Annotated in this window: 51 protein-coding genes and 1 pseudogene (2 of these 52 cut by a window edge); 18 read left to right on the top strand and 34 right to left on the bottom strand. The window is 70.0% G+C overall.

Features of this window, described 5'->3' with window-relative positions:
* The 4 genes from AB0M27_RS15725 to AB0M27_RS15710 all read left to right on the top strand — a co-directional run.
* A protein-coding gene (locus AB0M27_RS15725) for a CBS domain-containing protein (RefSeq protein WP_365721909.1) crosses the window boundary here: on the top strand, window positions 1-465 show its final stretch. 828 nt of this gene lie to the left of the window's left edge; 465 of the gene's 1293 nt are visible here — the last part of the coding sequence; its start codon lies off the left edge, out of view; the stop codon is at window positions 463-465.
* On the top strand, window positions 455-1069 hold the full coding sequence (locus tag AB0M27_RS15720; RefSeq protein WP_365721907.1) for a DUF1003 domain-containing protein: 615 nt from the start codon (window positions 455-457) through the stop codon (window positions 1067-1069). Before AB0M27_RS15725 ends, AB0M27_RS15720 begins: the two co-directional genes overlap by 11 nt.
* 43 nt (window positions 1070-1112) lie before the next feature.
* A complete protein-coding gene (locus tag AB0M27_RS15715) occupies window positions 1113-2246 on the top strand; it encodes an Mrp/NBP35 family ATP-binding protein (RefSeq protein WP_365721905.1) in 1134 nt (377 codons plus the stop codon).
* Window positions 2247-3055: 809 nt separating this feature from the next.
* Window positions 3056-3718 (top strand): hypothetical protein, encoded by a 663-nt coding sequence (locus AB0M27_RS15710; RefSeq protein ID WP_365721903.1) that lies wholly within the window; start codon window positions 3056-3058, stop codon window positions 3716-3718.
* Window positions 3719-4230: 512 nt separating this feature from the next.
* Here AB0M27_RS15710 and AB0M27_RS15705 read toward each other — a convergent pair.
* The 5 genes from AB0M27_RS15705 to sigE form a co-directional block, all read right to left on the bottom strand.
* A complete protein-coding gene (locus AB0M27_RS15705; protein WP_365721901.1) occupies window positions 4231-4896 on the bottom strand; it encodes a hypothetical protein in 666 nt (221 codons plus the stop codon).
* 239 nt (window positions 4897-5135) lie between these two features.
* Entirely contained in the window at window positions 5136-5594 is a 459-nt protein-coding gene (locus AB0M27_RS15700; RefSeq protein WP_365721899.1) for a sec-independent translocase, read from the bottom strand.
* Window positions 5595-5678: 84 nt separating this feature from the next.
* The gene (locus AB0M27_RS15695; protein ID WP_365721954.1) at window positions 5679-7568 is read right to left on the bottom strand and encodes a trypsin-like peptidase domain-containing protein; all 1890 of its coding nucleotides are present in this window, start codon (window positions 7566-7568) and stop codon (window positions 5679-5681) included.
* Window positions 7569-8034: 466 nt separating this feature from the next.
* Window positions 8035-9078: a zf-HC2 domain-containing protein gene (locus tag AB0M27_RS15690; RefSeq protein WP_365721897.1), complete on the bottom strand. Its 1044-nt coding sequence runs from the start codon at window positions 9076-9078 to the stop codon at window positions 8035-8037.
* On the bottom strand, window positions 9075-9785 hold the full coding sequence (gene sigE, locus AB0M27_RS15685) for an RNA polymerase sigma factor SigE (protein WP_365721895.1): 711 nt from the start codon (window positions 9783-9785) through the stop codon (window positions 9075-9077). The genes AB0M27_RS15690 and sigE overlap by 4 nt, the downstream gene beginning before the upstream one ends.
* Before the next feature lie 246 nt (window positions 9786-10031).
* Here sigE and AB0M27_RS15680 point away from each other — a divergent pair, with 246 nt between their 5' ends.
* Window positions 10032-10730, top strand: coding sequence for an O-methyltransferase (locus tag AB0M27_RS15680; protein ID WP_365721952.1), 699 nt, complete (start codon window positions 10032-10034; stop codon window positions 10728-10730).
* Window positions 10731-10820: 90 nt separating this feature from the next.
* Here AB0M27_RS15680 and AB0M27_RS15675 read toward each other — a convergent pair whose 3' ends face one another.
* Entirely contained in the window at window positions 10821-10988 is a 168-nt protein-coding gene (locus AB0M27_RS15675) for a DUF3117 domain-containing protein (RefSeq protein WP_018544333.1), read from the bottom strand.
* 145 nt (window positions 10989-11133) lie between these two features.
* Window positions 11134-11298 (bottom strand): hypothetical protein, encoded by a 165-nt coding sequence (locus tag AB0M27_RS15670; protein WP_365721893.1) that lies wholly within the window; start codon window positions 11296-11298, stop codon window positions 11134-11136.
* A 61-nt stretch (window positions 11299-11359) separates the two neighbouring features.
* Here AB0M27_RS15670 and AB0M27_RS15665 point away from each other — a divergent pair, with 61 nt between their 5' ends.
* Window positions 11360-12163 carry an enoyl-CoA hydratase-related protein gene (locus tag AB0M27_RS15665; protein WP_365721891.1) on the top strand — a complete coding sequence of 268 codons (804 nt, stop codon included), beginning with the start codon at window positions 11360-11362 and terminating at the stop codon, window positions 12161-12163.
* Window positions 12164-12581: 418 nt separating this feature from the next.
* Here the strand turns inward: AB0M27_RS15665 and AB0M27_RS15660 are convergent, their stop codons facing one another.
* The 3 genes from AB0M27_RS15660 to AB0M27_RS15650 are packed head-to-tail and all read right to left on the bottom strand — an operon-like array spanning window position 12582 to window position 14172.
* Window positions 12582-13223, bottom strand: coding sequence for a GNAT family N-acetyltransferase (locus AB0M27_RS15660; RefSeq protein WP_365721889.1), 642 nt, complete (start codon window positions 13221-13223; stop codon window positions 12582-12584).
* A 5-nt stretch (window positions 13224-13228) separates the two neighbouring features.
* The gene (locus AB0M27_RS15655; RefSeq protein WP_365721887.1) at window positions 13229-13819 is read right to left on the bottom strand and encodes a DNA-3-methyladenine glycosylase I; all 591 of its coding nucleotides are present in this window, start codon (window positions 13817-13819) and stop codon (window positions 13229-13231) included.
* On the bottom strand, window positions 13816-14172 hold the full coding sequence (locus AB0M27_RS15650) for a DivIVA domain-containing protein (protein ID WP_365721885.1): 357 nt from the start codon (window positions 14170-14172) through the stop codon (window positions 13816-13818). The genes AB0M27_RS15655 and AB0M27_RS15650 overlap by 4 nt, the downstream gene beginning before the upstream one ends.
* Window positions 14173-14309: 137 nt before the next feature.
* Between AB0M27_RS15650 and folP the strand changes: the two genes are divergently transcribed.
* Window positions 14310-15170 carry a dihydropteroate synthase gene (folP, locus tag AB0M27_RS15645; RefSeq protein WP_365721883.1) on the top strand — a complete coding sequence of 287 codons (861 nt, stop codon included), beginning with the start codon at window positions 14310-14312 and terminating at the stop codon, window positions 15168-15170.
* 322 nt (window positions 15171-15492) lie between these two features.
* On the opposite strand, the gene AB0M27_RS15640 is transcribed toward folP, so the two are convergent.
* Together AB0M27_RS15640 and dapE are read right to left on the bottom strand one after the other, a co-directional pair.
* Window positions 15493-16251 (bottom strand): TIGR00730 family Rossman fold protein, encoded by a 759-nt coding sequence (locus AB0M27_RS15640; protein WP_365721881.1) that lies wholly within the window; start codon window positions 16249-16251, stop codon window positions 15493-15495.
* Between the two features lie 104 nt (window positions 16252-16355).
* Window positions 16356-17435 carry a succinyl-diaminopimelate desuccinylase gene (gene dapE, locus AB0M27_RS15635; protein ID WP_365721879.1) on the bottom strand — a complete coding sequence of 360 codons (1080 nt, stop codon included), beginning with the start codon at window positions 17433-17435 and terminating at the stop codon, window positions 16356-16358.
* A gap of 96 nt (window positions 17436-17531) precedes the next feature.
* Here dapE and AB0M27_RS15630 point away from each other — a divergent pair, with 96 nt between their 5' ends.
* Window positions 17532-18524, top strand: coding sequence for a heavy metal transporter (locus tag AB0M27_RS15630; protein ID WP_365721877.1), 993 nt, complete (start codon window positions 17532-17534; stop codon window positions 18522-18524).
* Between the two features lie 285 nt (window positions 18525-18809).
* A complete protein-coding gene (locus AB0M27_RS15625; protein ID WP_365721875.1) occupies window positions 18810-19226 on the top strand; it encodes an ATP-binding protein in 417 nt (138 codons plus the stop codon).
* A gap of 217 nt (window positions 19227-19443) precedes the next feature.
* On the opposite strand, the gene AB0M27_RS15620 is transcribed toward AB0M27_RS15625, so the two are convergent.
* Window positions 19444-20541 carry a bifunctional succinyldiaminopimelate transaminase/glutamate-prephenate aminotransferase gene (locus AB0M27_RS15620; protein WP_365721873.1) on the bottom strand — a complete coding sequence of 366 codons (1098 nt, stop codon included), beginning with the start codon at window positions 20539-20541 and terminating at the stop codon, window positions 19444-19446.
* Between the two features lie 125 nt (window positions 20542-20666).
* Window positions 20667-20987: a ferredoxin gene (fdxA, locus tag AB0M27_RS15615; protein ID WP_018561461.1), complete on the bottom strand. Its 321-nt coding sequence runs from the start codon at window positions 20985-20987 to the stop codon at window positions 20667-20669.
* Window positions 20988-21127: 140 nt separating this feature from the next.
* Here fdxA and AB0M27_RS15610 point away from each other — a divergent pair.
* Window positions 21128-22120: pseudogene (locus AB0M27_RS15610) on the top strand (GNAT family N-acetyltransferase); the annotation flags it as partial.
* 299 nt (window positions 22121-22419) lie between these two features.
* A complete protein-coding gene (locus tag AB0M27_RS15605; protein ID WP_365721871.1) occupies window positions 22420-23286 on the top strand; it encodes a transglutaminase-like domain-containing protein in 867 nt (288 codons plus the stop codon).
* 4 nt (window positions 23287-23290) lie between these two features.
* Here AB0M27_RS15605 and AB0M27_RS15600 read toward each other — a convergent pair whose 3' ends face one another.
* The 8 genes from AB0M27_RS15600 to AB0M27_RS15565 all read right to left on the bottom strand — a co-directional run bounded on the left by AB0M27_RS15600 (window position 23291) and on the right by AB0M27_RS15565 (window position 32134).
* A complete protein-coding gene (locus AB0M27_RS15600; RefSeq protein WP_365721869.1) occupies window positions 23291-23905 on the bottom strand; it encodes a response regulator transcription factor in 615 nt (204 codons plus the stop codon).
* Entirely contained in the window at window positions 23902-25092 is a 1191-nt protein-coding gene (locus tag AB0M27_RS15595; protein ID WP_365721950.1) for a histidine kinase, read from the bottom strand. Before AB0M27_RS15595 ends, AB0M27_RS15600 begins: the two co-directional genes overlap by 4 nt.
* Before the next feature lie 5 nt (window positions 25093-25097).
* Window positions 25098-25838, bottom strand: a complete 741-nt coding sequence (locus tag AB0M27_RS15590) for an ABC transporter permease (RefSeq protein ID WP_365721867.1) — start codon at window positions 25836-25838, stop codon at window positions 25098-25100.
* On the bottom strand, window positions 25835-26764 hold the full coding sequence (locus tag AB0M27_RS15585) for an ABC transporter ATP-binding protein (protein ID WP_365721865.1): 930 nt from the start codon (window positions 26762-26764) through the stop codon (window positions 25835-25837). Before AB0M27_RS15585 ends, AB0M27_RS15590 begins: the two co-directional genes overlap by 4 nt.
* A gap of 150 nt (window positions 26765-26914) precedes the next feature.
* Window positions 26915-29323: a hypothetical protein gene (locus tag AB0M27_RS15580; RefSeq protein WP_365721863.1), complete on the bottom strand. Its 2409-nt coding sequence runs from the start codon at window positions 29321-29323 to the stop codon at window positions 26915-26917.
* 155 nt (window positions 29324-29478) lie between these two features.
* Window positions 29479-29895 carry a DUF6113 family protein gene (locus AB0M27_RS15575; RefSeq protein ID WP_365721861.1) on the bottom strand — a complete coding sequence of 139 codons (417 nt, stop codon included), beginning with the start codon at window positions 29893-29895 and terminating at the stop codon, window positions 29479-29481.
* Complete coding sequence (mshB, locus tag AB0M27_RS15570) at window positions 29892-30749, bottom strand: N-acetyl-1-D-myo-inositol-2-amino-2-deoxy-alpha-D-glucopyranoside deacetylase (protein WP_365721859.1); 858 nt, start codon at window positions 30747-30749, stop codon at window positions 29892-29894. The genes AB0M27_RS15575 and mshB overlap by 4 nt, the downstream gene beginning before the upstream one ends.
* 1190 nt (window positions 30750-31939) lie before the next feature.
* Complete coding sequence (locus AB0M27_RS15565) at window positions 31940-32134, bottom strand: hypothetical protein (RefSeq protein WP_194294050.1); 195 nt, start codon at window positions 32132-32134, stop codon at window positions 31940-31942.
* 164 nt (window positions 32135-32298) lie between these two features.
* On the opposite strand from AB0M27_RS15565, the gene AB0M27_RS15560 reads away from it, so the two are divergent.
* Window positions 32299-34437, top strand: a complete 2139-nt coding sequence (locus AB0M27_RS15560) for a prolyl oligopeptidase family serine peptidase (protein WP_365721857.1) — start codon at window positions 32299-32301, stop codon at window positions 34435-34437.
* Between the two features lie 146 nt (window positions 34438-34583).
* Here AB0M27_RS15560 and AB0M27_RS15555 read toward each other — a convergent pair whose 3' ends face one another.
* From AB0M27_RS15555 to AB0M27_RS15535, 5 genes are read right to left on the bottom strand one after another with little or no spacing between them, the layout of a single operon-like run.
* Entirely contained in the window at window positions 34584-35627 is a 1044-nt protein-coding gene (locus AB0M27_RS15555) for a dipeptide ABC transporter ATP-binding protein (RefSeq protein WP_365721855.1), read from the bottom strand.
* Complete coding sequence (locus AB0M27_RS15550) at window positions 35611-36594, bottom strand: ABC transporter ATP-binding protein (protein WP_365721853.1); 984 nt, start codon at window positions 36592-36594, stop codon at window positions 35611-35613. Before AB0M27_RS15550 ends, AB0M27_RS15555 begins: the two co-directional genes overlap by 17 nt.
* A gap of 7 nt (window positions 36595-36601) precedes the next feature.
* Window positions 36602-37582: an ABC transporter permease gene (locus AB0M27_RS15545; protein WP_365721851.1), complete on the bottom strand. Its 981-nt coding sequence runs from the start codon at window positions 37580-37582 to the stop codon at window positions 36602-36604.
* Window positions 37575-38495, bottom strand: a complete 921-nt coding sequence (locus AB0M27_RS15540) for an ABC transporter permease (RefSeq protein ID WP_365721849.1) — start codon at window positions 38493-38495, stop codon at window positions 37575-37577. Before AB0M27_RS15540 ends, AB0M27_RS15545 begins: the two co-directional genes overlap by 8 nt.
* A gap of 5 nt (window positions 38496-38500) precedes the next feature.
* Complete coding sequence (locus tag AB0M27_RS15535; RefSeq protein ID WP_365721847.1) at window positions 38501-40120, bottom strand: ABC transporter substrate-binding protein; 1620 nt, start codon at window positions 40118-40120, stop codon at window positions 38501-38503.
* A 474-nt stretch (window positions 40121-40594) separates the two neighbouring features.
* Here AB0M27_RS15535 and AB0M27_RS15530 point away from each other — a divergent pair, with 474 nt between their 5' ends.
* The 6 genes from AB0M27_RS15530 to AB0M27_RS15505 all read left to right on the top strand — a co-directional run bounded on the left by AB0M27_RS15530 (window position 40595) and on the right by AB0M27_RS15505 (window position 47670).
* Window positions 40595-41623 (top strand): ABC transporter permease, encoded by a 1029-nt coding sequence (locus AB0M27_RS15530; protein WP_365721845.1) that lies wholly within the window; start codon window positions 40595-40597, stop codon window positions 41621-41623.
* A gap of 79 nt (window positions 41624-41702) precedes the next feature.
* The gene (locus AB0M27_RS15525; RefSeq protein WP_365721843.1) at window positions 41703-43460 is read left to right on the top strand and encodes an ABC transporter substrate-binding protein; all 1758 of its coding nucleotides are present in this window, start codon (window positions 41703-41705) and stop codon (window positions 43458-43460) included.
* Between the two features lie 98 nt (window positions 43461-43558).
* Entirely contained in the window at window positions 43559-44539 is a 981-nt protein-coding gene (locus AB0M27_RS15520) for an ABC transporter permease (protein WP_365721841.1), read from the top strand.
* A 50-nt stretch (window positions 44540-44589) separates the two neighbouring features.
* Window positions 44590-45627 carry an ABC transporter ATP-binding protein gene (locus AB0M27_RS15515; protein WP_365721839.1) on the top strand — a complete coding sequence of 346 codons (1038 nt, stop codon included), beginning with the start codon at window positions 44590-44592 and terminating at the stop codon, window positions 45625-45627.
* Between the two features lie 26 nt (window positions 45628-45653).
* The gene (locus AB0M27_RS15510) at window positions 45654-46712 is read left to right on the top strand and encodes a dipeptide ABC transporter ATP-binding protein (RefSeq protein WP_365721837.1); all 1059 of its coding nucleotides are present in this window, start codon (window positions 45654-45656) and stop codon (window positions 46710-46712) included.
* Window positions 46713-46929: 217 nt separating this feature from the next.
* On the top strand, window positions 46930-47670 hold the full coding sequence (locus tag AB0M27_RS15505) for a methyltransferase domain-containing protein (RefSeq protein WP_365721835.1): 741 nt from the start codon (window positions 46930-46932) through the stop codon (window positions 47668-47670).
* Here AB0M27_RS15505 and AB0M27_RS15500 read toward each other — a convergent pair whose 3' ends face one another.
* From AB0M27_RS15500 to AB0M27_RS15470, 7 genes are all read right to left on the bottom strand, one after another.
* Complete coding sequence (locus AB0M27_RS15500) at window positions 47671-48789, bottom strand: dipeptide ABC transporter ATP-binding protein (RefSeq protein WP_365721833.1); 1119 nt, start codon at window positions 48787-48789, stop codon at window positions 47671-47673.
* 42 nt (window positions 48790-48831) lie between these two features.
* Window positions 48832-49896 (bottom strand): ABC transporter ATP-binding protein, encoded by a 1065-nt coding sequence (locus tag AB0M27_RS15495; RefSeq protein WP_365721831.1) that lies wholly within the window; start codon window positions 49894-49896, stop codon window positions 48832-48834.
* 10 nt (window positions 49897-49906) lie between these two features.
* The gene (locus AB0M27_RS15490; protein ID WP_365721829.1) at window positions 49907-50887 is read right to left on the bottom strand and encodes an ABC transporter permease; all 981 of its coding nucleotides are present in this window, start codon (window positions 50885-50887) and stop codon (window positions 49907-49909) included.
* Between the two features lie 87 nt (window positions 50888-50974).
* A complete protein-coding gene (locus AB0M27_RS15485) occupies window positions 50975-52783 on the bottom strand; it encodes an ABC transporter substrate-binding protein (protein WP_365721827.1) in 1809 nt (602 codons plus the stop codon).
* 111 nt (window positions 52784-52894) lie between these two features.
* A complete protein-coding gene (locus AB0M27_RS15480) occupies window positions 52895-53929 on the bottom strand; it encodes an ABC transporter permease (protein WP_365721825.1) in 1035 nt (344 codons plus the stop codon).
* 557 nt (window positions 53930-54486) lie between these two features.
* Window positions 54487-56394, bottom strand: coding sequence for a translational GTPase TypA (typA, locus tag AB0M27_RS15475; protein ID WP_365721823.1), 1908 nt, complete (start codon window positions 56392-56394; stop codon window positions 54487-54489).
* Between the two features lie 153 nt (window positions 56395-56547).
* Window positions 56548-56923: the end of an ABC transporter family substrate-binding protein gene (locus AB0M27_RS15470; RefSeq protein ID WP_365721821.1), read on the bottom strand. It continues 1709 nt past the right edge of the window; 376 of the gene's 2085 nt are visible here — the last part of the coding sequence; its start codon lies beyond the right edge, outside the window — the gene reads right to left on this strand; its stop codon occupies window positions 56548-56550.

The raw sequence follows: 56923 nt of genomic DNA, 5'->3' as shown, positions 1-56923 counted from the left end.
TCGTACGAGGAGCACACCGCCGGCGGTCTGATGACCACCGAGCCGATCGTGCTGCGCCCGGACGCCACCGTCGCCGACGCGCTCGCCCGGGTCCGCAACCCCGACCTCTCCCCGTCTCTCGCCGCCCAGGTCTACGTCTGCCGCCCGCCGGACGAGACCCCGACCGGCAAGTACCTGGGCACGGTCCACTTCCAGCGGCTGCTGCGCGAGCCGCCCTACAACCTGGTCAGCTCCATCGTCGACACCGACCTGCAGCCGCTCGACCCGGATGCGGCGCTGCGCGTCATCGCCGGGTTCTTCGCCACGTACGACATGGTCGCCGCGCCCGTCGTGGACGAGTCCGGGTCCCTGCTCGGCGCGGTCACCGTGGACGACGTACTCGACCACATGCTGCCCGAGGACTGGCGGGAGACCGAGTTCCACCTGAACGACGAGAACGAGGGGGTGGGTACCTATGGCTCCTGAGCGTGACACCGCGACCCGCGAGCGCACCCCGTCGGGCGCCACGGCCGCCACCCGGCCCCGTGCGCCCCGGCTGGACCAGCCCCGCCCGCCGCGCCGCCGGTTGCTGCCCGAGTGGGACCCGGAGGCCTTCGGCCGGCTGTCGGAGCGGATCGCCCGCTTCCTGGGCACGGGACGCTTCATCGTCTGGATGACGGCCGTCATCATCCTGTGGGTGCTGTGGAACATCGCCGCGCCCCACCAGCTGCGCTTCGACGAATACCCCTTCATCTTCCTGACCCTGGCGCTGTCCCTGCAGGCCTCCTACGCGGCCCCGCTGATCCTCCTCGCACAGAACAGGCAGGACGACCGCGACCGGGTCAACCTGGAGCAGGACCGCAAGCAGAACGAGCGGTCCATCGCCGACACCGAGTACCTGACCCGGGAGATCGCCGCGCTGCGCCTGGGCCTCGGCGAAGTCGCGACCCGCGACTGGATCCGCTCGGAACTGCAGGACCTGGTCAAGGAACTGGAGGACAGGCGACGACACGACGGGCACCCCGGGCATGTCGTATTCCCGGCGGAACGGTCGGATCGGCCTCCGGGACGTGACACAGACGACCGCTGAGGGGCATCCCGGACGGCCCTCGGCGCGCCGTACCATCGTGCTTATGGCTACGGAAGACGCGGTGCGCGAGGCACTGGCGACAGTGAACGACCCCGAGATCAACCGACCCATCACCGAACTGGGGATGGTCAAATCGGTGGATATCGGGGAGGACGGCGCGGTCGCGGTCACCGTGTACCTGACGGTCTCCGGCTGCCCCATGCGCGAGACGATCACCCAGCGCGTCACCGAGGCGGTCTCCCGGGTCGAGGGCGTCACCCGCGTCGACGTCACGCTCGACGTGATGAGCGACGAGCAGCGCAAGGAGCTGGCGACGGCCCTGCGCGGCGGCCAGGCCGAGCGCGAGGTCCCCTTCGCCAAGCCCGGCAGCCTCACCCGCGTCTACGCGGTCGCCTCCGGCAAGGGCGGCGTCGGCAAGTCCTCGGTGACGGTGAACCTGGCGGCCGCCATGGCCGCCGACGGCCTCAAGGTGGGCGTCGTCGACGCCGACATCTACGGCCACAGCGTGCCGCGCATGCTGGGCGCGGACGGCCGTCCCACCCAGGTCGAGAACATGATCATGCCGCCGTCGGCGAACGGCGTGAAGGTCATCTCCATCGGCATGTTCACCCCGGGCAACGCCCCGGTCGTGTGGCGCGGCCCGATGCTGCACAGGGCGCTCCAGCAGTTCCTGGCGGACGTGTACTGGGGCGACCTGGACGTCCTGCTCCTGGACCTGCCGCCCGGCACCGGCGACATCGCCATCTCGGTCGCCCAGCTGATCCCGAACGCCGAGATCCTGGTTGTCACCACGCCCCAGCAGGCGGCGGCCGAGGTCGCCGAGCGCGCGGGCTCCATCGCGGTCCAGACCCACCAGAAGATCGTCGGCGTGGTCGAGAACATGTCCGGTTTGCCCTGCCCGCACTGCGGCGAGATGGTCGACGTCTTCGGCACGGGCGGCGGCCAGATGGTCGCCGACGGCCTCACCCGCACCACGGGTACGACAGTCCCGGTCCTCGGCAACATCCCGATCGACGTCCGCCTCCGCGAGGGCGGCGACGAGGGCAAGCCGGTGGTCCTGACCGACCCGGACTCCCCCGCGGGCAGCGCGCTCAAGGCGATCGCCGGCAAGCTGGGAGGGCGCCAGCGGGGTCTTTCGGGCCTGTCGCTGGGGATCACCCCGAAGAACAAGTTCTGAAATCGCCAGCCTGTGGTCTGCGGCTCCGTCATTGGTCAACCTTCTGACCAGCGGCGGAGCCGTCGACGTTTGTCAGCGTTGGTTGTCGTTGAGCGACCCCGCACGGCCCATGGACGGCCCGAGCGGGGGTGTCGCGGCGTGCCCCTCGATGCGAACTGTGGGCACGGTGGCCACTGGGGTTTGCTGGGCACGTCACACGGTCATTTGAGGCCGCTGGTAGTCGTGAGTGGTTGCAGTGGTCGCTGCCCTTCCCTGCTCTACAGCAACCGCGCTGACCGCCGCTTTACAAGTTCGACCAACTGAGCGGCCCGCCTGCGTGCCAGGGCCATGGCCGGGCCCAGTCAGTGCCCTGGGCGTCGCCCATGGTCGCTCCAGTGCGCTGACGTTGCCGTCAGAGTTTGCCGTCATGACTTCTTCGTCCCTCAGACGCCACCCCGGGGCGCCCGCAGCATGGGTCGGGGCAGCGCCTCGCACGGTATCGGGCCGCACCGACAGCCGTCTCCTACGTGCGGGGGGATGCTCTGTGGGTGACGCTGGGCTCATGATCCGATATCGCGCGATCGCATTCCGCCGTCCCTGATGGGTGGCCGAAGGGGCGTCCAGCTCGCGCGTGAAGCAGGACGGTGCCGATGAACGAACGTCCCAACCAGTCGGGTGATCGGCCTGGGCAACCGCGGGATACCTCGGCTGCGCCTTGGCGTAGGGGAAGCGGGAGCCCTAAACCGCCGAGCGGCCCTCCACCTGGTCCCACCTACGGGACCCCGGGTTCTGCTCCACCTCCGCGACGCCCATGGCGGCGCACGCCTCGCGTGGTCGTCGGTCTTGCCGTTGCCGTCGCCGTCGTCGCGGTCACTGTGGTGCTTGCCGTTGTTCTCCGCGGCGGCAAAGGCGAGAAAGCGCCGCGCGTCAGCTCGTCCTCCGCGGCTCTGCAATCCGCGAAGCGTGTCGCGCTGACGCCCCCGGACTGGGGTTCTGGTTTTGTGCAAGACGACCCTTACGAAAACGATGATTTGAATACGTATTTCCTCGATAGCGGTTGCAAAAACGTGCAGGCGCCGCTTGCCAGTGCCCTTGCGGAAGTGCGGCGAAACGTGAAGACATCGGACCGGACCGTATATGCCTACTCTTCGGTCACCGTTTACAGCTCGCCCGCCTTCGCTCAGGCGGACGCCGCCCGAACCCGACAGGATGGCCAGCGGTGCCCGAAACAGACCGACACTATGAGTAAGACACGGTGGGAAGGCGTTCACGAGGTCGCCGTTCCAACATTGAAGGGTCTTGACGACATGGCGGTTGAGGAAGGGCGTCAGGTCGCGGATCAAACCGGCAAGGCCATGAACAACTACTACACATATCTCACAGCCCGCCAAGGGCAGTTCCTGATGCAGGTGTTCGTCACTCGCGCTGACTCGCAGGACGGGAATCTCAACGATGCGATCAACGCCCTATCGACCATGTTGAGGCGTCTTTAGGAGAGGCGGGTCCAGCTATGCAGGCGACCGACTGCACAGGTGCCCGGTACTGCCCGGGTGCCGTCCGGCCGCGCCGGCCATGTTGAAGCCACAAAGCCCTACAAATGAAGCCAATACGACAATCGCAGTAACGGCGCTCACTACTGGTTCTCCGCGGCACTGCATCGCTCCAAGCGAGCGCCACGTGTCCGCCGACTGCCGCAAAGGCGCAACACCCTGCGGACCAAACGAGTGCCGTCCTGCTATGGAGTCGCCTCCATTACCGTTTTCCATTGAAGTGCCCGCCACGCGTCGGTCCTGCTCGGCGCCGGCCCGAGCACGGCCCCGGATGGCTCGGAAGGTCGGTGCTGCTGCTTTACCAGAGGAACAAGTTCTAAGAACTTTTCGGTACAGGGCGAGGGGACTTACCCAGGGGCGCAGGGAACTGCGCGAGCACCACAACGCAACCGCACCCGCCGGACATCAATGAGCCCTACGGCGAAGGGGCGCCGAAAACAACCGACGCCCCTTTGTCACGCGTAAGCGGAAACGTCCTTCACCACGGCGAATCCGAGCCCATACGCACTCATCCCCCGGCCATACGCACCCAAGTGCACCCCAGCCTCAGTAGTACCGGCGAGCACCCACCCGAACTCCGACTCCCGGTAATAGAAAGAGGCCGCAACCCCGTCCACCGGAAGAGATAGCCGACTCCACTCCGGCCCCTCAAGATCGTCGGCCAAAGCCCACGCCGTCTCCGTCTGCTGGTCCAGCCAGTCGTCCCGCAGACTGTGGTCCATCTGCCCGGGCCAGGTGAACGACAGCAGCCCCACCCCGGCCAGCCACGCCGCCGAGGACACCGACGTGGCCTCCAGCAGTCCCGTACCGTCGGCGCTCCTGCGGGGCGGCTGCGCGGCGACGGTGACGACCACCGCGAACTTCTCCCGCGGCTCACCGGCGGAGCCGGCCTCGCCCCGTACGGAGGGCTCGTCGCCGTGCCCGATCGATCCGTGCTCGACGGCACCGTCGGCCGCCATACCGACCTGCATCAGCCAGCGCGGCCCGGTGAACGCCTCGTCGAGGCCGTACCACGGGAAGGGCGCCTGCAGATAACCGTCGACCGTACGCCGGGCGAAGGGGAGCTGCTGTCCATCCTCCGCGGCCGGCGCCTGCGCGCCCACCCGACTCGTCGTCTCCATCTGCCCGGACGCCTCCTCGCTCTCGTCGGACCGGGATGGCCCGCCCCCCTTCGGGCGTACTCGCCGGTCCGCACAACAACTCGGCAGCATATCCACACCGGTGAGAGCCTCAGGGCAGGCGCTGGACGCGTGGGTCGTGCGAACGACCTGATCAGGCCGTGTGCGACGGGTGCGTGTTATGAAACGCGTCACGTGCGCGGCATGCGCCCGCGTGCGCGTGTCGGCGCGGGGACGTGCGACTAGGTGGCGTCCGCGTCGAAGGGCGGCCGCTCATCCTTGCCGGGCTCCTCCGGCTTCTTGGTCATGTCGATACGCCCGGAGGAGGCCGAACCCGAGGAAGACGCAGACGACGAGGAGGACGAGGACGCTTCGCTCTCCCGCCCGTGGACGGCGTCCGTGACCTCGGCCATCTCCGTCTTCAGGTCGAACCCGTTGCGGATCTCCTTCAGGCCCAGCTCGTCGTTGTCCAGCTGCTTGCGGATGAACGTCTTCGGGTTGAGGTCCTCGAACTCGAAGTCCTTGAACTCCGGGCCCAGCTCCTCGCGGATGTCCTGCTTGGCGCTCTCCGAGAACTCGCGGATCTTCCGGACCGTGCGCGTGACGTCCTGGATGACCTTCGGGAGCTTGTCCGGACCGAAGACGAGCACGGCGAGCACGATGATCGTCACCAGCTCCAGCGGTCCTATGTCATTGAACACCTGACGCTCCTTGCGATGTCCTCGGTCGCTCAACGGTACCCGGCGTACCTGTCCGACCGGTACCGTCCCGAGGTGAGACTTGTGTCAGTTCTGCTCTGCCGCGCCCAGTCGGAGCGGGACCTCCCGGTCCGTGCCGTCGCGCCGGACCGTCAGCCGCAACTGGTCACCGGGCTGGTGGGCGCGGATCTTGACGATCAGCTCCTCGGCCGTGTGCACGCGCTGCCCGTCGACCTCGGTGATGACGTCGCCCGCCTTGAGACCGGCCCGTTCACCGGGGCCGCCCCGGGTCACGGCTGGGCCGCCGTTCGCGCTCTTGCCGTCGATGCGGGCGCCGTCGCCGGTGTACGCCATATTGAGCGTGACGCCGATCACCGGGTGGGTGGCGTGGCCGTCGTTGATCAGTTCCTCGGCGACGCGCTTGGCCTGGTTCACGGGGATGGCGAAGCCGAGACCGATGGAGCCGGCCTGTTCGCTGTCCGAGTCGGAGCCGCCGTCGGCGGAACGGATGGCGGAGTTGACGCCGATGACCTGGGCCCGCGAGTCGAGCAGCGGCCCCCCGGAGTTGCCCGGGTTGATGGGGGCGTCGGTCTGCAACGCGTCGACGTACGAGACATCGCTCCCGTCGCCCTTCTCCCCGCCGGCCGTGATGGGCCGCTCCTTGGCGCTGATGATGCCGGAGGTGACGGTGCCCGCGAGATCGAAGGGGGCGCCGATGGCGACGACGGGGTCACCGACCCGGACGTCGTCGGAGTTGCCGAGCGGCAACGGCGTGAGTCCGTGCACGCCATGGACCTGGACGACGGCGAGGTCGTAGCCGCTGTCGCGGCCGACCACCTTGGCCTTGACGGTGTCGCCGCTACTGAACGTCACGGATATCTCGCCGCCGGATCCGGCGGGCGCGACGACGTGGTTGTTGGTGAGGATGTGCCCCCGGGTGTCGAGCACGAAGCCGGTGCCGGTGTCGCTCTGCTCGGTCCCGGTGACGTGCAGGGTGACGACACTGGGCAGCGCGCGGGCGGCTATCCCGGCCACGCTGTCCGGCGCCCGCCCGACGGGCACGTGCCCGGCCTGCGGCAGATGTACGTCGTCCCCGAGCCCCTCCCGCTCCACCCAGGCACCGGCCACCCCGCCGATACCCGCGGCGACAAGGGCGATCGCGAGGGTCCACACAACCAACAGCCGCCTCCCCCGCCGCTTCCGCTGCCCCTCCGTGAGCACCCCGGCACCGGTCTGCTGCAACGCCCCCTGCCCGAACACCTGCTCCTTGGGCGACCCAGCGGCCCAGGGGTCATAACGCCGATCCGATTCCGCCGCTGAGGGGGGCGGGAGCGGGGGGCCTGCGGGGGTGGCGCCGCCGGGGGCGGCGGCCGCAGGGGCCGGAGCGCAGGGGGCGGGAACGCCAGCAGCTGGAGAGCCGGGAGCGGGAACGCCGGGGGCCAAGGCGGCAGGGGCGTGAGCGCCGGGGGCAGCAACGCCGGCGGTTGGAGCGCCAGGGGCGGGAACGCCAGCGGCTGGGATGCCGGGGGCAGGTGCTCCGGAGTCCGGAGCGCCGGGTGTGGGCGCCCCGGGGGCCGGGATGGGGGTGGTGCCGCCGGACACGGGTACGCCGGCTGCGGGGCTGTGCGGCCCTGGCGCGGGTGCGGATACGGCGGGTGCCGGGGTGTGCGGCCCCGGCACGGGTGCGGGTGTGGGCGCGGGCGCGGGCGCGGGTACACCGGCTACCGGTGCAGACGGGCCGGGTACGGGCGTGGGAGCGCCGGGGGCGGCCGCGCTCAGGGGTGCCGTCGGTGGGGCCGTGGGGGCGGGTACGGGCGTTCCGTGGGCCGCGGTGACCGCCGGGTGCTGTACGGGCGGTGCGGGCGCCCAGGGGCCCGGCTCGCCGTACGGCGGGGTGCTGTAGGGATCCGGGTCGTGCAATGGCTTGGGCCGCTCGGTGAGGGCCTCCCAGGTGCTGTCCCCGGGCTCGGGCGTCACGCCGTCCGCGGTAACCCCATCCACCCGGGCACCGCTCGTCGCGCCCGACACCGGCTTGGCCAGCTCGAAGTCTCCGTCGACCACGGCCTCGGCATTGTCCGCCCCGGCGTCCACCGCCCCCGCCTGCTCCCCCTCGGAGATCCGCATGGACTTTGCCGCAGTCTCCGGGCGTGCCAACTCGAAGTCGGTCGACTCAAGCCCCATCGGCATGTCGGCCGGTCTCTCCCGCTCCGCGGCGTCCTCAGGCTGCTCGGCGCCGGCTCGGGTGGCCGGTGGCGCCCCCGCCGTTCCCTCCGGGTCGTCCTCCGGTGGGACACGGTTCCCCTCGTTCATGCTCTCCCCACGGCTGGACGCGGCCGCCGCCGAAGCGTGCGGGCGCGGAACGTCGACTGCGCCCCCGGGTCATCGCCGCGGGAACGGTCCGCACAGATTCAACCAGGTTCGCGGGCCGTGGCGCAGGGGCCGGTCAGGGGGTTTGGCGGGGTGTGGAGGGAGACGGTGTGGGAGCGGGGAGGGGGGCGGACTGCAGGCCGGAGCCGGTCACTCCGGGAAACCTGGACCAGGCGGTGAGCGGGTAGACCACGGTGTCGTCGAGCGGACGTATCAGTGGGGAGACCGCGGCCGCACCGGCCATCACCGGCGCAGCCAGGCCGCGCACGGCTTCGTCGCCCTGGGTCCTGCCGGTGCCGGTGGTCGGCAGTCCGGGTACCAGCGGCGCGGCCATCGAGGTCGGGACGGCCGGCGTCGTTCCGAACTGGGTACCGCCCTGGGCGAGCAGCGGTCCCACCGAGCGGCGGCGCTGGGTGTCGGGCGTGGCCGACCCTGAGCCCCCGCCGGTGCCCGCCGAGCGCGCCGGGATCACATTGCTGCCGGTGCCTGAGCCGCCGCGGGGGTCCGTGGTGGTGTCACCGGGGACGGCGGTGGTCACACCACCGAGGGCGACCGCGGCCAGCGACACCGCCCCGGCGGCGGCGAACGCGAACCGCAGACCGCGCGAGGCGGAGCGGCCGTCGTCCGGGCGGCCGACGGGATGGATGCGGAAGCCGCGCTCCTCGGCGGCCGGGACCGGGCTGTCCGGATGCACGGGGCCGTGCGGGCGGGCGGGGACGTATCCGAACGCGAAGCGCTCGCCGCGCCTCACTCCGAAGCCACCGAAGACGCCGGAGGATCCCGCCGGCCCGGTGGTCTCGTCGTCACCCGGGCCGCGGTCGAAAAGTCCTCCCCCCGGCGGCGACATGCCGTCGCCGTCCGGGTCACCTCCTCCGGGCAGGCCCTGGAGGCGGGCCAGGAGGCTCGCCGAGGGAGGCGGCGGGGCCGCCTCCGCGAACACGTTCTTCAGCCGGCGCTGGGCGTCCGCCTCCGCCTTGCACCGGGCACAGGTGGCCAGGTGGGCGAGGACCCGCTCACGCGACTCATGACCGAGCTCTCCGTCCACCAGGGCGGAGAGCCGGTCTCCAAGGTGCTGCTCTGCGAGGTGTGCCTCCGCAGGTTTGGGCCGGGATCCACTCACGCGGTCGCGCCTCCTCCCCCCAGAGCGGGGACACGGGCCATGAAGGAGCGCCGCTCGGCCGCGCGGGCCTCCGGGGACCGGTGCGCGAGGGCCTTGCGGAGCTGGGAGCGGCCACGGTGGATACGGGAGCGGACGGTGCCGAGCTTCACGCCGAGGGTCGCGGCGATCTCCTCGTACGACAGTCCCTCGATGTCGCACAGGACGACGGCGGCGCGGAACTCGGGCGCGAGGGTGTCCAGGGCCTGCTGGACGTCGGCATCGAAGTGCGCGTCGTTGAAGAGCTGCTGCGGGGTGGGCTCGCGGCTGGCCAGGCGCTCGGCCGCGTCCTCGCCGAGGGCGTCGAAGCGGATGCGCTGCTTGCGCCGGACCATGTCCAGGAACAGGTTGGTGGTGATGCGGTGCAGCCAGCCCTCGAAGGTGCCCGGCGAGTACGTCGACAAGGAGCGGAAGACGCGGACGAAGACCTCCTGGGTGAGGTCCTCGGCGTCGTGCTGATTGCCCGTCAGACGGTAGGCCAGCCGGTAGACCCGGCCGCTGTGCGTGCCGACGATCTCCTCCCACGTGGGCGGAGTCCATGCCTGCCCGTCCGCGTCGGTGGAGAAGGTCGCGGTCTGGGCCTCGCCTGCGGCGAAACCGGCGTGGTGGTCAGCAGCGGTGTCGGTCACGGATTTCGGCCTACCCGCCGACCCGAGGAAGCGCCGCAGCACTCCACCCCGGTCTCCGGGCGCAGCCGCACCTCCCCTGTCAGCTCTGGTGGTGTCCAGTGGAGCCCCTACCATAGCCACCTCGCCCGTTAGCTCCCCATAAGCGGTTTTACGAGAATTTGATCTGGGCTGATACGGCTCATACGGCTGCGTCAGCAGTTGCTCGGCGTCCTGATCCACGTCCTGCACCCCCGTCTTACCCCCCGTCGCGTCCCGGCCACCGTCTCAACCCTTTAAACGCCCGGTCCCATCTGCGGGTTCCCGGCACCAACGGATACAGTCACGCCCAGGCAACCACGGGGACAGGAGAGGGTCATTACCGGCAACCGGCAGACGAGCTGGGCGTTCGCCGACGCCTTTGTCGCCGAGGACGACGCGCTGCGGTGGGCCCGCGACCGGGCCCGCGAGGCAGGGCTGCGCTCGGTGTCGCCCGGCGCCGGCGCCGCGCTGCGACTGCTCGCCGCCTCCGTGGACGCGAAGGCGGTCGCGGAGATCGGCACGGGCTGCGGGGTGTCCGGAATCCATCTGCTGCACGGCATGCGCCCGGACGGGGTGCTCACCACGGTCGACCCGGAGCCGGACCACCAGCAGTTCGCCCGGCAGGCCTTCCGCGCCTGCGGCTTCGCCAGCAACCGGGCCCGCTTCATCCCCGGCCGCGCCCTCGACGTGCTGCCCCGGCTCGCGGACGCCGGCTACGACCTCGTCTTCTGCGACGGCGACCGGCTGGAGTACCTGGACTACCTCGCCGAATCGTTGCGCCTGCTGCGGCCGGGCGGACTGGTGGTGTTCGAGGGCGTCTTCGCCAACGGCCGTACGGTGGACTCCGGACCGCAGCCCACGGAGGTGCTGCGGCTTCGGGAGTTGCTGCGCGCGGTGCGCGAGAGCCAGGAACTGGTCCCGTCGCTCCTGCCGGTGGGCGACGGCCTGCTGTGCGCCGTCAAGCGGTGAGGCGGCCTGCCGCAGGGCGGGGCGGACACGCGCCTGCCCCGGCACTGCGTACGATGCCGGGGCAGTCCGAAGGACAGGATCGCTGGGACGTCAGACGACGACCTTCTTGAGGGCGTCGCCGAGCGCCTCGGCCTCGTCAGGGGTCAGCTCGACGACGAGTCGACCGCCGCCTTCGAGCGGAACGCGCATGACGATGCCCCGCCCCTCCTTGGTCACCTCGAGCGGGCCATCGCCCGTCCGCGGCTTCATGGCCGCCATGCTCGTTCCCCTTCCTGAAACCAGCTCATCGTCTGCCGAGAGCCCTGGGAGGGCATCCGCGGTTCCCGAAACGGACACGCGACACCGGCATCGAACACATTGCTTCCCAGCCATTATCCCGCATCGCAGGACCCGATGACCAACATCAGTCGGCATCGCTTGGGCAACGCGCGCGAGCAAAACCACCCAATTCGGCGATGTGACTGCGATACTGCACCGCCGCACGGACGCCCACCGGCCGACTCCGCTCCGGTTTTCTTTGATGCAGGTCACATGTCCGGTCCGGCCCTTGGGCGGCGATCTCCGTCATGCTGTGCTTCATACCAGGACGTACTGAGCGGTACGTCACCCGCGAACCGGAGGGATGCGCCATGGCCGACACCGTGCTCTACGAGGTCAGCGACGGACTCGCGACGATCACGCTGAACCGCCCCGAGGCGATGAACGCGCTGAACATCGCGACCAAGGTCGCCCTTCGGGAGGCGGCGGAATCCGCGGCCGGGGACGCGGCCGTACGGGCGATCCTGCTGACCGCGGCCGGGGACCGGGCGTTCTGCGTCGGCCAGGACCTCAAGGAGCACATCGGGCTGCTCGCGGCGGACCGTGAGACCGGGTCCGGGCAGACGATGAGCACGGTCAAGGAGCACTACAACCCGATCGTGCGGGCCCTCGCCGGGGCGCCCAAGCCGGTGGTCGCCGCGGTGAACGGCATCGCGGCCGGGGCCGGCTTCGGCTTCGCGCTCGCCGCGGACTACCGGGTCGTCGCCGACACGGCCGCCTTCAACACCTCCTTCGCGGGCGTCGCCCTGACCGCCGACTCAGGGATCTCCTGGACCCTGCCCCGGGTGATCGGCCCGGGCCGAGCCGCCGACCTGCTGCTCTTCCCGCGCAGCATCAGCGCCGAGGACGCGCTGGAGCTGGGCATCGCCAACCGGGTCGTCCCCGCGGCCGAACTGCGCGCCGAGGCCGAGAAGACGGCACGGGCGCTGGCCGAGGGCCCGACGGTGGCGTACGCGGCCATCAAGGAGGCGGTGTCCTACGGCCTCTCGCACTCCCTCACCGAGACCCTGGAGAAGGAGGACGAGCTGCAGACCCGCGCCGGCCGGTCCGAGGACCACGCGATCGCCGTGCAGGCGTTCGTGAACAAGGAGAAGCCGAAGTACCTGGGCCGTTGAGGCGGTATCCGGGCCGGTGGACCCGGCGCCACAGTGACCGGTGGCCGGCTCGCCCCCGCGTTCGGGGCGGCGCCGCAGGACCGGCGGCGCCATGACGTCTTCGAACCCGGCCTGCCGGCTGCCGACGGGCCGAACGGCGGGCGGTGCGGACCGGACGACAGCAGGCCGACAGCGGCATACCGGCGGCAGCGACGGCGGACCGGACAGGAGCGGGCGCCGACGGCGACCGGACGGCCCTGACACGCGATGCACAGGGCCACCGCGCCGGCCAGGCGGTCGAACAGGGCGGCCAGCGGCAGCGACCACAAACCGGACGGCGGCGCACGGTTGCAGTGACGGCGGACCCGCGGCGGGCGGCGGACCGGGGGCCCTGACGCGCGATGAGAAGGGCATCCGCGCCGCCGGCCAGGCGGGTGGTCTAGCGTGCGATCAGGAGGGCCTCCGCACCCACCGGGCGGTAGCCCGCCGCCTGGAAGGCGCGGACGCTGCGGGCGTTGCCGGCGGCCTGTTGCGACCAGACCCAGTGGCCCGGGGGCACGAGGTGCCGGGCGGCCGTGGCCAGGGCCCGGCCCAGCCCCCGGTGCCGTACGTCCTCGTCCACCTCGACGGCCGTCTCCCAGCGGCCCGCCACACCCCGCCCGAGGACGACCACTCCCCCGTCCGTCGCCCAGACCCGCACGTCGTCCCGGCGCTTACGGGCGCTGTGCACGCGCGGATGGTCCGGGTCGGTGACTTCCCGCAGGGCCACCGGGGGACCGCCGGGCAGGGAGCTCGCCACGGTGAGCAGATCGACGCAGTCCGTCGTACGGCCCGTGCGGGCCAGGAACGCGGCCAGGAAGCGGGGGTTCATCGCCGCCGCCAGCTCGTCGCAGTCGAGGGACGCGAGCGTACTGCGCACCCACTGCGGGTCCTCGTCGGTGAACACCACGGAGTGCGCGGTGAAAGCGATCACTCCGGCGTCGCGGCGGCTCGGCTGCGGCACCACGGTCGTACCGCCGTCGGGCGCCGGGAAGCGGTCCTGCGCCGCCGCCTCCAGTATGTCGGCCAGGGTCTGCGCCATGGCGGTCAGGCACCCGCTCCTCTCGCCACACACGCCTCCAGGTGGTCGTCGACGAGGCCGCATGCCTGCATCAACGCGTACGCCGTCGTCGGGCCGACGAACCTGAGGCCCCGTTTCTTCAGCGTCTTGGACAGGGCCGTGGACTGCGGGGTCACGGCCGGGACGTCGGAGAGGGTCCTCGGGGCGGGGCGGCCGGCCGGGTCTGGGGCGTGGGACCAGATCAGCTCGTCCAGCTCGCCTTCCGCCCAGTCGGCGAGCACGCGCGCGTTGGCGAGCGTGGCGTCGACCTTGGCGCGGTTGCGGATGATCCCCTCGTCCGCCAGCAGGCGCTCGCGGTCCTCGTCGGTGAACGCGGCGACCTTCTCGATGCGGAAGCCGGAGAAAGCCGCGCGGAAACCCTCGCGGCGGCGCAGGATCGTGATCCAGGACAGGCCCGACTGGAAGGCCTCCAGGCTGATCCGCTCGAAGAGGGCGTCGTCGCCGTGCACCGGGCGGCCCCACTCCTCGTCGTGGTACGACACATAGTCCTCGGTGGACAGGGCCCAGGGACAGCGCAGGGCACCGTCGGGCCCGGCGAGGGCGGCGCCGTCGCTCATCGCCGGTCCTCCGGGTGATCGGGCTTCTCCATGCGGACGTGTGCCGCCGCGGCTCTGGCGCCGGCCAGCGCCGACTCCAGGTCGGCGATACGGGCGTCCCGCTCGGCGAGTTCGGCGCCGAGCCGGCCGAGGGCGTCGTCGACGTCCGCCATGCGGTAGCCGCGCGGGGCGACCGCGAAGCGCAGGCTGTCCACGTCGGCGCGGTTCACCGGGCGGTCCGGGGGCAGCGGGTCCTGCAGCCGCTCCGGTGCCACCTCGGGCAGCGGGCCGCTCCCGCCGCCGCCCACCACGCCGAGTGTCACCGCGGCGACCACGACGACCAGCGCGACGACCAGGAACAAGAACATCACCATCGCCATGGTCCCCACACTCTCTGCCGGACGTCGAACGGCTCCGTCGAATCTCTCAGGGTCCGATCGTGCCATGCGAGTGTGACAGTTAGGGTCACAGGCGGCTGTACTGCGGAACGTACTAGGAGAGGTCACAGCGGATGCTCAGGCTGGGCAGGCGGGAATTCGGGCCCCATGAGCCGGTGATCATGGCGATCGTGAACCGGACTCCGGACTCCTTCTACGACCAAGGAGCCACGTTCCGCGACGAGCCGGCCCTCGCGCGCGTGGAGCAGGCGGTGGCCGAGGGTGCCGCGATCATCGACATCGGCGGGGTGAAGGCCGGGCCGGGCGAGGAGGTCACGGCCGAGGAGGAGGCGCGGCGGACGGTCGGCTTCGTGGCGGAGGTACGGCGGCGCTTCCCGGATGTGATCATCAGCGTGGACACCTGGCGGGCCGAGGTCGGCGAGGCGGTGTGCGAGGCGGGGGCGGATCTGCTGAACGACGCGTGGGGTGGCGTCGACCCGGGGCTCGCGGAGGTCGCCGCGCGGTACGAGGTGGGGCTGGTGTGCACGCACGCGGGTGGCGTGCAGCCGCGTACGCGTCCGCACCGGGTGACGTTCGACGACGTGATGGCCGACATCCTCGACGTCACGGTGGGTCTGGCCGAGCGGGCGGTGTCGCTCGGGGTGCCGCGTGAGTCGGTGCTGATCGATCCCGGCCACGACTTCGGGAAGAACACGCGGCACAGTCTGGAGGCGACGCGGCGGCTGGACGAGATGGTCGCCACGGGGTGGCCGGTGCTGGTGTCGCTGTCCAACAAGGACTTCGTCGGGGAGACGCTGGACCGGCCGGTGAAGGGACGGTTGATCGGTACGTTGGCGACGACCGCGGTGTCCGCGTGGCTCGGCGCGCAGGTGTACCGGGTCCACGAGGTGGCCGAGACCCGGCAGGTCCTGGACATGGTGGCATCCATCGCCGGACACCGGGTCCCCGCGGTGGCTCGCCGGGGCCTGGCCTGACCAACCAGGGGACTCCGCCCCCCGGCCCCGTCTGGCCACCACACCCACCCGTCCCGGTCGGCAGGGACGAAGGCAGTGGGCTCAGCAGGGGGTGGGACGTGGCGGTGAGTGGAGCCGGAGCTGGGGCCGACCGAACGGCTCGGTGGCCGTCGTGCCGGGAACGCGTACCGCTCGCTTTCCCTCCCGGCCGGCCAACGCCCCGCCCCGCAGCCGACCGACACCCATCGTCGCGCCTTCCAGCCAGCCGAGTCGGGTGGTGGGTGGGCAAAGGCCGGGTGAGCTGTAACGCCAAATGCCCGTGGACGCCGGCCGAGGCCCCGCGCTAGCGGCCCGCCTCCTTCGAGACCAGGGCGACCGCCTCGTCCACCTCGTCCGTGACGTGGAACAGCAGCAGGTCCTTCTCCGCGGCCTTGCCCTGGGCGACCAGGGTGCTCTTCAGCCAGGAGACCAGGCCGCCCCAGTACTCGCTGCCGAAGAGGACGATCGGGAAGCGGGTGACCTTCTGGGTCTGGACCAGGGTCAGCGCCTCGAAGAGTTCGTCGAGGGTGCCGAGGCCGCCGGGCAGGACCACGAAACCCTGCGCGTACTTCACGAACATCATCTTGCGGACGAAGAAGTAGCGGAAGTTCAGGCCGATGTCGACATAGGGATTCAGGCCCTGCTCGAAGGGCAGCTCGATGCCGAGGCCGACCGAGACGCCGCCCGCCTCGCACGCTCCCCTGTTGGCCGCCTCCATCGCGCCCGGCCCGCCGCCCGTGATCACGGCCCAGCCCGCCTCCACCAGGCCCCGGCCGAGCCGCACCCCGGCGTCGTACTCCGGCGAGTCCACCGGCGTACGCGCTGAGCCGAACACGCTGATGGCAGGCGGGAGTTCGGCCAGCGTGCCGAAGCCCTCGATGAACTCCGACTGGATGCGCAGCACGCGCCAGGGGTCGGTGTGGACCCAGTCCGAGGGGCCGCCGGCGTCCAGCAGACGCTGGTCCGTCGTGCTCGCCGTCACCTGTCCTCGTCGACGAAGGACCGGTCCCAGACGCTGCTCGTCCGGCGGGATCTTCTTCCCCTCGGGGTTGCCGGTAGGCATGTGCGCTCCCTCCGCTCGGGGGTGGTTCCACCTCAGCGTAGATCCACGCCGGTTACGCAGGGGGGACATGCGTATGTCCGGCACGCGTGCGCCGTACGGGCGTCCTACGCGGTGAGCCAGGCGCGCAGGCGTTCCTCGCCGGCCAGGATCTTCGCCGACTCCACCCGCTCGTCGCGCTTGTGGGCCAAGTGCGGGTTGCCGGGGCCGTAGTTGACGGCCGGGATGCCGAGCGCGGAGAAACGGGAGACGTCCGTCCAGCCGTACTTGGGGTGCGGGGTGCCGCCCACCGCCTCGATGAAGGCCGCGGCGGCCGGGTGGGACAGGCCGGGCAGCGCGCCGCCGCTGTGGTCGTCGACCACGAACTCCTCCACTGCGCAGTCCGCGAACACCTCGCGGACGTGCGCGACCGCCTCCTCCTCGGTGCGGTCGGGGGCGTAGCGGAAGTTGACCGTCACCACGCACTCGTCGGGGATGACGTTGCCGGCGACCCCGCCGCTGATGCCGACCGCGTTCAGGCCCTCGCGGTACTCCAGGCCGTCGATGACCGGGTAGCGCGGCTCGTAGGCGGCCAGGCGGGCCAGGATGGGAGCGGCGGCGTGGATGGCGTTGGAGCCCATCCAGGAGCGCGCCGAGTGGGCCCGCTCGCCCTTGGTCTTCAGCAGCATGCGCAGGGTGCCCTGGCAGCCGCCCTCGACCTCGCCGTCGGAGGGCTCCAGCAGGACCGCGAAGTCGCCCTCCAGCCACTCCGGGTGGGCCATGGCCACATGCCTGAGGCCGTTGAGCTCGGCGGCGACCTCCTCGTTGTCGTAGAAGACGAACGTGAGGTCTCGGTTGGGGGCGGGGACCGCGGCCGCGATGCGCAGCTGCACCGCGACGCCCGCCTTCATGTCGCAGGTGCCGCAGCCCCACAGCACGCCGTCCTCGTCCAGGCGTGAGGGCACGTTGTCCGCGATCGGGACCGTGTCGATGTGGCCGGCCAGGATCACGCGCTCGGCGCGGCCCAGGTTCGTGCGGGCGATCACGTTGTTGCCGTAGCGGTCGACCGTCAGGTGGGGCAGGGCGCGCAGCGCGGTCTCGATCGCGTCCGCGAGCGGCTTCTCGGTGCCGCTCTCGGAGGGGAAGTCCACGAGCTGCGCGGTGAGCGCGGCGGCGTCGAGCGTGAGGTCAAGCGAGGTGTCGGCCATGGCGTCGACCCTAGCGCGCCGCCCGCCGGGGCCCGGGGTAAGCGCTGTCCGGTAACCCCACGTGAGGGCCCGTCGGGCCTCCAGTACCTTGTACGCGTGCCAGAGCCGTCCCCCACCCGTCCCAAGCGTCGCGGCCGCCTCTTCCGTTTCAGTGCGGCCCTGTTGGTTTTGTGCGGCGTCGCCGCGTACCTCGTGGTGCAGTACGTCACCGGAGGCGGCGGAGCGCGCGGCTGCAAGGTGGTCTCGGACGACGGAGACCGGACGTCGTACGAGTTCACGCCGGAGCAGGCGGTGAACGCAGCGACGATCGCGGCCGTCGGCACCGGACGCGGGATGCCCGAGCGGGCCGTGACGATCGCGCTGGCGACCGCCCTGCAGGAGTCGGGACTGCGCAACGTCGAGCACGGCGACCGGGACTCGCTGGGCCTGTTCCAGCAGCGGCCCTCGCAGGGCTGGGGCACCGAGCAGCAGATCATGGACCCGGCGTACGCGGCCGGCATCTTCTACGCGCACCTGGCCAAGGTGCCCAAGTACACCGATGTGCCGCTGACCAGGGCGGCCCAGGAGGTCCAGCGCAGCGGCTACCCGGAGGCGTACGCCAAGCACGAGGCGGACGCGAAGCTGCTGGCGGCGGCGCTGACCGGGCGTGCGGCGGCCACGCTGACCTGTGACGGGCGCCCGGAGACCACGGCCTCGGCGACGGGTCCGGACGCGGTGCGGGCCGCGCTGGTACGGGACTTCGGGCGGGACGCGCTGCAGGAGACCGGTGCGGAGGTGGGCGGTACGCCCGTGCCCTCGCCCTCTCCCTCGCCGAGCGTGACCGCGACCGCGCAGGGGCGGACCGTGACCGTGCCGGTGCCGCAGGGCACGAAGGTGGACGCGACCGGGCGCGGCGAGCGGCAGCGGGGCTGGCAGCTGGCGCAGTGGGCCGTGGCCAACTCCTCGGCGCTGCACATCGAGCGGGTGTCGTACGCGGGGCGGGAGTGGGCCGCGGGGAGCGGCGGCGGGCAGTGGCAGACGGCCGCTTCGGACGGGACCGGCAGCGCCAGGGCGTCCATGGAGGCCGTCCGGATCGTGACCGGACAGTAGTGCGGGGGATCACTCCGGGGGGTTGCACGGCGCCGGTTCGGGCGGCGGTTCGGAGGGGACGCGTGCCGTCTCCGGAATCCCTTGGAAATCAAGGGCGGTAAGGATTCTGCGGAATTTCGGGCAGACGTTCTTTGCCCGTTTTTATCCACACCTGATAATGCGATGCGTTATCCATTCTTTACCTGGTGCGTCCGCAACCTTCGCGGGCTTCGAGCGGTAGTCACGGCGTCCGGGCCACGACACGGACCCGGACACACACCGTTCTCTCCCGTCGAATGGAGCATCATGTCCCTCCCTCTGACCCGCCGGATCGCCCGTGCCGCGCTGCTCGTCGCAGCGGGAGCGGCAGCCGGGGTCGGTGCGGCCGGCTCCGCCGGTGCGGCCACGAACCTGCCGGCGGCGGCCCCGAACCTGGGCGGCCTGACCGCCCTGGACACGGCACACGCCGGCAACACCGTCGACGGTGCCGCGCAGAACGTCACCTCCCTCGCGGGCCACGCGGGCGGCAAGGCGGTCGAGCAGACGGTGCCGGCCGCGGGCAAGACCACGGACGGTGCCGTGAAGAAGACGACGCCGGTGGCGCAGAAGGCCGCGGGTGACACCGCCGGGGCGGCCGGGAACGTCCTCGGGGGCGCCACGTCCAACGTGACCAAGGGCGGGGTGCCGAACCTGCCGGTGCGGGGGCTGCCGCTGGGTGGCTGAGCGCCGCTTCGACCGGTGACGGGGTCCAGGGAGTTCCCTGGGCCCCGTTCGCCTTTGTGCGCTACGTCGGCTGGGGCCGGGCGGTGTTCGGGCGGCGCCCGGTACTGCAGGCCGTGCCCACCGTTCCGCCCTGCGGAACGACTACCCACGGCGGTACGGCGGTGCGGGCGCGGGCATGCGCCGGCGGTCCGGCAGCGGTAGTCCGGTCCGGTGGGATCTACGCCGTCAGGCGGGACACCGCTGCCCGGACTCGTTCGTCCGTTGCCGTCAGGGCCACTCGGACGAACTTCTCGCCCGCCTCGCCGTAGAAGTCGCCCGGGGCGACGAGGATGCCCAGGTCGGCCAGGTGGGCGACCGTCTGCCAGCAGGACTCGTCCCTCGTGGCCCAGAGGTAGAGGCTGGCCTCGCTGTGTTCGATACGGAAGCCGTGGCCCAGCAGAGCCGCCCGGAGGGCGTCGCGGCGGGCGGCGTAGCGCTCCCGCTGCTCGTGGACGTGGGCGTCGTCGCCGAGGGCCGCCACGACCGCCGCCTGGGTCGGTGCGGAGGTCATCATGCCGCCGTGCTTGCGGATCTCCAGCAGCGGGCCCAGGACGGCCGGGTCGCCGGCGATGAAGGCCGCACGGTAACCGGCGAGATTGGAGCGCTTGGAGAGCGAGTGGACGGCCACGATGCCGTCGTAGGAGCCGCCGTTGACGTCCGGGTGCAGGACGGAGACCGGGTCGGCCTCCCAGCCCAGTTCCAGGTAGCACTCGTCGGAGAACAGCAGCACGCCGTGCTCGCGGGCCCAGGCCACGATGTCCGTCAGCTCCTGCTTCGACAGCACCTTGCCCGTCGGGTTCGACGGGGAGTTCAGCCACAGGAGCTTCAGGCCCGCCGGGTCCAGGTCACGCGGGTCGTCGTAGACCTCGTAGTCGGCACGGGCGAGGCGGGCGCCGACCTCGTAGGTGGGGTAGGCGAGACGCGGGTGGGCCACCTTGTCGCCGGGGCCGAGGCCCAGCTGGGTCGGCAGCCAGGCGACCAGTTCCTTGGAGCCGACGACCGGCAGGACGTGGCGGTGGGTGACCCCGCGGGCGCCCAGGCGGCGCTCCAGCCAGCCGGTGATCGCGTCGCGCAGCGCCGGGGTGCCCCAGACGGTCGGGTAGCCCGGTGAGTCGGCCGCGTCGATCAGGGCCTTCTGGATCAGTTCGGGCACCGGGTCTACCGGGGTGCCCACGGAGAGGTCGACGATCCCGTCAGGGTGCGCGGCGGCCGTCTTCTTGTACGGCTCCAGCTTGTCCCAGGGAAAGGTGGGGAGCCGGTCGGAGACTGCGGACACGGGAATCAGGCTCTCTTTCGTACGGTGCGGCAAACGCCGCGGTCCCGTACGGCCGCGATCTGGGCGATCGGGCCGTACGGGACCGAGGCGCCGCGGTCGGTGCGGGCCGCTTGGCGCTCAGACGGTCACTCGCCCTGCGGCGGCAGCGCGGCGATGAAGGGGTGGTCGCGCTCGATCAGCCCCAGCTTGCTGGCGCCGCCGGGAGAGCCGAGCTCGTCGAAGAACTCGACGTTCGCCTTGTAGTAGTCCTTCCACTCCTCCGGAGTGTCGTCCTCGTAGAAGATCGCCTCGACCGGGCAGACCGGCTCACAGGCACCACAGTCGACGCATTCGTCCGGGTGGATGTACAAGGACCGCTGGCCCTCGTAGATGCAGTCGACCGGGCACTCCTCGATGCACGCCTTGTCCTTGACGTCGACACAAGGCTGCGCGATGACGTAGGTCACGCTGTCGTTCCTCCTCGATAGGGCGCTGGCGGGCCTCCTCAGGCTCCGCCGCCTGGCGCGCGGGAGCGCGGCGTCGTCGATGCCCGCCCCTAGTATCTCCGTTCCGGAGCGTGATCCGAACAGGAGGGGTGAACTGACCAGTGGAAATCTCGGCTGCAGGACGTCTGGAAGTTCGCATCACCCCTGCTGACGTGGGAAAACGCGTCTCCGTACGGCGGTTGAGCGAACCCGGCGCGGCGCATGAGAAGTTCACCGACACGGTGGGTGTTCTCACATCATGGGACGCTGGCGTGCTCATGATCACACGGCGGGACGGGCGGAGCGTCCGGATCGCCGAGTCCGCGCTGGTCGCGGGCAAGGTGGTACCGGCCGCTCCGGCGCGCCGCCGGGGGCCCGCCGCCTCGTACGAGGAACTCGCGCGGGTCTGCTCGCGCGGCTGGCGGCCGCTGGAGACCGAGCGGCTGGGTGAGTGGGACTTGCGGGCGTCCGGCGGGTTCACCCGGCGGGCCAACAGCGTGCTGGCGCTCGGCGACCCCGGCCTCCCCCTCGACGCGGCCCTCGCCGCCGTACGACGCTGGTACGGCGAGCGTGGCCTGCCCGCCTACGTCCAGACAGCCACAGGCGCCGAGGGCACGCAGGAGCTGCTGTGCGCCGAGCTGGAACGGCGCGGCTGGGTGCGTGAGGTGACCGCCGAGGTGTGGACCGCGGCCCTGGCGCCGGTCGCGGACCGGGCCGAGGGCACCGGTGTGGTGGTGTCCCGGCGGGCGGACGCGGCGTGGCTCGCCCGGTACCAGCGCAAGGGGGTGAGCGAGGTGGCCCTGCGGGTGCTGGGTGGCGGTCCGTCGGTGTGGTTCGCGACCGTGCCGGGTGCCGAGGGCGAGCCCCCGGCGGCGATCGGGCGGTGTGTCGTGGACGGGCGGTGGGCCGGGTTCGCGGCGGTCGAGGTGGATCCCGGGCGGCGTCGGCAGGGGCTCGCCACCGAGGTGATGGCCGCGCTGGCCCGGCGGGCGCTGGACGAGGGCGCGTCTGCGGCCTGGCTGCAGGTGGAGACGGACAACGAGGGCGCCCGCGCGCTGTACGCCGCACTGGGCTTCACCCCGCACCACGCGTACCACCATTACCGGGCACCTGACCCCGCAGGGCCCGACGACCCGGACCACGAAACGGGCGCATCCGCAGGCCAGGACCGGACACCGGACCCGGCAAAGTCCGACGATCAGGACCACGAAACGGGCGCACCCACGGGGCGGGGTCGGGCGGCGGACACGAGCGATGGCCGGGACGCGGGCACGGGTGCGGCGGGCCGTGGGAGCCACGGCGCCGCATCCGCCGGCCGCCGGGACCCGGCAGTCGGCGAGGCGGAAGGTCGCGCGCCGGAGGATTCCGGTCCGGACGGGTCGTAGAACCCGCCGTGGAAGGGCATGAGCCTGGCATGCGCCACCCGTATCTGCCGCCGCCGTACCCGCCCCCGCCGGAGCGGTCGGCGGAGTTGCGCCGCAGGTTCGCCGAGGAGGCACGGTCCGAGCGGCCGGATCTGTCGGCGCTGTGCCTGCTGATCGGCGCCGAGGGGGACGGCACGCTGGACGAGGCCGGGATCGACGCCGCCCAGCTGGAGCTGGACCGGCTCGCGGGCGAGCTGCCGTACCGGCCCGGTGGGCCGCACGCGTGGGCGGAGGCGGTACGGCGGCTGCTCGCGGCGAGCTACGACTTCCGCGGGACGCCCGGCGACTACCAGCGGCTGGAGTCCTCCCTGCTGCACGAGGTGCTGCGGCGGCGGCGCGGGCTGCCGATCCTGCTGTCGGTGGTGTGGCTGGAGGTCGCGCGGCGGGCGGGCGCCCCGGTGTACGGGGTCGCGCTGCCGGGGCACTTCGTGGTGGGCTTCGGCCCGGCCGAGGAGCAGGTGCTGGCCGATCCGTTCGACGGCGGGCGGGTGCTGACCGGGACCGACGCGGACATGCTCGTGGTGGGGGCCACGGGGGCGCCGCTGGAGCCTTCCATGCTGGAGCCCGCGGCGCCGCTGGAGGTCGTCCAGCGGATCCTGAACAACATCCGCGCGTGGGCCTCGGCCCGGCCCGAGCGGTCGGACGTGGCGATGTGGGCCGTGGAGCTGGCGCTGCTGGTGCCCGCGCATCCGGCTCGGCTGCGCTACGAGCGCGGGCAACTCCTGGTACAGCGGGGGGAGTTCGCGTCGGGCGCGGAAGAGCTGGAGTATTACGCCGAGTTGATCGAGGTGGTGGACGAGTCGGCCGCGCTGAAGGTACGGCAGCAGGCGCACACCGCCCGCGCGATGCTCAACTGACCGTTCAGAGCCACCCCTTCTCCCGCGCGATCCGCACCGCCTCCGCCCTGTTCCGCACCGCCAGCTTCTGGATGACCGTGGAGAGGTAGTTGCGGACCGTGCCCTGGGAGAGGTGGAGGGCCTTGGCCAGTTCGGCGTTGGTGGAGCCGTCGGCGGCCGCGCGGAGCACCTCGCGTTCGCGCTCGGTGAGCGGGTTGGCTCCCTCGGCGAGCGCGGCGGCGGCGAGCGTGGGGTCGATGACCCGCTCGCCGGACAGCACCTTGCGGATCGCCTCGGCGAGCTGGGCGGCCGGGGCGTCCTTGACGAGGAAGGCGTCGGCGCCGGCCTCCATGGCGCTGCGCAGATAGCCGGGGCGCCCGAAAGTGGTCAGGACGACCAGCTTGACCTGCGGAAACTCCCGGTGGACCTGCGCGGCCGCCTCGATGCCGGTGCAGCCGGGCATCTCGATGTCGAGCAGCGCCACGTCCACGCCGTGCGCGCCGACGGCCGCCAGCACCTGGTCACCGCGCGCGACCTGGGCGACGACCTCGATGTCCTCCTCCAGGCCGAGCAGCGCGGCCAGGGCCTCGCGGACCATCGACTGGTCCTCGGCGAGAAGGACCTTGATCGTGCTCGTCATGCCCCGGATCCTACGTCCCTCCCAGGGGCCGAGGGGACGCGGGCGACCAGCCGGAACCCGTGCTTGATCCGGCCCGCCTCCAGGGAGCCGCCGGCCTTCTCCAGGCGCTCGGTGAGGCCGATCAGACCGTTGCCCAGTCCGCTGCCGTCGCCGCCGGATCCGTTGTCCTCGACGGAGAGTTCGAGCATCGCGCCGTCCAGGGTCTGGCGGTGGGTGAGCTGGACGAGGCACTTGTCGGCGCCGCTGTGCCGGACCACGTTGGTGATCGCCTCGCGCAGCGCCCAGGCGAGCGCGGACTCGGACTCCTCGGGGACGCCGTCGAGGTCGGGCTCGGCCGGCACCTCGGCGATGACGCCGGCGGCGGTCAGGGCGACCTGGGCGCCGGCGAGCTCGGCGGCGAGCCGGGGGCGCCGGTAGCCGGTGACGGCCTCCCGGACGTCGACCAGCGCCTGCCGGCTGACCTGCTCGATGTCGGCGACCTGCTGGGCCGCCTTGTCTGGGTGGCCGGGCAGCATCCGGCCGGCCAGCTCGCTCTTCAGCGTGATCAGGGAGAGCGAGTGGCCGAGCAGGTCGTGCAGGTCACGGGCAAGCCGCAGCCGCTCCTCGTTGGCGGCGAGCTGGGCGACGGTGGCCCGGGCCTTGCGCAACTCGATGGTCGTACGGACGAGTTGGCCGACGCCGACCATCGCGAAGCCGATGAGCACGACGAGGACCAGGCTGTCGTCCGGCTTCTGGTCCCAGCGCCGTCCGACGAGGTACATCACCACGCCCGTCGACGGGATCGCCCAGTACGCGGCCCGGACCGGCAGGGTGGCCCCGCAGGCGACCGAGAGGTAGACGAACAGGCCGAGCCAGGCGGGGCCGAGGGTGTAGGCCAGGAGGGGGGCGAGGACGGCGAGGACCGCGAGCATCGAGACGACGACCCTCGGCGAGAAGGGCCGCCCCATGTGCCGGAAGACCAGCGACAGGTAGGTGACCACGAAGGCGGTCAGGCCGAGCGCGCCGGCCACCGTGCCGCCCGTGGTGTGCCGGCCGCTCGTCAGGTCGTGGATCGGGGAGCTGAGGAAGATCAGCCAGACCCCGATCCACAGCATCTTGACCATGAGCTCGCGCCGGTTGCGCGGCCCCTGGCCGATCCGCACCTGGTGTTCGGGCCGCCGCTCGCAGGCCTGCGGGTCTTCCGTCATCGTGCTCACGCCTTTAGCGTGTCCTTCCGGTACAGCCAGGCCGCGCCGCCCGCGAAGAGGACGAAGTAGACGGCGAGGATGGCGATGTCCGTCGCGTGCGGGGCCTGGCTCTGTTCGATCGCCCGACCCAGTGCAGCGTACGCGTGCGTGGGCAGCCATTTGGCGATGTCCTGCAGAACCTTCGGGAAGGTGGTGGACGGCATCCACAGGCCTCCGAGGATCGACAGACCGAAGTAGATGATCATCGTGATCGGGCGGACCGCGTCACCGGAGGCGACATAACCGATGGCGACGCCGAGCGCGGCGAAGACGAGACTGCCGGCCCAGATGACCCCGGTGAGGGCCAGCCACTGCCAGGCGTCCAGGTGGACGTGCTTGATCGCGGCGGCGGCGACGAACACCACGATGATCGACGGCAGGCTCACCACGGCGGCGCTGGCGGTCTTGGCGAGGACATAGCCGCGCCCGGGCAGCGGGGTCAGCCGCAGCTGCCGTACCCAGCCGTTCTCGCGCTCCTTGGCGATGCGCTCGCTGTTGCCCATCAGGACGGCGGTCAGCGCGCCGAAGGAGGCCATGGAGACCATCAGGTACGTGGCGACGGTCAGGCCGGTGCCGTCGACCTTCTCGTTCGAGCCGGAGCTGCTGGAGAAGATCAGGAAGAGGATCGCGGGGTAGAGCACCGAGAAGAACAGGAACTTCTTGTTGCGCAGGGCGCGGGTCAGTTCGAGCTTGATCAGGGCGTTCATGACTGCTTGGCCTCCTCGGCCTCCGTGATGGCGACGAAGGCCTGCTCCAGACCGAGACCGGCGACTTCGAGGTTGCGGGGGTAGACACCGAGGCCGTACAGGGCGTGCACGGTGGCGTCGGCGTCGGACGACTGGATGCGGACGGTCTGCCCGGACACGTCGATCGAGGTGAGGAACGGCAGGGCGCGCAGGGCCGCCTCGTCGATCTCCCCCGCCAGGTCGAAGGAGACCCGGCGGGCGCCCGCCTTGGCTTTGATCTCGGCGGCGGTGCCGTCGGCGAGCAGCCGGCCGCGGTGCAGCACGAGCACGCGGTCCGCGATGGCGTCGGCCTCTTCGAGGTAGTGGGTGGCGAAGAGGACCGTACGGCCCTGGTCGGCCTGCTCGCGCATGGTGGCCCAGAAGGCCTGCTGGGCGGAGACGTCCATGCCGGTGGTCGGCTCGTCCAGGATGATCAGGTCGCTGTCGCCGGCGGTGGCGAGGGCGAAGCGGACGCGCTGGGCCTGGCCGCCGGAGAGCTTGTTGACCTTGCGGTCGGCGATCTGCGCGATGCCCGCTCGGGCCATCACGTCCGCGGCCTTGTACGGCTTCGGGTGCAGCGAGCAGCTCAGCTTGACCAGTTCCTCGACGGTGACCTCGTCCATCAGGCCGCCGCTCTGCAGCATGGCCCCGACCCGCCCGGCGACGATCGCCTCGCGCGGGGTGCCGCCGAAGAGGCTCACCGAGCCGCCGTCGGGCTGCTTGAGGCCGAGGAGCAGGTCGAGGGTGGTGGACTTGCCGGCCCCGTTCGGGCCGAGGAGGGCGACGGTCTCGCCCGGGTACAGCCGGAGCGAGAGCCCGTCGACGGCCCTGACGCTGCCGTACGTCTTGCTCACCTGGTCGAAGCCGACCACCGGGGTGGTGGTGGCCGGTGCCGCAGTTGTCGTCATGGCATCCATGCTGGCGGCGGGGGCCGGGTGCGAGGCAGTGTCGGGGGTCCTGAGTGCCGGATGACAGATGTCATGCGGATCGGGTGACGGACATGCCGAAGGGGGCGCCCGCTCGACGGCGGACGCCCCCTTCGTCAGGCTGTGTCCCGGTCAGTTCGGGTTGGTCTGGATGACCGCGACCCGGTTGGTCTTGCTGATCAGCGCCTGGCGCAGGGCGACATAGACGTCCTGCGGGGTGACCGGTGTCTTCTTGCCGTTGGCGCGGGTGATGAGCACGCCGTCGAAGGTCTTGCCGTACAGCTGCTTCAGGGCGGCCAGGTCGGGCTTGTCGACCAGCTTGCCGTTGACGTCCGTCACCCGGAGGAACTTCCACAACGAGTTCTGCGGACTCATCAGGACCGAGTGCGCCGCGTCCGTCATCACGGTCACCTTGCCCGACATCGCCGGCTGCGCGAACTCCTTCATCTCGCGGTCGACCTCGGCGTTCGGCACCGTCGGCTGCTTGGTGGTCGTCGGGACGGTGACCGGGGTCGGGGTGCCCGTCTCCACCAGGGTGCGGTAGGCCTGTTCGACCGACTGGGTCGACTGGGCCGCGTCGATGGCCCTGCCCGCCTTGCCGTACACGGCGACCGCCCGGCCCGACTTGAAGTCGATGCCGCCCTCGACGACCGAGCCGGAGCCGCCTCCGGCCTGCTGGAGGGCGGCCTGGAGCTTCTCCTCGTCCACCGGCATCTCGGGGTCGATCACCCGCTTCTGCCCGAAGAGCGAGCCGATGACGTGGACCGGGTTGTAGTCGCTGGTCGCGGCCTTGCTCACGGTGGCCTGGAAGTCGAACTGGAGACCGGCGTTCTCCGGTGTGAGGGTGACCGTCCGACCGCCGACGGAGAGCTTCAGCGGCTTGTTCACCCGGCTGCCGAAGGCGTCGTCGAGCTTCTTGACGGCGTCGTCGCGGGTGCCGCCGCCGATGTCCACGCCGAGGACCGTGGTGCCCTTGGGTACGTCCGTGTGGTTCATCAGCAGTCCGGCGCCGTAGGCACCGCCCACGACGACGACCACGCCGACGCCCAGCAGCACCAGCTTGCTGCGGCCCTTCTTCTTCGGCTTGGCCTGCGCCTTGGGCGCGGACGCCGGCTCCGGCTTGGCCGGGGCCTGCATACCCGCACCGCCGGACGAGGGGCCACCGAACGGGGACGTACCGGCGCCGGGGACGACCGGGATGCCGCTGGTGACGGTGTGTCCGGAGACGTTGTCGGCCGGACGGTAGCCGGGCGTGCCCTCGGGAGCCGGCTTCTGCGGGGTGAGGATCGCGGTGTCGTCGCTGAGCCCGCCGCCCGGGCCGAGACCGGTGGGGGCGGCACTCGGAGCGCCGGGGGCGCCGGGGCGTGCGGGACCATCGAGGTCGGCGATGTCGGCGAGGGCGCTGCGCGGGGGCTGGGAGGCCGGGGTGCCCGGGCCGCCGCGGCCGTCGTAGCCGCCCGTGCCGAGCGGTACGCCCGTGCCGGACAGGCTGTCGAATGGTTCGCCTGCCGACGGGACGAGGGGGCCGTCGCCGGTGACCGGGCCGCTGGTGGGGCCGGCCGGGCCCTGCGGGCCGCTCGGACCGCCGTGGCCGTGCGGGCCGTTGAAGCCGCTGGGACCACCGGGGCCACCGAGGCCGCCGTGTCCGTTCGTACCCGGGGTGCCGGGGGTGCCGGGGAAGCCGCTCTGGCCGTTGGCGCCCGGGGTGCCGGCGAAGCCGTCGTGGCCGCCCGTACCCGAACCCGCCGGGCCCGTGCCGCCGAAGTCGTCCTGGCCGTTTTCCGAGAAGTACGGCAGGTCGTCGCGGCGGCGTTCGCCGCCGGACGCGCCGGGGCGGGAGCCGTTGCCCAGCGGGCCCGCGTTCAGCGCCTCGGTCACGTCGAAGGAGCCGGTGCCGCCGCCGTGTCCGGGGGCGACGGGGCCGCCGGTGGCGCCGGGCAGGCCCTTGCCGCTGGTGGTGCCGGAGCGGCCCGGGACGCTCATGGAGCCGACCACACCGCCGGGGCGGCCACCGGAGCGTGCGCCGGTGGTACCGGACGCGCCGGATGCTCCCGGACCACCCGGACGAGTGCCCGACGCGCCGGGGGTGGTGGTGGAACCACCGGACGTTCCGGCCCCGTTCGTGCCACCGCCGCCCGGACCGGCCTTCCCGGCGGAGGACTTGCGGGGCGCGAACCAGTCGCTGGTCTTCTCCTCGCCCTGGGCCGCGGGTTCGGCGGGGGGCTCGGCGGCGGAGGTCGCCGCCTGGTCGGGCGCGGGCCGCGGGTCGCGGGCGGGCGCCTCGTCCCCGGCGCCGTCGGCGTCCCCGACGGGCTTGCGCACGACGACCGGCGGGATGGGCCGGGATCCGGGGATGTTGATCCGGATCCGGGTCGTCAGCGTGGTCTCGGTCTTCTTCTCCTCCGGACGCCTGGCCGAACGACCGGCGTCCGTACCGTCGTCGGAAGCCATGGGGGTCCCGTACGGCGGCGTACCGGAGGGGTATGCGGCTCCGCCGCGCCCGTCGGGCCCGGAGGACGGAGTGTCAGTTTCACGACTCAAGGCAGGTTCTCCCAGTTGGCTCCACCGCCCGTCACTACCTCACTGGGCGGCTCGGCGGCGCGCACCACCATACTGGCCACCTCTGGCGCTTATCCCATGACCGCCGAGGAAACCCACACCGGACTCGCACGTGCGCCGCACGGCGAAGTGGTACGTCACTTGCCAAGTCGGGCGGGACCGCCCCGAGGTTGCCGCCCGGCGCCAATGGTGGCGCAGATCACAGCGAGGGCCATGCCGCCGAGCAGGAAGAGATAGGAGCCGAGTCCCGCGCCGAACAGGAAGTCGCCCTCGGGGCGCGAGGTGGTGAGCAGGATGACGGTGATGATCCAGCCCGCCACCGGCGCGACCGCCCCGCCCCGGCCGCCCGTGGCATACGCCCCGCCGAGGAACAGCCCGCCCGCGCCCGCGAGGGCGAGCAGCAGCCCGCCGGGGAACCAGGCGGCCTGCACGAGGGCCCCGGCGAAGCCGATGACGGCGCCGAGCAGGAAGAGGCCGAAGTAGGCGGCGACCCGTCCGGCCGAGGGCCGCCCGAGCGGCTGGGCGAGCAGCGAGCCCTGTCCGTTGTCGCTCACGCCCCCGCCTCCTCGATGCCCGCGAACAGGTCGGTCTCCCCGGGCCGGCCCTCGCCGCGCACCAATTCGTAGTACTCGGTGGTGAACAACGGCTGGGCCAGTTCGTTGGAGAGCGCGAAGTAGGGCTCGGCCACCTCGATCTGGGTGACGTGGGCGCGCATCGCGGCGGCCTTGGCGGCGGCGAAGGCGGTCCCGTCGACGCTGGTGGTGACCCGTTCGTCGGCGACCACGCCGGGTACGTCCGCCACGGTGGCGCTCTTCTCGAAGGGCAGTACGGCCAGCTCGTCCTGGAGCCGGGCGAAGGCGGCCTCGGCGACGGAACGCGGGACGCGGTTCCAGTACACCTTGGCGATACGGTGCCCGCGCTCGTCCGCGAGCTCTACGGCGCGCGTGGCGACGCGGTGGGCCTGGATGTGGTCCGGGTGGCCGTAGCCGCCGTTGTCGTCGTACGTCACGAGGACCTGGGGGCGGATCTCCAGGATCACCTCGGCCAGGTGCCCGGCGGCCTCGTCCACGTCCGCCTGCCACAAGCACCCGGGGTCGTCATTGTCCGGAATGCCCATCATCCCGGAGTCGCCGTACCGCCCCGCGCCGCCGAGCAGCCGGGCGTCGCTCACGCCCAGCGCGCGCACTGCGGCGGCCAGCTCTCCACGCCGGTGCGCACCGAGGGCGGGCCCCGTCAGATGCCGCAGCTCCGGCGGGATGACCTCGCCCCGCTCCCCGAGGGTGCAGGTGACCAGGGTCACGTGCGCACCCTCGGCCGCATACCTGGCCATGGTGGCGCCGTTGTTGATCGACTCGTCGTCCGGGTGCGCGTGCACCAGGAGGAGACGCCGGGCGGGGAGATCCGTCATGGGACCACCCTACGAGGCAGCGGCGCCCATGCCGCACATGGGCGAGTTCCTCAGCCGGACACGCCGCCGCAGGCCTGGTCGGTCTTCGTGACCGGCGTTCGCAAGTGACTCTTGGGCAGCCCGGGAAAGTGGCCGACTCGACGGGGTCGGGCCCTTGGGTCGCTGCGTTCGCGTCCTGCGTTTCGGGGGGCGCGGTCGCGTCTCGCCCGCACGCCGGGCGGGCTTGGCGACTTACGGCTCCGGTGGGTGGGACGCCCTCGCGCCTCACCCGCACGCCGGGCGGACTTGGCGGCCTGCGGCCGGTGGGGTTGCGGGTGGGGCGCGGCGCGGGTGGGACCGCGTGGGTGGTGGGTGGGGGCGAGACGGGGCGGTGCGGGCGCGGGGTAGCGCGCCACGTGGATGGGGCGCGACGGGGCGACGCGCGTGGCGCCGCGACACGTGGGTACGGGCGCGAGACCGGCCCGCGCGGCGCGGTGCGTGAGTGGGGGCGAGACAGGGCGCTCGCGGAGCGGGCGCGGCGCGTGGGCGTGGCCTGGCCGAGACCTGACGGGGCGGCCGCGACACGAGGGTGGAGGCGAGACCAGGCGGCGCGGGGGCTGGGCGGGGGCGTGGTGCGACCCGAGGCAGGCCCTGCCGCCGCAGCCCGTCCACGCCGCGGCCACGGGCGGCCTGCCGTCGCAGGCCCGTCCGTCCTCTGGACGGCTGCCCTGGGGTACAGCGCATGGTGATGGGCAGGTTTGGGCCACCCCCGCCGAGAAGCCCACTCCCTGACCTGCGGCTTTGCTCTGCGCGCTGGCACAAGTCTGCCAATCACCGCCAGGGTGGGACGAGTGATGCCCTTGTGACGACAAGGACGACGACAAGGACGACGACAACCGCGTGGGGAAAGTCGCCGAGACGGTCCGGCGTGCCCCCGCCCACCCGTCGCGCCCCTCCTCCGACGGCGACCGCGCAGCCCGCCTCGGGGCCGGTACCGGTCAGGGCCACCGCCTTTTCGGCCGCTCGCTCGCTTCCTGCCGGTGCTGGAGCGGACCGGGTCAAGGGCGACCCGGAGGGCCATCGCCGAAGGCGACGCGCAGCGCCCCAGGGGCGGGCCGTGGAAGCACGACACCGAGGGAGAAGCGAGCGGCCCGCCGGCAACCGCACAGCAGGCGGCCGGAAGAACGCCGTGGCGTCCGCCGAGACCCCGCTCAGAACTTGATGCTGCTGATCATGCTCGCGACGTTCGTCGTCAGTTGGCTGATCGTGGGGGCGACGGTCGAGGAGGCGAGATAGAAGCCGAGCAGGACGCAGACCACCGCGTGGCCGCCCTTCAGCCCCGACTTCTTGATCAACAGGAAGACGATGATCGCCAGCAGCACCACCGCCGAAATCGAGAGTGCCACGGCGGCTCACCTCCAAAGATCGTCAGATCTAGATCAGTTGAGCAAATCCATGCAGACGCCGGCAGGTTCATACCCACACAGCGGTAGTGATCATAACTATCCGTGCTCGCGCATCGCGCGGCGCACGGCCGCACAAGGGGGCGCATGGCCAATATGGTCGGGGTATGACGACCGAGTCTGACTCCTTCCCCCGTCGGCACGCCCGGACCCAGCGGTTCACGCTCGGCGCGCCGCGCGCGTTCACGGTGGCACCCGACGGTGCGCGTGTCGCGTTCCTGCGTTCCGGCTCCGGCACCGACCGGGCCAACTCCCTGTGGGTCATGGATCTTCCGGAGGGCGCGGAGCGCCTGGCGGCCGATCCCGGCACCCTCCTCGGCGGCGCCTCCGAAGAGCTCTCCGCCGAGGAGCGGGCGCGCCGCGAGCGCAGTCGGGAGGGAGGTGCCGGCATCGTCGGCTATGCCACCGACAGCGCCGTGGAGTTGGCGTCTTTCGCCTTGTCAGGGCGGCTTTTCACGGCAGAGCTGCGGGCCGGTACGGCGCGCGAACTCCGGGTACCGCGACCGGTGATCGACCCGCGCCCCTCCCCCGACGGCCGGCACATCGCGTATGTCACTCAGGGCGCGCTGCGGGTGGTGGGCGCCGAGGGCGAGGGCGACCGGGCGCTCGCCGAGCCGGAGCCCACGGACGGACCGGGGCGGGTCACGTACGGGCTCGCGGAGTTCATCGCGGCCGAGGAGATGGGCCGTTCGCGGGGATTCTGGTGGGCGCCGGACGGGCGCCGGCTGCTCGTGGCGCGCGTGGACGACACGCCGGTGAAGCGGTGGTGGATCGCGGACCCGGCCCACCCGGAACGTGAGCCGATCGACATCGCGTACCCGGCCGCGGGCACACCGAACGCGGACGTGCGGCTGTTCGTGCTCGGGCTCGACGGGGAGCGCACGGAGGTCGCGTGGGACCGGTCCCGCTATCCGTATCTGGCCCGTGTGCACTGGTCAGCTGCGGGTGCGCCGCTGATGCTGGTGCAGGCACGGGACCAGCGCAGCCAGCTGTTCCTGGCGGTGGACCCGGATACTGGGTCGACGCGCATGGTGCACGCGGACGAAGATCCAAGTTGGCTTGAATTGTTCGCTGGAGTGCCCTGCTGGAGCCCGTCCGGGCAGCTTGTCCGGATCGCGGACGAGGGTGGCGCACGGGTGCTGGCGGTCGGCGAACGGCCTTTGACCAGCGGTCAGTTGCACATCCGCGCGGTGCTGGACGTGAGCGACGACGACGTGCTGGTTTCCGCCTCTGCGGGCACGGAGGCGCAGGCGCCGGAGACCGGCGAGGTCCATGTATACCGGGTGAACGAGCTGGGCCTGGAGCGCGTGTCGCAGGAGCCCGGGGTGCACTCGGCGGTGCGCGCCGGCCATGTGACCGTGCTCGTGTCCGCGAAACCGGACACTCCGGGCACTCGTGTCCAGGTGCTGAGTGACGGAAAACCGGCGGCGACTATCCGGTCGTACGCCGAAAGTCCCGGTTTCTCCCCCAGGGTGACGCTGACCCAGGGGGGTGCACGCCGAATTCCGTGCGCCGTGCTTATGCCACGGGACTACCACGGTGACACTCCCTTGCCCGTCCTCATGGATCCCTACGGCGGCCCGCACGGCCAGCGGGTGGTCGCCGCACACAACGCCCACCTCACCTCCCAGTGGTTCGCCGACCAGGGTTTCGCGGTGGTCGTCGCGGACGGACGGGGCACTCCGGGGCACTCACCGGCCTGGGAGAAGGCGGTCCGGGACGAGCTGGCGGCCGTCGTGCTCCAGGACCAGGTGGACGCGCTGCAAGCGCTCGCCGGGGAGTTCCCGCTGGACCTGGGCCGGGTGGCGATCCGCGGCTGGTCCTTCGGCGGCTATCTGGCGGCGCTGGCGGTGCTGCGCCGCCCGGACGTCTTCCACGCGGCGGTCGTCGGCGCCCCGGTCACCGATCTGCGCCTGTATGACACCCACTACCAGGAGCGCTACCTCGGCCTCCCGGACGAGCAGCCGGAGGTCTACCGCCGCAACTCGGTGATCGACGACGCGGGCCTGGTCGGCCCGGCCGAGCCGCACCGCCCGATGATGATCATTCACGGGCTTGCGGACGACAACGTCGTCGTCGCCCATTCCCTGCGGCTGTCCTCCGCCCTGCTCGCCGCGGGCCGCCCGCACGAGGTGCTGCCGCTGTCCGGGGTGACGCACATGACCCCGCAGGAGACGGTCGCGGAGAACCTGCTGCTGCTCCAGCTGGACTTCCTCCGGCGTGCGCTGCCCGACCAGGGCAAATGACCGTGAACTGCGTTAACACGCAGGCAACTTCACGGAAGCGGTACCGATATACGGACGCGGGAGGCTGATCAGCGTACGGCCGTGCGGGTGCCGTGAGCGGGCCGGGGTGCGCCAAGTCACCCCGGCCCGCTGCCGCACGCGTACTCCTACGGCTCCTGCGCCGGAACCACTTTCTTCTCCTCCGCGAACAGACAGGCCGAGGCGTGCGCCGCCGGGCCGGAGGTGTCGCGGAAGACGGCCGGGACCGCGAGGGCCGGCACCTCGCGGGCGCAGCGGTCCTGCGCCTTCCAGCAGCGAGTGCGGAAGCGGCAGCCGGAGGGGATGTTCGTCGGCGACGGCACGTCCCCGCTGAGGATGATCCGCTCGCGCTGTTCCCGGGCCTCGGGATTCGGCACCGGGACCGCCGAGAGCAGGGCCTGGGTGTAGGGGTGTGTGGGGTGGTCGTAGATCTCGGCGTCCCGGCCGATCTCCATGATCCGCCCGAGGTACATCACACCGACCCGGTCGGAGATGTGCCGGACGATGGAGAGGTCGTGCGCGATGAAGACGTAGGAGAGATCGAACTCCGACTGGAGGCGGTCCAGGAGGTTGATCACCTGGGCCTGGATCGAGACGTCCAGCGCGGACACCGGTTCGTCGGCGACGATCACCTCCGGACGCAGCGCCAACCCCCGTGCGATGCCGATGCGTTGACGCTGGCCGCCGGAGAACTGGTGCGGATAGCGGTTGACGTACTCCGGGTCGAGGCCGACCACGTCCAGCAGTTCCTGGACCCTGCGCCGGCGGTCGCCCTTCGGCGCGGCCTCGGGGTGGATGTCGTACGGCTCCCCGATGATGTCGCCGACCGTCATACGGGGGTTGAGGGAGGTGTACGGGTCCTGGAAGACCATCTGGATGTTGCGGCGTACGGCCTTCAGAGCCTTGCCGGACAACGTGGTGATCTCCTCGCCCTTGAACCTGATGGACCCGGCCGTCGGACGCTCCAGATTGCAGAGCATCTTGGCGATCGTCGACTTGCCGCAGCCCGACTCGCCGACGATGCCGAGGGTTTCGCCCTTGCCGAGGGTGAAGTCGACGCCGTCGACGGCCTTCACCGCGCCGATCTGCCTCTTGAACAGGATGCCCCGGGTGAGGGGGTAGTGCTTGACGAGTCCGGTCACTTCGAGGATCGGCTCAGTGCTCGCGGCCATCCAGGCACTCCCTCCAGAAGTGGCAGGCGCTGCCGCGGGTACCGGAGACCTCGTACAGCGGGGGTTCGTCGGTGCGGCAGACGTCCCTCGCCATCGGGCAGCGCGGGTGGAAGGAGCAGCCCGGCGGGATGTGCATCAGGTTCGGCGGCAGACCCTTGATGGCGTACAGCTGGTGCCCCTTCTGGTCCAGGCGCGGGATGGAGTCCAGCAGGCCCCGGGTGTAGGGGTGGGCCGGCGCCTTGTAGATGTCGCGGACGGGCGCGGACTCGACGATCTTCCCGGCGTACATGACCGCGATCCGGTCGGCCACGTCCGCGACGACCCCCAGATCGTGGGTGATCAGGATCAGCCCCATGTGGTACTCGCGCTGCAGCTCCGCGAGCAGCTCCATGACCTGGGCCTGCACGGTGACGTCGAGGGCGGTGGTGGGTTCGTCGGCGATGATCAGCGCCGGTTCCAGGGCCAGCGCCATGGCGATCATGATGCGCTGGCGCATACCGCCGGAGAACTGGTGGGGGTAGTCCCGCACCCGCTGGGCAGCGGCCGGGATGCGTACCCGCTCCATCAGCTCGACGGCCTTGGCCCGTGCGTCCTTCTTCGACATCCCGCGGTGCACGACGAACATCTCGCCGAGCTGATCCCCCACGGAGAGCACCGGGTTGAGGGCCGACAGCGCGTCCTGGAAGATCATCGCCATCCCGGCGCCGCGGACCCTCCTGCGCTCCTCTTCTTTCAGTGTGAGCAGGTCCCGTCCCTGGAACAGGATCCGACCGCCCGTGACCTTTCCGGGCGGGGTGTCGAGGATGCCCATCACGGCCTGCGCGGTCACCGACTTGCCCGACCCCGACTCGCCGAGCACGGCCAGGGTCTCCCCCGCCTCCACCTCGTAACTCACCCCGTTGACGGCATACGCGATCCCGTCCCGGGTCCGGAACTCCACCTGCAGGTCCCGCACTTCGAGCAGCACGCCACCATCACCTCAACTTCGGATCGAGGGCGTCACGGACCGCGTCGCCGAGCATGATGAAGGCCAGGACCGTGATCGCCAGCGCGCCCGAGGGCCACAGGAGGGCGTGCGGGGCGTTGCGGATGTAGGGGGAGGCGGCGGAGATGTCGATGCCCCAGGAGACGCTGGGCGGTTTCAACCCCACACCGAGGTACGACAGGGTCGCCTCCAGCGCGATATAGGTGCCCAGCGCGATGGTCGCCACCACGATCACCGGGGCCACGGCGTTCGGGGCGATGTGACGCAGCAGGATGCGCGAGTCGGAGGCGCCGAGGGCGCGGGCGGCCTGGACGTAGTCGTTCTGCTTGGCGGTGATGACCGAGCCGCGGGCGATACGGCTGATCTGCGGCCAGCCGAGCAGGACCATGAAGCCGATCACCGGCCAGACCGTGTTGCTGGTGACCACGGAGAGCAGCACCAGACCGCCCAGGACGACCGGGATGGCGAAGAAGATGTCGGTGATCCGGGACAGGAACGAGTCCCAGACGCCGCCGAAGTACCCGGCCAGGGCCCCCAGGACCGATCCGAGGACGCCCACCCCGAGCGTCGCCAGCACGCCCACCGTGACGGACGTACGGGCGCCGTACACCGTGCGCGTGTAGACGTTGCAGCCCTGGCCGTCGTACCCGAAGGGCGCTCCCGGGCCCGGGCCGTCCTGGGCCTTGGCGAGGTCGCACTTCAGGGGGCTGCCCGAGGCGATCGCCGAGGGCCAGACGGCGATGAAGACGAGGAAGAGGATCACCACGGCGGAGATCAGGAAGACCGGGTTGCCGCGCAGGTCCCGCCAGGCGTCGGACCACAGGGAGCGCGGCTTGCCCGCCGGCCCCGTGCCCTCCGGGCCGCCCGGGGTCCGCTCCAGGGTGGCGGCCTCGCTCGCACCCAGGTCCATCGTGCCTCCCATGCCGGTCCCGGCGATCGCGCCCTCGGGCTCGTACGGCTGCTCAGGCATAGCGGATCCTCGGGTCGAGTACGGCGTACAGGAGGTCGACCAGGAGGTTGGCGACGAGGAAGACCAGGACGAGGACCGTCACGAAGCCGACGACCGTCTGGGTGTTCTGGCGCAGGATGCCCTGGTAGAGCTGGAAGCCGACGCCATGGATGTTGAAGATCCGCTCGGTGACGATCGCACCGCCCATCAGCGCGCCGATGTCGGCGCCGATGAAGGTGACCACGGGGATCAGCGAGTTGCGCAGCAGATGACGGATGACGACCCGGTGCCGGGGCAGGCCCTTGGCGATCGCCGTACGGACGTAGTCGGCCCGCTTGTTCTCCGCGATGGAGGTGCGGGTCAGCCGCGTGACGTAGGCGAGGGACACGGAGGCGAGGACCAGGCCGGGCACGATCAGCTCGTCGTAACTTCCGTAGCGCACGGACGGGCTGATCCACTGCCACTTGATGCCGAGCAGCAGTTGGAGCAGCAGACCGGTGACGAAGGTGGGTACGGAGATCACCACCAGGGTGGACAGCAGCACCCCGGTGTCCACGGGCCGGCCGCGCCGCATGCCCGTGAGCACGCCCAGTGTCACGCCGACGACGATCTCGAAGAGGATGGCGACGATCGTGAGCCGGATGGTGACGGGGAACGCCGTTCCCATCAGCTCGGTGACCGGCTGGCCGTTGAACGCCGTACCGAAGTCTCCGGTGAAGAGGTTCCCCATGTACGTGAGGTACTGCTGCCAGAGCGGCTTGTCCAAGCCGAACTCCCGCTTGAGCTGGGCGGCCGTCGCCGGATCGCAGGCCCGCTCGCCGCACAGGCCGGCGATGGGGTCGCCCATCACGTTGACCATGAGGAAGATCAGCAGGGTGGACCCGATGAACACGGGGATCATCTGGAGCAGCCGCCTCGCGACATAGCGCCCCATGGGGATCAGCCGACCTTGATCTCGTTGTAGACCGGCACGCTGAAGGGGTCGAGCGCCACGTGGGAGAGCCGGGCGGTGTAGCCCGCGCTGCCGTTCTGGTACCACAGCGGGATGGCCGCCATGTTGTCGCGGACGACCGTCTCGGCCTGCTGGAAGAGTGCGACGGCCTTGGCCTGTCCGGTCTCGGCGTTGGCCCGGTCGACGAGCCGGTCGAACTGGCCGTTGGACCACTTGCCGTCGTTGGAGGAGGCGCCCGTGTAGTACAGCGGCTGCAGGAAGTTCTGGATCAACGGGTAGTCCATCTGCCAGCCGGCCCGGAAGGGTCCGGTCATCCTGTGCTGCCCGATCTGGTTGCGGAAGTCGGCGAAGGTGCCGACCGGGTTGCCCACGCAGGCCTTGTCGTTGCCGAGCGCGTTGTTGATGGAGTTGCACACGGCGTCAACCCATTGCTTGTGCGAGCCCATGTCCGCGTTGTAGGTGATCTTCAGCTGCCCGCCGGGGATCCCGCCGCCCTCCTGGATGAGCTTCTTGGCCTGCGCGGGGTCGTAGTCGCAGGCGTGGCCGCACAGCCCGGGCTTGTAGCCGCCGGCCGCGCCGAGGACCGGTGAGGTCCAGTCGGTGGCGGGGGTGCGGGTGTTCCGGAAGATGGTCTCGGTGATCTGCTTGCGGTTGATCGCCATGGACAGGCCCGTGCGGGCCTTCCGCGCCCCGGGGGTGTCCCACTTCGGGTCGTAGTACGGGAAGGCGAGGGTCTGCAGGATGCCGGCCGGGGTGTTGATGTAGCGGCCGTTCAGGTCGGTCTCGACGTTCTTGAGCTGGGTGGAGGGCACGTCGTCGACCAGGTCGAGGTTGCCGGCCAGCACGTCGGTGTAGGCGGTGTTGTTGTCGGTGTACACCAGCAGGGTCACCCCGGCGTTCCGCGCCGTGTCGGGGCCGGGGTAGCGGTCCCACTTCCTCAGGTTCATCGCCGAGCCCCTGGTGTAGGACTCGATCCGGTAGGGCCCGTTGCCGACCGGCTTCTTCACCCAGGCGGCGTGGTCGGTGAAGAAGGTGCGGGGCAGCGGGGCGAAGGCCGCGTAGCCGAGGGTGTCGGGGAAGCTGGAGAACTTCTGGTTGAGCCGGACGGTGAAGGTCAGCGGGCCGGTGACCTTCAGCCCGGACAAGGTGTCGGCCGTCTGAGCGCCGCTGTCGGGGTGGACCTTGTCGTAGCCGTCGATGTAGGCGAAGAAGTAGGCGTTCTTCTGGTTGTTCTTCAGGCTCGCCCCGTAGTTCCAGGCGTCCACGAAGGAGTGGGCGGTCACCTTCTCGCCGTCGGAGAAGGTCCAGCCGTCCTTCACCTTGATCGTGAAGTTCCGCGAGTCCCCGGTCTCGATGGATGCGGCGAGCCAGTTCTGGGCCTTGCCGGTCCTCGGGTCGTACTTCTTCAGGCCCCGGAAGATCATGTCGAGGACCTTGCCGCCCTGCACCTCGTTGGTGTTGGCGGGCTCCAGCGGGTTCTGCGGGTCGCCCCAGGAAGAGGTCAGCACCCCGGCGCCGCCGAAGCCGCCGCTCTCACCGCACGCGGTGGCCAGCAGCCCGGCGGCGATCACACAGGCGGCCCATCGGGCGTGCCTGACACCCCGCATGGCTGCCTCCTCCGCGAGCACAGATCCGATACCAGACAATATCGGCTCATACGATCACATACCGCAGGCCGACTGCCGGATTGAGAGGCTGTTGGCGGGACACGTCAGCCGAAAGCAGGCAGGGGCCCAGGAGCGCCCGGACGATCTTGAGCGGGGAGCGCAACAGATCTTCGTACAACGATGCCGAAACGTTGGATTGCGACGTGCCGATGTACGCATTTCGGCACACCAGCGTCCGCATATCGAACTCATTGCCTGATTAGTCGGGTTAGTCCGATGTGAAGCACGGATCGATCACGGCACGCTACACGCGTAGCTACGGAATGATCAAATACAAGCAAAGAAGGTAAAGACGCAACCAAGGCGACCGAGAATTTATTGACCGTGAATGAATTGCGTTGAAAAAGTCCGGCATAGCCCGTAGGGGAGCGTGCCCTGCGGAGTCATCAGACCCTCCCGTGGGCCAGGAGCACCATGACCCCCCCAACTCCATCCGCGGCTGCCCCGCTCGAGGTGACCGACGAGACCGTGGCGAAGTCGACCACTTCCGGCGGGCCGAAGGGCAGTGAGAGCCGCTCTCCAGGGCGGCTCGCCTGGAAGCGCTTCAAGCGCGACAAGACGGGCGTTATATCCGCCTATGTCGTGATCTTCTTCTTCGTGATCGCGATCGCGGCGCCGCTGATAGCCAAGCTGTACGGGAAGAACCCCTACACGACGTACGCGAGCCAGGACCCGAGCCTGCTCGACGCGTTCTCGTACCCGGCGGGCCCGAACGGCGGCATGAGCTCCCAGTTCTGGTTCGGCATCGAGCCGCAGCTGGGCCGGGACGTCTTCACGTTCCTGCTGTACGGCATCCGGACCTCCCTGGGCATCGCCCTGGCCGCAACGACCCTCACCGTGGTCATCGGTGTCGTGGTCGGCATCACCGCGGGCTATCTGGGCGGCAAGACCGACTACTTCGTGGGCCGGATCATCGACATCCTGCTGTCGTTCCCGTCCACGCTGTTCTTCATCGCGTTCATGCCCGTCGTTTTCGGCATCTTCGTCGCCCCCGACGACAACATCCCGACGTGGCTGCGCGCCACCGCCCTGATCGTGGTCATGACCGTGTTCGGCTGGGCCACCATCGCGCGTCTGCTGCGCGGCCAGGTTCTGGCCCTGCGGGAGCGCGAGTTCGTCGAGGCGGCCAAGATCACGGGCGCGTCCCCGATGCGCATCGTGTTCAAGGAGCTGCTGCCGAACCTGTGGACGCCGATCATCATCCAGTCCACCCTGCTGCTCCCGACCCTCGTGACCACCGAGGCCGGGCTTTCCTTCCTCGGCGTCGGCATGATCGACCCGACCCCGGACTGGGGTGTCATGATCGCCCGAGGCGCCCAGTTCTACTCCGAGGACATCACCTTCATGCTCTTCCCGGGCATCGCCATGGTGATCTTCGTCGTCGCCTTCAACCTGCTCGGCGACTCGGTGCGCGACGCGCTCGACCCCAAGTCCAAGCGGTAGCACCCCTTCCATCCGGCCCGGCTCGATGACGTCCGGCTGGCTCCGACCGTTCGAATCGACCCCTATAGGCAGGCTCAGCATGTCTTTTTCTCGCAGAAACTTCCTGATCGCCACCGGCGTGGCCGCGGCCTCCACGACCGTGCTGAGCGCCTGCAGCAGCGGTAGCAAGCAGTCGAGCGACAACAGCATCCCGTCGGTCGCCAAGGCCAAGACCATGAACATCCCGGTCGGCACCAAGGCCGACTCGACCGGCCCGGCCCCCGAGGTTCCGGGCGCGGTCAAGGGCGGGACGATCTACGGCCTCGACCAGTTCGACATGGACCACCTGGACCCGGCCCAGATCTACGTCGCGACCGAGGGCGCCATCACCCGCCCGATTCTGCGCGGTCTGACCGGCTACAAGGTCGACGACAAGGGCGGCTGCACGCTCGTCGGTGACGTCGCCGCGGACGCCGGCACCATGAAGAACGGCGGCAAGACCTGGTCGTTCACGATCAAGGACGGCATCAAGTGGGAGGACGGTTCCGACCTCTCCATGGACGACGTCCGCCACACCTTCGAGCGCCTCTTCGCCTCCTTCGTCACCGAGGGTCCGCGCTACGTCCAGCAGTGGCTGGTCGGCGGCGACAAGTACAAGGGCCCCTACGACGGCAAGCACATCGACTCGCTGGAGATCTCCGGCAAGACGATCACCTTCCACCTCACCGAGCCGCGCACCGACTTCAACTACACGCTCGCCATGCCGGGCTACAGCCTCGTCAACAAGAAGAAGGACACCAAGGAGAAGTACGACAAGCGCCCCTTCGCGCTCGGCCCGTACAAGATCGGCAGCCGTGACATCGGCAAGTCCCTGACCTACGTGCGCAACGAGCACTGGGACCCGAAGACGGACTCCATCCGCAACGCGTACCCGGACCAGTACCTCTTCTCCTTCGGCTTCGAGCTGGTCGCCTCCACCGACCGCTACGTCGCGGACAAGGGCAACGACCAGTACGCGGTGTCGGTGTTCAACGAGGTCGCCCCCGAGCGCATGGCGCAGGTCATGACGAACGCCACGCTGAAGAAGCGCGTCCTCACGCAGGTCGACACGGTCACCTACTACTGGCCGATCAACACGACCCGCATCAAGGACGTCAAGGTCCGTCAGGCCATCAACTACGCCTGGCCGCACCAGCAGATCCAGACCATCAACGGCGGTCCGGCCTCCAGCGTGATCGCCAGCACCATCATGAGCCCGGTCACCCCCGGCTACGAGAAGTTCGACCTGTACGAGGCGACCACGAAGCCCGGCGGCGACCCGGCCAAGGCGAAGGCCCTGCTGAAGGAGGCCGGCAAGGTCGGCCAGAAGCTGGTCATCGCGTACCAGCAGTCCGACACCTCGGTGAAGATGGCCGTCGCCATCAAGAACGCGCTGGAGGCGGCCGGCTTCCAGGTCGTCAACAAGCAGGTCGACAAGTCGACCTTCTACACCCAGATCGGCAAGATCGACAACGGCTACGACCTGTTCGCGGCCGGGTGGAGCCCGGACTGGCCGAACGGCTACTCGGACTTCTACCCCTGCTGGAGCGGCAAGAACATCGGCGACGGCCGCAGCAACTACGCGCAGCTGAACGACCCGAGCGTCAACAAGGCGATCGACGCGGCAGCCGCGATCGCGGACGTCAACGCGGCCAACAAGGCCTGGGGCAACATCGACCGCCAGATCATGGAGCTCGCGGCCTGCGTCCCGGACTACAACAAGATCCGCAACTGGATGCACGGCTCCAAGGTCGGCAACGTCGTGTACGACGCCGGCAACACCTGTGTCGCGCTCTGCAAGCTGTACGTGAAGAAGTAAGCGCGTAGCGACCCTCCGGGGGCGGCCATGACCCGGCCGCCCCCTCCGGCCCACCCCCCTATCCCGGCGACGGCGCCCCGTCCGGAAAGTCACGCCCCATGTTCCGCTTCCTTGTCCGCCGAGTTCTCGGCGCTCTGGTCATTCTGTTGATCATCAGCGCCGTCACTTTCTGGCTCTTCTACGCCATCCCGCGTGACCCCGCCATGATGTCGTGCGGCAGGAACTGCACGCCCGACATGCTCAAGCAGGTCCGGCACAACCTGGGCATCGACCACCCGGTCCCGGTCCAGTACTGGTACTGGCTCAAGGGCATCTTCGTCGGACGCAGCTACGGCGACTTCGGCAACTGCAGCGCCCCCTGCCTCGGCTACTCGTTCGCCAACCGGCAGCCGATCCTGGGCACGATCATGAACCGGCTCCCGCTGACCCTCTCGCTCGCCTTCGGCTCGGCCGTGGTCTTCCTCATCCTCGGTGTCGGCGCGGGCATGATCGCGGCGGTCAAGCAGGGCAAGTGGCAGGACAAGCTGGCCAGTTCGGGCTCGCTGATCGCCTCCTCGCTGCAGATCTACTTCGTCGGCTACATCGCGATGTACTTCTTCGTCGCCAAGCTCGGCATCCTGGACAACCCGTCGTACACCCCCATCACGGACAACCCCGTCCAGTGGGCCTCCGGGCTACTCCTGCCCTGGCTGGTGCTGGCGATCATCTTCACCGCCAACTACACCCGTATGTCCCGCTCCCAGCTGGTCGAGACGCTCAACGAGGACTACGTCCGCACGGCGCGGGCCAAGGGACTGTCCCGCCGCACTGTCTTCTTCCGGTTCGCCTGGCGCGGTGCGATGGGTCCGATCGTCACCATCTTCGGCATCGACCTCGCCACGCTCATCGGCGGCGCGATCATCACCGAGTCCGTCTTCAGCCTCCAGGGCGTCGGCCGGCTCGCGCTGGACGCCGTCAGCAAGAGCGACCTGCCCATGGTGCTGGGCGTGACCGTGCTGTCCGCCGGCGCGATCGTGATCTTCAACATCATCGTGGACGCCGTCTACGCCCTCATCGACCCGCGGATCCGGCTCGCCTGACCTCCGCCCCATCCCCGACCCCTCGCATCACCCCCCTCAGGAGCGTCCCCGTGACGAGCACCGATCAGCAGCCGTTCCTCTCGATCAAGGACCTAAAGGTCCACTTCTCCACCGAGGACGGCATCGTCAAGGCCGTCGACGGTCTCAGCTTCGACCTGGCCAAGGGCCAGACACTCGGCATCGTGGGCGAGTCGGGCTCCGGCAAGTCGGTCACCAACCTGACGATCCTGGGCCTGCACGACCCCGCGCGTACGGCGATCGAGGGCGAGATCCTCCTCGACGGCAAGGACCTGCTCACCGCTTCCGAGAGGGAGATGGAGCGGCTGCGCGGCAACAAGATGTCCATGATCTTCCAGGACGCGTTGGCTTCCCTGTCGCCGTACCACACGGTCGGCACGCAGATCGCCGAGACGTACCGCAAGCACACCGGCGCCTCCAAGAAGCAGGCCCGGGACCGTGCGATCGAGATGCTCCGACGGGTCGGCATCCCGCAGCCCGAGACCCGCGTGGACGACTACCCGCACCAGTTCTCCGGCGGTATGCGCCAGCGCGCGATGATCGCCATGGCGCTGGTCTGCGACCCCGAACTGCTGATCGCCGACGAGCCGACCACGGCCCTCGACGTGACGGTCCAGGCCCAGATCATGGACCTCCTGAAGGACCTCCAGCAGGAGTTCGGCACCGCCATCATCTTCATCACCCACGACCTCGGTGTGATCGCCGACATCGCGGACGACGTGCTGGTGATGTACGGCGGCCGGTGCGTGGAGCGCGGCACCAAGAAGGAGGTGCTGAGCACCCCGGACCACCCCTACACCCTGGGCCTGCTGAACTCGATGCCGAGCCTGAACGGCCCGGTGGACGTGCCGCTGACGCCGATCCCGGGTTCGCCGCCCTCGCTGCTCAACCCGCCGTCCGGCTGCCGCTTCCACCCTCGCTGCGCCTTCGCGGAGAAGGTGGCGGGCGGAAAGTGCTCCAGCGACCGGCCGGTGCTGGAGATCATCGAGGGCCGCGGCTCGGCCTGCCACCTCACCTCCGAACAAAAGCAGGAATTGTTCGCCGACTTCGCCGCAACCCGGCACAACTGACGGACAGCAGACGGGACTTCACGATCATGAGCAACACGAACCCCCTCCTGGACGTCTCCGGGCTCACCAAGCACTTCCCGATCAAGGGCGGCTTCCCGATCCGCCGTACGGTGGGCGCGGTGCAGGCCGTGGACGGGCTGGACTTCCAGGTCGGCGAGGGCGAGAGCCTGGGCCTCGTCGGCGAGTCGGGCTGCGGCAAGTCGACCACGGGCCGGCTGATCACGCGCCTGCTGGAGCCGACCGGCGGCAAGATCACCTACCGCGGGCAGGACATCACGCACGCGGGCCGCAGGGACCTGGCGCCGATCCGCTCCGAGATCCAGATGATCTTCCAGGACCCGTACGCCTCGCTGAACCCGCGCCAGACGGTCGGCAAGATCATCTCGGGGCCGATGGAGATCAACGACATCCACCCGGCCGGCGGCCGCGAGAAGCGCGTCCGTGAGCTGCTGGAGATCGTCGGTCTCAACCCCGAGCACTACAACCGCTTCCCGCACGAGTTCTCCGGCGGTCAGCGTCAGCGCATCGGCGTGGCCCGCGCGCTCGCCCTGGAGCCGAAGCTGATCGTGGCGGACGAGCCCGTCTCGGCCCTGGACGTCTCGATCCAGGCCCAGGTCGTGAACCTGCTGCAGAAGGTGCAGCGGGAACTCGGCATCGCGTTCGTCTTCATCGCCCACGACCTCGCGATCGTGCGGCACTTCTCGCAGCGCGTCGCGGTGATGTACCTCGGCAAGATCGTCGAGGTCGCCGACCGCGACGACCTGTACGGCAACCCGCGCCACCCCTACACCCGGGCGCTGCTGTCCGCCGTACCCGAGGCGACCGTGGACGCCGAGCCGCGCGAGCGCATCCGCCTGGTCGGCGACGTGCCCTCCCCCATCAACCCGCCCACCGGCTGCCGCTTCCGCACCCGTTGCTGGAAGGCGACGGAGAAGTGCGCGTCGGAGGCACCGCCGCTGGTGCAGGTGGAGGGCAACAAGCCGGGTCACCTCACGGCATGCCACTATCCTGAGACGCAGGAGACGATCCCCGCCCCGCGTGCCTCCCAGGACCGTCTCTCCAAGGACCCCGAGGCGGCGGCCTGACACACCCCTTTTCGTCAGCCGTCCCCTCGCGGAAGGGACTTTCACCGGCCCATTGACCCGAGCCCTGAACGTCCGCTTCCAGGGGACGAAGGCCCGCGCCTCCCCAGACGCGGGCCTTCGTCGTACAACGGGTCCGCTGCGGCGGGGAGTTGAAAATCGCTCAAGAAGTGCACCGGAACCTGACGCGCCGTTCAACATCGTGTGTCAGACTGCCGCGGTGGTGGATCACGTCTTTACCGATCTCACGCTCGCCGCGCTCTACGACCGCCTCAATCCCTGGGGACCGGGTGACGACTTCTACCTCGGCCTGGTGCGGGAGGCCCGTTCCGTGCTGGACATCGGGTGCGGTACCGGGCAGTTGCTGCGGCGGGCGCGGGCCGAGGGGCACGGCGGCCGGCTGATGGGGCTCGATCCGGCCCCCGCCATGCTCGTACAGGCCAGGCGGGCCCGGCCGGACGTCGAGTGGGTGCTCGGGGACATGCGCACCCGGCTGTGGAACGGGGAGTTCGACCTCGTCGTCATGACCGGGCACGCCTTCCAGGAGCTGGTCGGGGACGAGGAGATCCGGCACTGTCTGCGAGGGGCCCGGGCGGCCCTCGGCGACGAGGGACGGTTCGTGTTCGAGACCCGCAACCCGGCCGCCCGCACCTGGGAGCGCTGGACCCCGGACCGGGTGTACGAGATCACCGCCGGCGACGGCACACCGGTGCGGGTGTGGTACGACGTGCACGGCGGGGGGCTCAGCGGGGGCCGGGTGCGGTTCACCGAGACCTACGACGGTGACGCATGGAAGGCCCCCCAGGTGTGCCCCGGCGTGCTGCGGTTCCTGGACGGGGAGTCCCTGGAGGGCTTTCTGGCCGAGGCCGGGCTCACGGTCGTCGAGCAGTACGGCGACTGGGGGCGGGGGCCGGTGACCCCCGCCAGCCCCGAGATCATCACGGTGGCCCGGCCCGCCTAGCTAGTCGGCGTCCTCCTCCAGTGCCGCCAGTGCCGGGTCCAGCACGATGTCCTCGTCCCGGGCCTCGGTCGTCGGCTCCTCCGGGAAGTGGCAGGCCGTCAGATGGCCGGCGTGGTTGCCGGAGATCTGGACCAGCGGCGGCTCCTCGGTCGCGCACTTGTCCTGCGCCTTCCAGCAGCGCGTACGGAAGCGGCAGCCCGAGGGCGGGGAGATGGGGGACGGCACGTCGCCGGCCAGGCGGATGCGCTCGCGGCCGCCCGTGTCCTCGTCCGACAGGTTCACCTCGGGCACGGCGGACAGCAGGGCGTGCGTGTACGGGTGGCGCGGCCGGGTGTAGATGGAGTCGCGGTCGCCCACCTCGATGATCTTGCCCAGGTACATGACCGCCACCCGCTGCGAGAAGTGGCGGACGACGGCCAGGTCGTGGGCGATGAAGACGAACGCGATGCCCAGTTCCTTCTGGACCTCCTGGAGCAGGTTCACCACCTGCGCCTGGATGGAGACGTCCAGCGCGGAGACCGGCTCGTCGGCGACGATCAGCTTCGGCTCCAGGGCGAGCGCCCTCGCCACGCCGATGCGCTGACGCTGACCGCCGGAGAACTCGTGCGGGAAGCGGTTGTAGTGCTCGGGGTTGAGGCCGACGATCTCCAGGAGTTCGCGGACCCGCTTCTCGCGGCCACCCTCGGGCTCGACCCCGTTGATCTCCATCGGACCCGAGATGATCTTGCCGACCGTCTGCCGCGGGTTCAGCGACGAGTACGGGTCCTGGAAGATCATCTGGATCTCGGAGCGGATCGGGGCGAGCTGCTTGCGCGTGGCGTGGCTGATGTCCTGCCCGCGGTAGGTGATCTTGCCGCTCGTCGGCTCCAGCAGGCGCGTGATCAGCCGGCCCGTGGTCGACTTGCCGCAACCCGACTCACCGACCAGGCCGAAGCTCTCCCCCGCGTGCACCGTGATGTCGACGCCGTCCACGGCCTGCACCGCGCCGATCGTCCGGCGGATCGGAAAGCCGCCCTTGACGGGGAAGTGCTTGGTCAGTCCGGAGACCCGCAGCAGCGGCTCCCCGTCCGCGCCGGCGCTCTTCTCGCGCGGGGCTGGGAGGACCATGTCCTCGGTCATGACGGTGTCCTCCTAGGACAACTGACGACTAGCCACTGACGGCTAGCCCAGACGGGGCTTGATCTCTTCGATGAAGATGGTCCGCTTCTGTTCCTCCGTGAGATGGCACGCGGAGGCCCGGTCCGGGGCGAGCAGCGGGCGCTCGCGCACACAGCGGCCCGTGCCCTCCACCCGCTCCGGATAGGTGCAGCGGGGGTGGAAGCGGCAGCCGGACGGCGGGTTGAGCAGCGACGGCGGGGCACCGGGGATCGGGGAGAGCTGGGCGCCGAGGTCGGAGTCCAGTCGCGGCATCGAGTTCAGCAGGCCCCAGGTGTAGGGATGACGCGGGGACCTGAGCACCTCGTCGACCGTGCCGCGCTCCACCGCGCTGCCCGCGTACATCACCATGATGTCGTCGGCCATGTCGGCGATCACCCCCAGGTCGTGGGTGATGAAGATGATGCCGGATCCGAACTCCTGCTGCAGGTCCTTGAGCAGATCGAGAATCTGCGCCTGGACCGTCACGTCCAGGGCGGTCGTCGGCTCGTCGGCGATCAGCAGGTCGGGGTCGCAGACCAGCGCCATGGCGATCATGGCACGCTGGCGCATACCGCCGGAGAACTGGTGCGGATAGTCCTTCGCCCGCTCCCTGGGGTTGGGGATGCCGACCTTGCCGAGCATCTCCACGGCGCGTTCCCAGGCCTGCTTCTTGGAGGCGCCGGTGTGCTTCATGTACGGCTCGGCGATCTGCCGGCCGACCGTGTAGTAGGGGGAGAGTGCGGTGAGCGGGTCCTGGAAGATCATGGCGGCCTTGTTGCCGCGCAGCTTCTCCAGCTCCGACTCGCGGGCTGTGGTCAACTCCCGCCCGTCGAGCAGGATCTCGCCCTCGACCGTGGTGAACATGGGGTTGTGCAGGCCGAGGATGGTCAGGTTGGTCACCGACTTGCCCGAGCCGGACTCCCCCACGATGCCGAGCGTCCTGCCGCGCTCCAGGTCGAAGGAGAGTCCGTCCACGGCCCGTACGACGCCGTCCTCGGTCCTGAAGCTGACGTGCAGGTCCCGTACCGAGAGCAGGGGACCGGTGCCGGCCGGGGTCGGAGCACCGGCCTCCTTGGTCAGAGTGGTCACGACAGTGCTCCTAGGACAGCCGCACGCGCGGGTCGATGAAGGCGTAGGCGGCGTCGACGACGATGTTGAACAGCAGGATCATGCTGGCGGAGAAGAGCATCACACCGAGCAGCAGCGGCAGGTCGCTGAAGAAGACGGACTGCACGGCGAGGTTGCCGAGGCCGGGCAGGCTGAAGGTGTACTCGGTGATGATGGCGCCGCCGAACAGCGAGCCGAGGTCGATGCCGAAGATGGTGACGATCGGGATCAGCGAACCCCGCCAGGCGTAGCGGAAGAAGACGTAACCGCGGGACATACCCTTCGCGCGGGCGGTGCGGACGTGTTCCTCCTGGAGCTGTTCGATCATCGAGGAGCGCGCCATACGGGTGTACTGCGCCGCGAAGATCGTGGAGAGGATCACCCAGGGGATGATCAGGCCGGTGAACCAGGAGGCCGGGTCATGGGTGAACTCGTTGTAGGCGGGCTTGTCGAACCAGTGGGTCTGGTAGACGAGGATCGCCAGGGCGAGCGGGCCGAGGAAGTAGATCTGCAGGGAGCTGATGACCATGGCGCCCGCGGTGGCCGTCTTGTCGATCAGCGTGCCGCGCCGCCAGGCGGCGAGCAGCCCGGTGCCGAGGCCGACGAACAGGAAGCACACGGCCGCGCCCAGGGTGAGGGAGACGGTGGTGGGCAGCCGGTCCATCAGGGTGGCCCAGACCTGCTCGTTGGTGTGGTACGAGTAGCCGAAGCAGGGGGCAGGGCACGGGCCCTGGGCGAACTGGTCGCTGCCCATGACGAGGTTGTGCAGAAAGATCCAGTACTGCTCGGTGATGGATTTGTCCAGGCCGAGCACATGGTGGATGTTCGCGATGCTGTCCGGGTTGCAGGTCTTGCCGCACATCATCAGCGCGGGGTCCCGGGGCACCCCGAAGAACAGCACGAACGTGACGATGCTCAGCAGGAACAGAATGACGACGGCACCGATGATCCGGCGGACGAGGAAGCGCAGCATGACAGGGCAGCTCTCAGACGTCGGCGGCCTTTGCGGTGCCCGGCGCGCCCCCTGCTCGGGAGCGCGCCGGGTACCGGACGGGGACGGTTACTTGATGAAGAGGCGACGCGGGTCGACCCCGCCGATCACGTCGTCGTAGACGAGGCCGCCGACCTTGGAGCCGGCGATCTGGGTCTGCTTGTAGTACGCGGTCGGGACGACGTTGACGACGTCCTTGACGATGTACTGGTCGAGCTTCTCCCACTCGGCCGCGGACTTGACCGGGTCGGTGATCTGGATGATCCGGTCAATCTCGCTGTTGATCTTCGGGTCGTTGACCTGCGAATAGTTCTGCGCGCCGTCGGCGATCACGCGGCCGTCGTACAGCGGCGGGATCACGGTCGAGGCGGACGGCCAGTCGGCACCCCACGCGGTGTGGAAGATGTCGTAGTTGTTGTTCAGCTTGGAGACCTGGTCGTAGTAGGTCTCGGCCGGGATCTCCTGGCGCTGGACGTCGAAGCCGGCCTTCTTCAGGCCCGCCGCCATGGCCGTGGAGTACTGCTGGCCCTCAGGGGTGTTGATGTAGCCGAAGGTCAGCTTCATGTTGAGCTTGCCGGCCTTCTTCAGCAGCTCCTTGGCCTTGGCCGGGTCACCGCCGGGGTTCTTCTTCTTGCCCCACGGGTCGAAGGAGGCGTCGTAGCCGGAGACGGTCGGGGAGATCAGACCGCCCGCGACCTCCATGGCGTCGTTGCCGCCGAAGGCGCGCACGAACGGGGTGATCGGCAGGGCGTAGGCGATGGCCTCGCGGATCGTCTTGTCCTTCATGGCCGGGTGGCTCATGTTGATGTTCATCTGGCCGACGTACGGCTGGTAGCCGGAGACCGTGCGCGACTTCATCTTCGCGTCGCGCAGCACCTGGGAGAGGTTGCCCGCGTCGACCTGGTTGTTGAAGCTGATGCCGGTCTGGTCGGCGCCACTGTCGGCGAGCAGGGCCTTGGTGGAGGTCTCGAACTGCTGGTTGAACGAGATGTTGAACTGGTCCACGTACTGGTGCCGGATCGGGTCCGTCTTCGCGTCCCAGTTCGTGTTCTTGACCAGCACCATCGACTTGCCGGACTTGAACGACTGGACCTTGTACGGGCCGGACACCACCGGGTTCTTGTCGTACCGCTCCTTGGTGTCACCCTTCTGCGAGACGACCGCGTAGCCGGACATGGCCAGCGCGTAGGGCAGGTCGGGGTGCGCCTTCTTGAAGTGGAAGACGATGGTTTTGTCGTCCGGGGTCTCCAGGACGGAGCTGGGCAGGTGCTTGCCCTTGTACGGACCGTCCTTGAGCAGCTTGCGGTAGTCGGCGCCCGAGGTGTCGGCCAGCCACTGCTGGACGTAGGTGGGGCCCTGGTTGATGAACGGCGCGAAGAGCCGCTCGATGCTCCAGCGGATGTCCTTGGACGTGATCGGCGTGCCGTCCTGGAACTTGATGCCGTCCTTCAGCGTGTACTTCCAGGTCTTGCCGCCGTCAGTGGTGGTGCCGGAGTCGGTGGCGAGGTCGCCGACCACCTCGTGCTGCTTGCCGTCGTTGCTGGTGGACTTGTAGCCCGTCAGGCCTCTGTGCAGCAGCTGCGCGAGCGACATCTCGTCGGAGACGTAGATCTGGCCCGGGTCGAGGTGCGCGTACGAGTCCCGCTGCAGCACCTCCATGGTGCCGCCGGACTTGGCGCCGGGCACGTCGGCCGCGGGGCCGGTGGAGTCCGCCGTGCCGCCGAACTTGATGGACGCCTGCTGCCGCTTGGCGTCCTGCTGGTCCTTCTTGTCGTTGGTGCCGGTGTCGCTGCCGCCCTTGCTGCAACCGGTGAGCACAAGAGCTCCGGCCGCGAGCACGGAGAGCGCGCTGTAGACGTGGCGTCCGCCCCTACTCATCACGAAGATTCCCACCCATTCTGTGTGTCACCAGTGCGTTCTATGTCTCACCAGTGCGAAAAGGACTGCTGGAAGTGCGCTGTGGTGCAGTGGAGTTGGTGCAGTGAAAGGTCAGCGCGCGGTCTTGGGATCGAAGGCGTCTCTGACCGAGTCCCCGAGCAGGTTGAACGCGACGACGAAGATGATCATCGATACGCCGGGGAAGAACATGTAGGTGATGTCGTTCCGCATCACCAGTTCGGTGGACGCCTTGGAGAACATCTGCCCCCAGTCCGGCGTCGGTTCGACGATGCCGACGCCCAGGAAGGACAGACCGGCCTCGGCCGTCACGAAACCGGGCAGCAGGTACGTCGCCTGCACCAGCAGCGGGGTGACGACGTTCGGCAGGATCTCCTTGCTGATGATCCGCCACGACGAGGCACCGCTGACCTTGGCCGCCTCGATGAACTCCCGTTCCCGCAGCGCGAGTGCGGTGCCGCGCAGGATACGCCCGAGACCCATCCAGCCCAGGAACCACTGGACGATGATCAGGGCCACCACCCGGACGTAGGTCGGCGTCTCGTCACGGGGACTGACGAACAAGGACACCACGACCGGCATGCTCGCGATGAAGAACAGCTGCGCCGGGAAGGCGAGCAGGAAGTCGATGACCCGGCCGATGAAGTAGTCGGTCTTGCCGCCGAGATAGCCGGCCGCGACACCGAGCAGGATGCCGGTCACCACGACGGCGACGGTGACGGCGACCGAGATCATCAGCGAGGTGCGGATGCCGTAGATCAGCTTGGTGAAGACGTCGTAGCCGTTTCCGGGTTCGAGACCGAACCAGAACTCGCTGCTGATACCACCGTTGGGATGCACCGGCACGCCGGCGCTGTCGAAGAGTTCCGGGCGCTCGTCCGCGTACACCGTGTACGGGTCCTTCCCGTACAGCTTGGCGATCAGCGGGGCGAGCAGTCCGACCAGGAAGAAGAAGCCCACGACGTAGGCCGAGATCACGCCGGTGCGGTCGCGCTTGAAGCGCAGCCACATCAGCTGGCCGGGGGACCGGCCTGCGAGCTTGACGGCTTCGCTCTTCGCCTCCGGCCCTGGTTCGCCGTCGACGACGACCGCAGTTCCGCCGCCCTCAATGTCGATAGGACTTGTCACGGTTCGTCCGTTTCACAGGTATGAGTGTGAGAGGTGCTCGGGTACTCCGAGAACGCGCGGAACCGCGAGGCGGACGCGCGTAGTTCTACAGCCGAATCACACCGCTGGAAGCGACGAACAGACCCACCTGGTGTTTGTGACACCGCGCATGGGGGTTCCTCCTCATGACTCCACATGTTCACCAACAGGAGAGGGTTTCCGTCTTCCCTCCGACACCCCTGACGGAGGGCCAGACACCCCCTGGTGCTCGTGAGTCGACGCGCTGTCCCCACAGTGCGAGACCCATTGACCCGAGCGCTACGCGGCTAACTATCTGCCATGGGTCGACCACCGACCACTGCCCGTAGATCTCAATTCAGTCACGGCTCACGGCTAGACCTTCCAAAATCTGGACAAACTGTTCGACCGAAGAAGGCGCGAAACGGACTTGTTACTTGGCTATCGGTCAGGGATCTCCGCATGTCGGACATGAGCCCCCGAAAACGGGTTGCGAAAAGCCCGGGTGCCCCCATTCTGGGGACACCCGGGCTCAATTGCCGGGCTCAACTGCTCCGGGATCAGCCGTGCTTGGCGCGGCTCGCGGCGCGCGCCCGCTCCCTCTGGTCGAGGTTGACCTTGCGGATGCGAACGGCCTCCGGGGTCACCTCGACGCACTCGTCGTCACGGCAGAACTCCAGCGACTGCTCCAGCGACAGCTTGCGCGGCGGCACGATCGACTCGGCCACATCGGCCGTCGAGGACCGCATGTTGGTGAGCTTCTTCTCCTTGGTGATGTTGACGTCCATGTCGTCGGAGCGGGAGTTCTCACCGACGATCATGCCCTCGTACACCTCGGTGCCCGGCTCCACGAAGAGCACGCCGCGCTCCTGTAGATTCGTCATCGCGAACGCGGTGACCGCGCCGGAGCGGTCGGCGACCAGCGAGCCGTTGTTACGGGTCTGCAGCGCACCGAACCAGGGCTCGTGGCCCTCGTGGATTGAGTGCCCGATACCGGTGCCGCGGGTCTGGGTCAGGAACTCGGTCCGGAAACCGATGAGTCCGCGCGAGGGCACGACGAACTCCATGCGCACCCAGCCGGAACCGTGGTTGGACATGTTGTCCATGCGGCCCTTGCGGACACCCATCAGCTGGGTGACGGCGCCCATGTGCTCCTCGGGCACGTCGATCGTCATGCGCTCGACCGGCTCGTAGACCTTGCCCTCGACGTCCTTGGTGACGACCTGCGGCTTGCCGACGGTGAGCTCGTAGCCCTCCCGGCGCATGGTCTCGACCAGGATGGCGAGCGCCAGCTCACCACGGCCCTGCACCTCCCAGGCGTCCGGGCGCTCGGTGTCCAGCACGCGCAGCGAGACGTTACCGATCAGCTCGCGGTCCAGGCGGTCCTTCACCTGGCGGGCGGTGACCTTGCGGTCCTTCACGGCCGCCTTCGCGTCGGCGCCCTTGCCGGTGCCGCCGCGGCCGACCAGCGGGGAGGTGTTCGTACCGATGACCATGGAGATCGCCGGCTCGTCGACCGTGATCAGCGGCAGCGGGACCGGGTTCTCGGTGTCGGCCAGGGTCTCGCCGATCATGATGTCCGGGATACCGGCGACCGCGCAGATGTCACCGGGGCCGGCCTTCTCCGCCGGCTTGCGGGTGAGCGCCTCGGTCATCATCAGTTCGGAGATGCGGACGTTGCCGATGGTGCCGTCGCGCTTGATCCACGCGACCGTCTGACCCTTGCGCAGCTCGCCCTGCTCGACCCGGAGCAGCGCGATACGGCCGAGGAAGTTGTCGGCGTCGAGGTTGGTGACGTGGGCCTGGAGCGGCGCGTCCTCCTCGTACGTCGGCGCGGGGATGTGCTCCAGGATCGTGGAGAAGAACGGCTCCAGGCTGTCGGAGTCCGCCGGGACCGTGCCGTTCTCCGGCTTGGTCAGCGAGGCGATGCCGTCACGGCCGCAGGCGTAGACGATCGGGAACTCGATCTGCTCCTCGTCCGCGTCCAGGTCCAGGAAGAGGTCGTAGGTCTCGTTGACGACCTCGTCGATCCGGGCGTCCGGGCGGTCCGTCTTGTTGATGCACAGGATGACGGGGAGGCGGGCCTGCAGCGCCTTGCGCAGCACGAACCGGGTCTGCGGCAGCGGACCCTCGGAGGCGTCCACCAGCAGCACGACACCGTCCACCATGGACAGACCGCGCTCGACCTCGCCACCGAAGTCGGCGTGGCCGGGGGTGTCGATGATGTTGATGGTGATCGGGTCCCCGCCGTCCTTCGGGTGATACTTCACCGCGGTGTTCTTGGCGAGGATCGTGATGCCCTTCTCACGCTCCAGGTCGTTCGAGTCCATCATGCGGTCGTCGACGCCTTCGAGCTGGTGGGCGGCGAACGCGCCGGCCTGCTTCAGCATGCCGTCGACGATGGTGGTCTTGCCGTGGTCGACGTGGGCGACGATGGCGACGTTGCGGATGTCGTGGCGCGTGGCCATAGTGCGACGAACTCCCGGAGTGTGAGGATTGCCCTGCGCGTACGTCTGTGTCGCGCGGGTCCTGCCGGGCTGGACACGCCACGGCCTCACCCCATGGTACGTGGCCCCGAGGGAGTCGGCTTCCTCGGGGCCGTGTGATGACCTCCATGGAGGTCAGCTGGGTGAAGGTGAGCCGGCCGGACCGGCCGGGGGCCTCGCGCCCTTCTTCAGAAAGCCCATGTCCTCGTAGACCGGTGTCTGGAATCCGAACGCCCCCGCGTTGACCAGGTTCTTCCGTACGGCGACGAGCTGAGGCCGCTGATACAGCGGGATCGACCCCGCCGTGGCCCAGATCCGCGAGTCCGCCTTGCGGATCAGCGACACCTCGTCGCCCTCGTCCAAGGTGGCCACGGCCTCGTCGAACAGCTGGTCCACCTGGTCCGTGCCGACCCGCGTGTAGTTCTGCTCGACGTTCACCGAGCCGTCCGCCGCCGGCACCGGCTTCGTGTACACCGGCCGGTCGTCCGTCGCCGGGAACGCGGAGGACGGC

It is taken from the genome of Streptomyces sp. NPDC052107 (assembly GCF_040680215.1).
GTDB lineage: Bacteria > Actinomycetota > Actinomycetes > Streptomycetales > Streptomycetaceae > Streptomyces.
The sequence above is the reverse complement of the archived record's forward strand: the minus strand, read 5'-3'. Positions and strand labels throughout refer to the sequence as shown.

Excerpts from the sequence above, each read along its gene's own strand:
- AB0M27_RS15720 (WP_365721907.1), top strand. The coding sequence starts at position 455 with ATGGCTCCTGAGCGTGACACCGCGACCCGCGAGCGCACCCCGTCGGGC.
- AB0M27_RS15715 (WP_365721905.1), top strand. The coding sequence starts at position 1,113 with ATGGCTACGGAAGACGCGGTGCGCGAGGCACTGGCGACAGTGAACGAC.
- AB0M27_RS15705 (WP_365721901.1), bottom strand. The coding sequence starts at position 4,896 with ATGGAGACGACGAGTCGGGTGGGCGCGCAGGCGCCGGCCGCGGAGGAT.
- AB0M27_RS15675 (WP_018544333.1), bottom strand. The coding sequence starts at position 10,988 with ATGGCGGCCATGAAGCCGCGGACGGGCGATGGCCCGCTCGAGGTGACC.
- AB0M27_RS15670 (WP_365721893.1), bottom strand. The coding sequence starts at position 11,298 with ATGACGGAGATCGCCGCCCAAGGGCCGGACCGGACATGTGACCTGCAT.
- AB0M27_RS15665 (WP_365721891.1), top strand. The coding sequence starts at position 11,360 with ATGGCCGACACCGTGCTCTACGAGGTCAGCGACGGACTCGCGACGATC.
- AB0M27_RS15660 (WP_365721889.1), bottom strand. The coding sequence starts at position 13,223 with ATGGCGCAGACCCTGGCCGACATACTGGAGGCGGCGGCGCAGGACCGC.
- AB0M27_RS15655 (WP_365721887.1), bottom strand. The coding sequence starts at position 13,819 with ATGAGCGACGGCGCCGCCCTCGCCGGGCCCGACGGTGCCCTGCGCTGT.
- AB0M27_RS15650 (WP_365721885.1), bottom strand. The coding sequence starts at position 14,172 with ATGGTGATGTTCTTGTTCCTGGTCGTCGCGCTGGTCGTCGTGGTCGCC.
- folP (WP_365721883.1), top strand. The coding sequence starts at position 14,310 with ATGCTCAGGCTGGGCAGGCGGGAATTCGGGCCCCATGAGCCGGTGATC.
- AB0M27_RS15640 (WP_365721881.1), bottom strand. The coding sequence starts at position 16,251 with ATGCCTACCGGCAACCCCGAGGGGAAGAAGATCCCGCCGGACGAGCAG.
- dapE (WP_365721879.1), bottom strand. The coding sequence starts at position 17,435 with ATGGCCGACACCTCGCTTGACCTCACGCTCGACGCCGCCGCGCTCACC.
- AB0M27_RS15625 (WP_365721875.1), top strand. The coding sequence starts at position 18,810 with ATGTCCCTCCCTCTGACCCGCCGGATCGCCCGTGCCGCGCTGCTCGTC.
- AB0M27_RS15605 (WP_365721871.1), top strand. The coding sequence starts at position 22,420 with ATGCGCCACCCGTATCTGCCGCCGCCGTACCCGCCCCCGCCGGAGCGG.
- AB0M27_RS15600 (WP_365721869.1), bottom strand. The coding sequence starts at position 23,905 with ATGACGAGCACGATCAAGGTCCTTCTCGCCGAGGACCAGTCGATGGTC.
- AB0M27_RS15595 (WP_365721950.1), bottom strand. The coding sequence starts at position 25,092 with ATGACGGAAGACCCGCAGGCCTGCGAGCGGCGGCCCGAACACCAGGTG.
- AB0M27_RS15590 (WP_365721867.1), bottom strand. The coding sequence starts at position 25,838 with ATGAACGCCCTGATCAAGCTCGAACTGACCCGCGCCCTGCGCAACAAG.
- AB0M27_RS15585 (WP_365721865.1), bottom strand. The coding sequence starts at position 26,764 with ATGACGACAACTGCGGCACCGGCCACCACCACCCCGGTGGTCGGCTTC.
- mshB (WP_365721859.1), bottom strand. The coding sequence starts at position 30,749 with ATGACGGATCTCCCCGCCCGGCGTCTCCTCCTGGTGCACGCGCACCCG.
- AB0M27_RS15560 (WP_365721857.1), top strand. The coding sequence starts at position 32,299 with ATGACGACCGAGTCTGACTCCTTCCCCCGTCGGCACGCCCGGACCCAG.
- AB0M27_RS15555 (WP_365721855.1), bottom strand. The coding sequence starts at position 35,627 with ATGGCCGCGAGCACTGAGCCGATCCTCGAAGTGACCGGACTCGTCAAG.
- AB0M27_RS15545 (WP_365721851.1), bottom strand. The coding sequence starts at position 37,582 with ATGCCTGAGCAGCCGTACGAGCCCGAGGGCGCGATCGCCGGGACCGGC.
- AB0M27_RS15540 (WP_365721849.1), bottom strand. The coding sequence starts at position 38,495 with ATGGGGCGCTATGTCGCGAGGCGGCTGCTCCAGATGATCCCCGTGTTC.
- AB0M27_RS15535 (WP_365721847.1), bottom strand. The coding sequence starts at position 40,120 with ATGCGGGGTGTCAGGCACGCCCGATGGGCCGCCTGTGTGATCGCCGCC.
- AB0M27_RS15530 (WP_365721845.1), top strand. The coding sequence starts at position 40,595 with ATGACCCCCCCAACTCCATCCGCGGCTGCCCCGCTCGAGGTGACCGAC.
- AB0M27_RS15525 (WP_365721843.1), top strand. The coding sequence starts at position 41,703 with ATGTCTTTTTCTCGCAGAAACTTCCTGATCGCCACCGGCGTGGCCGCG.
- AB0M27_RS15520 (WP_365721841.1), top strand. The coding sequence starts at position 43,559 with ATGTTCCGCTTCCTTGTCCGCCGAGTTCTCGGCGCTCTGGTCATTCTG.
- AB0M27_RS15510 (WP_365721837.1), top strand. The coding sequence starts at position 45,654 with ATGAGCAACACGAACCCCCTCCTGGACGTCTCCGGGCTCACCAAGCAC.
- AB0M27_RS15500 (WP_365721833.1), bottom strand. The coding sequence starts at position 48,789 with ATGACCGAGGACATGGTCCTCCCAGCCCCGCGCGAGAAGAGCGCCGGC.
- AB0M27_RS15490 (WP_365721829.1), bottom strand. The coding sequence starts at position 50,887 with ATGCTGCGCTTCCTCGTCCGCCGGATCATCGGTGCCGTCGTCATTCTG.
- AB0M27_RS15485 (WP_365721827.1), bottom strand. The coding sequence starts at position 52,783 with ATGAGTAGGGGCGGACGCCACGTCTACAGCGCGCTCTCCGTGCTCGCG.
- typA (WP_365721823.1), bottom strand. The coding sequence starts at position 56,394 with ATGGCCACGCGCCACGACATCCGCAACGTCGCCATCGTCGCCCACGTC.